Source organism: Dickeya chrysanthemi NCPPB 402, assembly GCF_000406105.1.
GTDB lineage: Bacteria > Pseudomonadota > Gammaproteobacteria > Enterobacterales > Enterobacteriaceae > Dickeya > Dickeya chrysanthemi.
This window is the reverse complement of record NZ_CM001974.1, coordinates 4,335,974-4,393,445: the sequence shown is the minus strand read 5'-3', so window position 1 is coordinate 4,393,445 and position 57,472 is coordinate 4,335,974. Positions and strand designations below refer to the sequence as shown.

The following is a 57,472-nucleotide window of genomic DNA, read 5'->3' as shown; positions in this document are numbered from 1 at the left end:
TGATACCGGCGTGGCGCATTTGGCGAAATGGGTAAATACCCCGACGATGACGCTGTATGGTCCCGGTAACCCCGTCGCGTTTGGTCCCGGCCGTTTCTGGCAAAATAATCCGATTATCAATATCGGTTTTCACCCGATCTCCTGTCGTGATCAGCACACTTTGTTTGGGCGCGAACTTGCCTGGCTTGAACGGTGCAATCGGACTGAGACTCGCTGCCTGCAGTTTTGTGATGGGCAGTCAGCGTGTATGCAGCACATTACCCTTCCTGAAATTCAGTCGGCTTTTATCCATTTGTTGAGAAAGATTTAATGACAACGCAATTATCGTTTAGTACCAGACATACCGATAATCATGGCCTGTATTTTTTTAGTGCGCTGGCTATTTTCGTTAATCCTCTGGTTGAAGCACCCAAGAATATCGCTATGGCGCTGTTGTTGCTGTGTGTGATCGTTCAGGCAGTCATGAATAAAAAAGCGCGTCAGTGGTCAGGATGGGATCTGTTTTTCGCCCTTTACATGCTTTCGTTTTTAGTCGGGTTGCCGTTTTCCGCCTATCACACCGATTTAAGTGCACTGACGGATGTGGCTCGTTATACCTTGTTCGGCTGGGTTGTCTATCGCGCCGGTTTCAGTGAAAAGCAGAAAATCGGCCTGGTGTTTTGGGCTACGTTTGGGACGTTTGTCGGCCTGGTTTATGGCGCGTGGGAGCACTTTTACCTCGGCAGAGAGACGTACTGGACGCTCAACTCGGTGGGGCATGTGAATCACGCCGCCATCTACAATGCGATTATTTGCGGGATGGCGCTCGCGGTTCTCTTCAGCTACTGGTGGCTTTTGAGTGTCGCTAGCCGGTTGATGTGGATTGCCATGCTGGCGTTGTCTCTGGTTTATGTCGCGTTTGGCGAGAGCCGCGCGACCTTCGGTGCGATTTTGGTGGTGATGCTGATTCTGGGCGTCGGCTTTGCCAGAAAAAGCAAAAAATTCCTGCTGCTGCCGGCATTTTTTATCGCCGGGTTAATTGCGGTCGCTGTTCTCAGTAATGCACGGGTGGTGGTAAAGCAGGAGCAAAATGCTTCAGATAATAATGTGCTGAGCTACCGCGACACTATTTGGCTATCAGCTTTTGATGTTGTGAAACAACATCCGCTATTCGGTGTCGGTAAAGAGAATTTCGAGAAAATCGATATCAATAAATGGCAAGACAAGCCGTTATTCACACACGTTTCTCACGCCCATAATATATTTATCAACGTGCTAACGGAAAATGGCATTTGGGGAGCATTCTGGGTGTTTGGCCTGTTTGGCGCGATGGGTGTGACGCTGATACGCTATTTACCTAAGAAACATGCGTTGCCGGTTTCCTGGTTATCGTGGGGGGCGGCGTGTTCCGCACTGGTGGTGACGCTGGTGGTCGGGTTGGTTAATACCACATTCCATCACGAGCATGCCAACCTGAGTATGCTCTGTTTTGCGTTGTGGCTCAGCCAATATCGTTACGATCGTCAGCGCTTTATCTAGCTCCGGCAACCGGGTTATGAGCCGCGTCCGCCCATAACCCGGCTTTAACAATGCACAGCGGGGCAATCAAATCATCGCGTTAAATCAACTGCTCATAGAGACTGAGCATGTTGTCACTCAAAAAGCGCAGGTCGTAGCGTTCTACTTTTGCCCTGGCCTGCTCGCCAAATCCGGCGAATCCCGTTTCGCAGGCCTGCCTGACCGACTGACGCAACCCATCGTAGTCCAACGCATCGCAGACAAACCCGTTCACTCCTGACTGGATAAACTCTTTGCCGCCGCACTGCTGCGAGGTAATCACACCCAGCCCGCTGGCCATGGCTTCCAGCACCACGTTGGGGAACGGATCATACAGTGTTGGCAGCAACAGCATGTCCGCTGCGCCATAATAAGGGCGGGTGTCCGGCTGCATACCGACGAAATGCACCCGGTCGGCGACGCCAAGCCGCCGGGCCAACCGCTGGTAACGACGGCTGTGTTTATCTTTCCCCACCACGATCAGGTGCGGATGTTGGGGAACGCCGCTGATGGCGTGGATAGCGCCTGCTAACCCTTTACGCTCGAAGCCGGAACCGACGAACAGCATGACTGGCGTATCATTTGCCAGCCCCAGTTGCTGACGTAGGGCGTAACGATGCGCCGCACGCAGGTCGGGGGTAAATGTACTGGTATTGACCCCGTTATAAATCAGATGAATTTTATCGGCGGGTACGCCGAAGTAGTGGCGAATTTCATCAGCGACCATTTGCGAGTTGCAGATAACGGCTTTCAGCGAGGGATGCCGGTACATCGCCTGTTCCTGAGCCATGACGTAACGATGAAAACCGGACCACCATAACAGCCGCCGTTGCAACGGGTTGAGAATCCGTGAGCGTTGGGTCAGCCAAGCCTGATGAACCCCATCGCCGGCGCGATAAATATGGCAGCCTGGGATTCGTTCGTGGCTTTGCACCAGGTCGAAACCGGCGAAGTGTTGTTGAGCGGCCTGAGCAAAAGCGCTTTCACGCTGGATACGGCCGGTAATGCGAGGATTACAGATAATAACATTGCGGTCGGCCTGCTCAGCGCCTTCCCAGCTACGGGTGATGACGCTGACATCCAGCGAACGGTGATTGCTGAGCGCATCCAGCGCCCTGGACACGAAGCGCTCCGCGCCACCGTCAGGACGGTATTTTTGCCGCACGATCGCCAGTTTCATCCCTGCGCCTCCAGCAGAGCGGAGTCGACAGCCAGTAATACCTGCTGGACGCTGATTTGCTGCAGGCAGTCGCTGATTTTACTGCCGCCGCAACCGTCTTTACCACAGGGTCGGCAGGGGTGACGGTCAGAGACGATAACCCGGTTGACGGTCATCCACGGCGACCATTCGGTCTCTCCGCTAGGGCCGAACAACGCCACCACGGGCGTTTGCATCGCAGAGGCGATATGCATCGGCACCGAATCTACCCCCAGCAACAGTTGTGCTTTACCGATCAGGCTCGACAGTTGTTTCAGCGTCAACTGACCGGCCAGATCCAGCACGGGGCGGGTCAGTTGCGATTTGATATCGGCAATCATCGCCATCTCGCTTTCCGCCGGCGAGGCGCTAAGTACGATGGTGTAACCGCGTTCGCTCAGGGTATTGATGGCTTGGGCCATGGCGCTGCTTTTCCAACATTTGAACAGCCAGCGTGATGTTGGATGTACCACGATAAAGGGTTGCCCTTGCCATTGCTGTGCCCGCAGTTTCTGGTCTACCGCCTGATCGGCGTCATCACCGGCGACCAGTTGTAACCGGCGCTCTTCCAGCTCCGGCTGGATCCCTAATACCCGCAGGGTATCCAGATGGGATTCAACGGTATGGCGGCGTGAGATACGCGGTACGCGATACTGAAAGGTTTTTTTCCAGAATGACAGTTTATCGCGTGCGCTGTTGCGAAAGGTCACGCCGAGCGGGATACCCGCGAGACGCGCTATCCATAAACCGCGCATACTCTCGGTGAGATGAATGATGGCATCATAGCGTTGTGCCCGCAGCGTCTTCAGCAATGCCCACTCTTTTGCCAGATGACCGAACACCCCGAGTTTTTTCCATTTCTTGTCGACGGTATAAAGATGGTCAATCGCGGGGTGCAACGACAGCATTTCCGCCGTATCGGCAAACACCAGTGCGTCGATTTGGGCGTCCGGGTAACGCTGGCGCAGAATGGAAAACAGCGGCGACGTCAACAATACGTCGCCATGATGGCGGAACTTGGTTATCAGAATTCGCCGGAGTTCAACCTTGCGCGGTGAGGTCACAGTAAACCGCCTTATTCAGTCAATAGAGAAGCACAGTGCTGCCACACATCGGCGGCATGGAGGTCGGCCAAATTGCGGCTACCTGCCGGGCGGCAGACCTGCTGATTTTGGCCATAGCCGCCAATCAACCCCGGATCGGTTGGGCCATAGAGCGTCATGTTGGGGCGGTCCAGCGCGGCGGCAAGGTGGCTGAGCCCGGTATCCACCGAGACCACGGCGCGAGCGCCGGCCAGCACACCCGCGACCTGTTCCAGGGTAAGCCTGGGTAGCACATCCACATGAGAAAAACCGGCTGCCAGCCGCTGCGCTCGCTGGTGCTCGTGTTCTGCGCCCCAGGGGAGTTTGATGCGCAGGCCACGAGGTTCAGCCAGTGCGATCAACTCGCGCCAGTGCGCCTCCGGCCAGTGTTTTTCATCTCGCGTGGTGGCATGCAGAAAGACCAGATACGGCTGACTGTCGGCAGGTTGTGCCGACGAAAAACGGGCTGCTATCGCATAATCGCCTTGTTCCGCCGGTTTACGGTAGTTCAGGCTGACGGAGAACAGCTCCCGTATACGCTCTACCGCGTGTTGTTGTCTGGCGATCGGGTGGCGATACTGGTAAAACCAACTGGCCAAGGGTTCGCGGGCGCTTTTCCAGTCCAGGCCGTGCTTGTTGCCTAATGCCAGGCGTGTCACCAGCAGCGCGCTTTTCAGCAGCCCTTGCGCGTCGATAACCGCATCATAGCGTTTTTCCCGTAGCTGTTTTTTAAACGCCGCCCGCTCTGCACGGGTTTCACGGCTGAACCAGCTTTTGCGCCAGCGACGAATAGCCACCGGTATGACGCGGTCAACCGCCGGATGCCAACTGGGGATCTGGGCAAACCCTTCTTCTACTACCCAATCAAACTGGATGCCGTGAATCACCTGCATGGCGTCGGTCAGGGCGGGCAAGGTGTGCAGCACATCGCCCATCGACGACGTTTTGACAATCAACACCCTCATGCGGGTTCCCCTTTGGCGGGCAAATAGCGTGACAGGGCGTCCAACACCTGTTGCGGCTGAATATCGATAAGGCTCTGGTGATACCCCTGCTCGGCATCGCCCTTGCGTACCCGGTGATAACCGGTGATAAGCCGGATGACTTCGGCCTGCTGAGCCAGCGGTGGGGTAAAGTCCGGGCTGCTGGGGCCGTAGAGCGCCACCAACGGGCGATTGAGTGCCGCCGCCACATGCATCAACCCGGAGTCGTTACTGACAACCGCCTGACACGCGGCGATCAGCACGACGGCCTGATCCAGCGTGGTTTGCCCGGCCAGATTGAGACAATGCTCTTTCGCTTCATCGCTCAAGGTCTGTCGTATATCTTCCCCTGCCTGATGGTCGTTTTTCGAGCCGAACAACACCACCTGATAGCCTTGTTCAACCAGCGATTGCGCCAGTGCGCCGTAGTGGTAATGCGGCCAGCGTTTAGCCGGGCCAAACTCGGCGCCGGGGCAGAAACCGATAATCGACCGGGTATCGGTGAGATTAAACGCGGCGGCGATATCGGCGATTTCCGCGTCCTTTACCGTAAGCTGCGGCCACAGTAACGGCTGGGGCAAATCAGCCGAGGTCCGGATACGTTGTTGGTCATACGCCAGCGCCACATAACGCTGCACCATCAACGGGAACGCCGGCTTGTCTAGTACGCGGAGGTCATTCAGCAAACCGTAACGCATTTCACCGCGCCAGCCGGTGCGGTGCGGTATGTTGGCAAAGAAGGGGACCAATGCCGATTTGAAGGAGTTGGGCAGCACATAAGCGCGATCGTATTGCTGCTCACGCAGTGATATGCCCAGTCGCCGCCGCTCGCCGAGCGCCAACATGCCGTGGCCGAGCGGCATGGGCAATGCCTGACGTATTTCGGGCATACGTGCCAGCAACGGACGACACCAGGCCGGCGCCATCACGTCAATAATGGCGTCCGGGTGTTCGGCCTTCAGGGTACGGTAAAGGCTGTGCGACATCATCATATCGCCCACCCAGGAAGGACCGATAACCAGAATTTTCATACCGTTCGAGTTTCCTTAGGGCAAAGCAAATCAGGCTTTGCGGTTCAGCCAGGCCAGATAGTCGGCTACCCCTTCAGCTACGGTTTTGAACGGTTTGTCGTAACCGGCGGCGCGCAGATTGGTCAGGTCTGCCTGCGTGTAGGCCTGATAACGACCTTTCAGTTTTTCCGGGAAAGGGATGTATTCCACGCTGTCTTTGTGGTGCCAGGCCAGCACCGCATCTGCCACCGCCTGGAAGGATTCGGCACGGCCGGTGCCGCAGTTGAAGATGCCGGAAACATTATGCTGCCAGAACCACAAATTGACGGCGGCCACATCACCGACATAAATGAAGTCGCGTTTGAAATTTTCGCTGCCGGCGAACAATTTCGGGTTTTCACCCTGATTGATCTGATTGTTCAGGTGGAACGCGACGCTTGCCATGCTGCCTTTGTGGCCTTCGCGCGGCCCGTAGACGTTAAAGTAGCGGAAGCCGCAAATCTGGGAGTCGGCCTGCGGCAGGATCTCGCGTACATACTGGTCAAACAGGAATTTGGAGTAACCATAGACGTTCAGCGGCTGCTCGTAGCGGCGGTCTTCCACAAAGTTATCGGTGCGCCCGCCGTAGGTGGCGGCGGAAGAGGCATACAGGAACGGGATGCCGCGTTCCAGACAGTAGTGCAGCACCTCTTTGGAGTACTGATAGTTGTTATCCATCATGTATTTGCCATCCCACTCGGTGGTGGATGAGCAAGCGCCTTCATGGAAAATAGCATCGATATCGCCCAGGTCGTCACCGGCTACGATGCTAGCGATGAAATCTTCCTTATCCATGTAGTCGGCGATGTCCAGATCGACCAGATTGACGAACTTGGTGCCATCCTTCAGGTTGTCGACCACCAGAATATCCCGGTATCCGTCATCATTCAGCGCCTTTACGATGTTGCTGCCGATGAAGCCGGCGCCGCCAGTTACGATAATCATGGGAGTTACCTTGCTAAACGTGCTGGTGGGGCACCGTGCCCCACACCTGATGAGCGCTATCATAGCATTTCGGCGCATCACCGACATCCCGCGCTGCTTTTCCCAGCGTTTTCTTGCCAACCGCTTCGCATTTCCGGCGTGACTGTTGTGTATTTTGTGGTTAATCCGCCAGTCCTGCCCGCGTTTCTCCACTACCTTTACCTGCATGAGCGTTACCCCAATAAGACCTGCCGCCACCCGGTGGCAATGCCTGTGACGGACAAACGGACAAAAAGGAGATCCGCACCATGCCTGAGGTGTTCTATCAGCAACTGACTGCTCAGCTTGCTTCACTACATGACGACGGGCTGTTTAAGAACGAGCGGCCGATCACCACGGCGCAGCAAGCGCAAATTCGCGTTGAAGGTGACGGCGAGCTGCTCAATTTCTGCGCCAACAATTATCTGGGGCTGGCCAACCATCCGGCATTGATTGAGGCGGCCAAAGCCGGGCTGGATAGCCACGGTTTTGGTATGGCGTCGGTGCGCTTTATCTGCGGTACGCAGGATATTCACCAGACGCTGGAACGTCAGTTGGCGACGTTTCTCGGCACAGAGGACGCCATTCTTTACTCCTCCTGTTTTGATGCCAACGGCGGGCTGTTTGAAACGCTGATGGGAGAAGAGGACGCGGTTATATCGGATGCGCTCAATCATGCGTCGATCATCGACGGTATTCGTCTGTCGAAGGCGCGTCGTTATCGTTACGGCAATAATGATATGCGTCAGTTGGAAGCCAGGCTGAAGCAAGCCCGGGCGGAGGGTGCGCGCAATCTGATGATCGCCACCGACGGCGTGTTTTCGATGGATGGCGTGATTGCCGATCTGCAAGGTATTTGCGATTTAGCCGAGCGCTACGACGCGCTGGTGATGGTGGACGATTCCCATGCCGTGGGGGTTGTCGGTGAGAATGGTCGCGGTACTCACGAATACTGCCAGGTGATGGGACGTGTCGACATTATTACCGGTACGCTGGGTAAGGCGCTGGGCGGTGCCTCCGGCGGTTATATCGCCGCACGGCGTGACGTCGTGGCGTGGTTGCGCCAGCGTTCGCGGCCGTATCTGTTTTCCAATTCGTTGGCGCCGTCGATTGTCAGCGCATCCCTCAAGGTATTGGAGCTGCTGAGCGACGGCCAGGATTTACGTCGGCGCTTGTGGCGGAACGCCGTCCTGTTTCGCCGGCGGATGACCGAAGCGGGCTTTACGCTCGCCGGTGCGGATCACGCCATTATTCCGGTGATGCTGGGTGATGCCCGACTGGCGCAGGCATTTGCGGCTGAGTTACGGCAGGAAGGGATTTATGTCACCGGGTTTTTCTATCCGGTCGTGCCGCATGGGCAGGCACGCATTCGTACCCAGATGTCGGCGGCGCATACGACGGCGCAGATTGAACAGGCCGTGGCGGCGTTTGTGCGTGTGGGTCGCCGCCTGAACGTGGTGAAGTGAGGACCGGATGATGAAAGCATTGGCGAAACTGCGCCCGGAACCGGGCATCTGGCTGACAGACGTACCAGTACCGGCGCCGGGTCACAATGATGTGATGATCAAGATTCACAAGACTGCGATTTGCGGCACCGATGTGCATATTTACCACTGGGATGCGTGGTCGCAGAAAACCATTCCGGTGCCGATGGTGGTCGGGCATGAGTATGTCGGTGAAATCGTCGCGATTGGGCAGGAAGTGGAAGGGTTCAGGATCGGTGACCGGGTGTCGGGGGAAGGGCATATTACCTGCGGTTATTGCCGGAATTGTCGTGCCGGGCGTCGCCACCTGTGCCGCAATACCTCCGGCGTCGGCGTGAACCGGCCGGGGGCGTTCGCCGAATATCTGGTGATCCCGGCGTATAACGCTTTCCGCCTTCCGGCGGCGATCCCGGATGAGATTGCCGCCATCTTCGATCCATTCGGCAATGCGGTGCATACCGCGCTGGCGTTTGATCTGGTCGGGGAGGATGTGCTGGTGAGCGGTGCCGGGCCCATCGGCGTGATGGCGGCGGCGGTGTGCCGTCATGTCGGCGCTCGCCACGTAGTCATTACCGATGTTAACGATTACCGGCTGGCGCTGGCGAAACGGATGGGGGTAACCCGTGCGGTGAATGTATCGCGGGAATCATTAACCGATGTGATGCGAGCGCTGGGGATGACCGAAGGGTTTGATGTCGGGCTGGAGATGTCCGGTTCGCCGGTCGCCTTCCGCTCGTTACTATCGGTGATGAACCACGGCGGCCGTATCGCCATGCTGGGGATTCAACCGGAAGCGGTGGCGGTAGACTGGAGCGATATCATTTTCAAAGGGTTGGTGATTAAAGGCATCTACGGTCGTGAAATGTTCGAAACCTGGTACAAAATGGCAGCGTTGATCCAATCAGGTTTGGACCTGTCGCCCATCATCACCCACCGCTATGCGATTGCCGATTTTCAACAAGGCTTTGATGTGATGCGCTCCGGCCAGTCTGGCAAAGTGATATTAAGCTGGGAGTAAAGCGCCGCCCGCCAAGTGGGACAGCGGCGCGTTTTGTTATCCTAGCCAGGTCTGCCAGTGCTGTTTCAGGTAGCTGACGGCGGGGCTGGTCGCCAGATTATGTCCAAGTTGTCGCCACAGCTCAGGCTGAGAGATTGCCGGCAGAGGCTGTTTGACGGCGCAGACCTGAATAGGGCGCAGGCGCTTCGGTGCCGGGGCGACCGGTTGCGAGGCCAGGTACGTCGGCACCGGTTGGTAGCGTGGCTCCGGTTCGTTCAGCAACTGGCTGGGGCGAACCAACACGATATCGGCCGGTAGCGTCGGCAACATCTGTTGCAATACCTGAATCGTGGCCGGGTGCGGATGGCCGATGGCGATGGCGTACCCGCTGCGCTGCGCGATGTCCACGGCCCGGCTGAACTGTCGCCGGATATCGGCGACGTTTTGGGTGTCATCCAGAAAGACTTTGCGTTTGAGCACCTTGATACCGGTGCCCGCCGCCGCCCGGCTGGCCTGGCTGCTGCCGATGGTCATACTGTCGAGAAAATAGAGCCGGTAGGCGGTCATCGCCTGCATCACCTTTTGCATCCCCGGCAAGCTGGCGGTCATCGCGCTGCCCATGTGGTTGTTCAGCCCTACGGCATAAGGCACCTTGTTGACGGCATCACGCAGGATGCGCGCAATCTCTTCGCTGCTCATGTCGGGGCGCAGCGTATCGCGCTCCAGCGGTTGTTTGCTCATGGGCGCCATTGGCAGGTGAATCAGCACTTCCCGGCCCTGGGCATGGGCTTTCGTCGCCATTTCGCGGGCGTACGGCGCATTAGGCAGAACGGCTACGGAAATGGCGGCAGGCATCGCCAGCACCTGATTTTCGTTATGCGGGCGGTAGCCGAAATCATCGATCACCAACGCCAGTTTGCCTGCCCACACGGGAAGCGCCAGCAATACGCCAGTGAAAGTCAACAGACGAGGGAGTAATGGACGCACACCTACCTTCCTAGCCAGGGCAAGGGGTTGACCGCCTGTCCCTGACGCCGAATTTCAAAATAGAGAGCGGGCTGATTCTGCCCGCCGCTGTTGCCGACTAAGGCGATCGGCTGACCGGCTTTCACCTGCGCACCTACCGACACCAGCGCGCTCTGATTATAGCCATACAGGCTCATGTCGCCTTTGCCGTGCTCCAGCACGACGACCTGGCCGTAGCCTTGTAGCCAGTCGGCCATCAACACGGTACCGTCGGCAATGGCGTGGACTTCGGTGCCTTCGGATGCGCCGATCACCAGCCCTTTCCAGCGCAGTTCGCCCTGCAACGGCTCGCCGAAACGGTGTAGCGTGCGGCCACGTACCGGCCACACGTACTGGCCGGCCGGCTGGCCCAGACCGCCGGTACGCGCCATTAGCGAGCGCTCCTGCTCGTTGGGTTTATAACTGGAACCGCTGCGTTTGGCCTGTTCTTCTTTTTCGCGCAACCGGGCGGCTTCACGGGCTTCACGCTCGGCTCGCGCTTTGGCTTCTCGTTCCGCCCGCGCAATCTGGTCGCGCAAACGGGTTTCGTTCTGCCGTAGTTCCGTCAACTGTTGCTGGTCTTTTTCCAGCGCGTTCTCCAGTGCACCCAGCGTTTTCTGGCGTTCGTTCTGCGCCTGTTCCAACGCGTTCTGCTGTTGCTGTTGATCGCCGAGCAGGCGTTTTTGCTGCGTCTGTTTTTGTTCCAGTTGCTGCTTTTGGCCGGCAAGCTGCGTACGGGTTTGCTGTAACTCGGTGATGGATTTTTCGCGCGCTTTATTCAGGTAGTTGAAGTAGGCCAGGATGCGTTCGCGGCGCTGGCTCTCTTCACCGCTGAGGATCAGTTGCAAGGCACCGTGCTGGCCCTGACGGAACGCGGCATCCAGTTGTTTCGCCAGCAGGGTTTCCTGCGTTCTCTGCTGGGTGTGCAATTTGGCGATAGAGGCGTTCAGGCCGCTGATATCCTGATTAAGGCGGCCAAGGGTGGTGCGGGTGTCGCGCAACTGGCGGGTGGACAAGGCAATCGACTGTTCCTGCTTTTTCAGTTGCTCAAGTAGGGCGCCGCGACGCTGCTGCTGTTCCCGAACGCTTTTTTCCTTCTCTGCGATATCCTGTTGCAGTGATTTCAACTGCTGCTGACTGTCGTCGCTCCAGCCGGGGCATGGCAACAGCAGCACGCCGACACAAAGCACACTGGCGCACCGGATTAGCAGTTTGTCACGACCCGTTGGGAACGGTACAGAGAACGCTTTTTTGTTCATGGCGAAGGATTATTCCACGATGAACCGCGCCTTACCAGTTGTCCGGTCTGGGATTTCTATTTCCATCCATGACAGCGGCCCGCGCGCCGACAACCAGGAATCACACGGATAAATGCAAGCCGCCGCGCAGAATCATGATGCGATGTTGGCTTACAGGCTGTAATTGCGGTATCGCACAGGTATACTCAGACACCCTGTATTTGAATTGCTTAACTGATTTCGGAGTCGTTACACCCCATGCAAGAGATTATGCCATTCATCAGCCGACACCCGATTCTGAGCGTGGCCTGGATTGCCCTGCTGGTCGCTGTCATTGTGCTTACGGTGAAGAGTAAACTGTCCAAGGTAAAAGAAGTGGCTCGTGGTGAAGCGATCCAACTGATTAATAAAGAAGATGCGGTGGTGGTAGACACCCGTAATCGTGATGATTACCGCCGTGGTCACATCGCTGGCGCCATCAACTTGGTGCCGAACGACATCAAGAACGGCAGCCTGAGCGAGCTGGAAAAACACAAAGCGCAACCGGTGATTGTGGTGTGCGCTAACGGCATGGCATCTCGTGAATCGGCGGAAAACCTGTTCAAAGCAGGGTTTGAGCGCGTCATGATCCTGAAAGACGGACTGGCCGGCTGGAGTGGTGAAAACCTCCCGCTGGTGCGCGGTAAGTAATGCGACGCCCCTGTAAAGGGGAGTCTGTTTGTGTTATGGCGTGTCCTTCCTGGCGAAGGGAAGCGCGCAAGGAAATCTAACGAAAGGGTATTATTCAACATGTCTGAACAAAACAACGTCGAAATGACTTTCCAAATCCAGCGTATCTACACCAAGGATATTTCTTTTGAAGCGCCGAACGCGCCTCAGGTGTTTCAGCAGGAATGGAACCCGGAAGTCAAACTGGACCTGGATACCGCATCCACTCAGTTGGCTGACGATGTGTACGAAGTGGTGCTGCGTGTAACCGTGACATCCACCCTGGGCGAAGAAACCGCATTCCTGTGCGAAGTACAGCAGGCGGGCATCTTCACCGTTGCCGGCATCGAAGGGACGCAACTGGCTCACTGCCTCGGCGCTTACTGCCCGAACGTGCTGTTCCCGTATGCGCGTGAGTGCATCACCAGCCTGGTTTCCCGCGGTACCTTCCCGCAGTTGAACCTGGCGCCGGTTAACTTTGACGCCCTGTTCATGAACTACCTGGAACAGCAGGCCGGCCAGGACGGCGCCGCTCAGACGCTGAATGCCTGATGAGCCAGTCTGACGCTGCAATGACGGTGATCGGTGCCGGTTCCTACGGCACTGCACTGGCGATCACGGTGGCCCGAAACGGCCATCGTGTGGTGCTGTGGGGTCATGACCCCGCACATGTTCAGGCGTTACAGGATGCGCGTTGCAATCAGGCATTTCTGCCTGATGTGTCGTTTCCGGATACATTGCAACCGGAAGCGGACCTGTCGCAGGCGTTGGCGGCCAGCCGCAACATTTTGGTGGTGGTGCCGAGCCATGTGTTTGGCGATGTACTGCGCCAGTTAAAGCCTCACCTACGGGCGGATGCGCGTCTGGTGTGGGCGACCAAGGGGCTGGAAGCGGAAACGGGCCGTCTGTTGCAGGATGTCGCCCGCGAAGCGCTGGGCAATACCATCCCGCTGGCGGTACTCTCCGGGCCGACGTTTGCCAAAGAGCTGGCGGCGGGGCTGCCTACGGCGATTGCGCTGGCATCGACCGATCAGCCGTTTTCCGACGATTTGCAACATCTGCTGCACTGCGGCAAAAGTTTTCGCGTCTACAGCAACCCCGATTTTATCGGTGTACAGCTGGGAGGCGCCGTGAAGAATGTGATTGCCATTGGTGCCGGCATGTCTGACGGTATGGGATTCGGTGCCAATGCGCGTACTGCGCTGATCACCCGCGGCCTGGCTGAAATGACGCGGCTGGGCGTGGCGTTGGGCGCCGACCCGACCACCTTCATGGGCATGGCGGGCTTGGGCGATCTGGTGCTGACGTGTACCGATAACCAGTCACGCAACCGCCGTTTCGGCATGATGCTGGGGCAAGGAATGGATGTGGTCAGCGCCCAGAACCAGATCGGTCAGGTGGTGGAAGGGTATCGCAATACCAAGGAAGTGATGGCGCTGGCGCAGCGCTACGGCGTAGAGATGCCGATTACCGAGCAACTCTGGCAAGTGCTGTATTGCGGTAAAGACGCGCGCGAAGCCGCGTTGAGCCTGTTAGGCCGGGCGCGCAAAGACGAAAGCGCCAGCCTGTGACGGCAAGTCATTGACCGGGCCTTCCCACGGGAGGCCCGTTATTATTTTATTCTGATAGTGAGTCGTGCCGTCGTCGGTAAATCAGCCGGCAGTAATAAGTCATTAGCGTTGAAGTGGTGGGTAAGCCGTTTTTCAAAGAGGTGTCGCAATGTCGAATGATGAGCTGGAACTGGTTTGGCAACACATTAAGGAAGAAGCGCGCAGTCTGGCGGAGTGTGAACCGATGTTGGCCAGCTTTTTTCACGCGACGCTGCTAAAGCATGAGAATTTGGGCAGTGCGTTGAGCTATATGCTGGCGAATAAGCTGGCTAATGCCATTATGCCGGCCATTGCTATTCGCGAAGTGGTGGAAGAAGCTTACCGTGCTGAGCCTCAGATGATTGCGTCTGCGGCACGCGACATTATGGCGGTGCGACTGCGCGACCCGGCGGTGGATAAATATTCGACGCCGTTGCTCTATCTGAAAGGGTTTCATGCGTTGCAGGCTTATCGCATCGGTCACTGGTTGTGGCGGGAGAAACGTCAGGCGCTGGCCATCTATCTGCAGAACCAGATTTCCGTGTCGTTTGGGGTGGATATCCACCCGGCGGCGCGCATTGGTTGCGGCATCATGCTGGACCACGCCACCGGTATCGTGATCGGTGAAACCGCCGTGGTAGAAAACGACGTGTCTATTCTGCAATCGGTCACGCTGGGCGGGACTGGCAAGACCAACGGCGATCGCCACCCCAAAATTCGTGAAGGCGTGATGATAGGCGCAGGCGCCAAGATTCTGGGCAATATTGAGGTGGGGTGCGGCGCCAAGATTGGTGCGGGGTCGGTGGTGTTGCAGCCGGTGCCGCCGCATACCACCGCCGCCGGTGTGCCGGCACGCATTGTTGGCCGCCCGGAAACCGATAAGCCCTCGCTGGATATGGACCAGTATTTCAACGGCTCACTGCGCGGTTTTGAAGACGGCGACGGTATTTGATGTTATTCAGCTTGCCGCAGCGGTAAGCCGAATAGTATGTCGATGATACGTTAATCCGTATTTTCCTGGTCTGACCGATGGTGCCGGTGTCGCGATATCAGAACGCGACCACTCTTCCTGTTCCGGTGTTTCCTGTTCACGCGAGTTGTCGCATTTTTTTCGGCGCCGCCGACGGTTTTATCCTCTGTTTTAGCTAAGAAGTTTCCCAAAAGTATCTGATTAGCCTGCTGGTTTCGTTTTAGGTGTATTGGATCCGCTAAGAATCGTTGTATACCCGTGTTCAGCCCACGACATGATGTGGAAACGTACTCTAAACAACCTCAACGGGCTGTTGGCGATTTGATTTTTGGGAATACGGTTTATGCGATTAACACTGACATCACGCAGCCGCCTTTTTGTGTTGTCTTCCCTGTTGTTCATTTCGACGTTTGACGTGTTATCCGCGCAGGCTGCTCCAGCCAATACGGCCGCGGCTCTCTGGCAGCGTGCCGGTGATAATCTGTCGGATACCTGGCATCACTGGCAGTCTCAGGATCTGTATGTGCCTGTCATGACCTGGCATAACCGCTGGACTTACGATAAGGAGAAAACGGACCGCTACAATGAGCGCCCCTGGGGCGCGGGTTATGGCGTATCCCGGCTGGATCGTGATGGTGACTGGCACAGTCTGTACGTGATGGCATTTAAAGACTCCTTCAATAAGTGGGAGCCGATCGGCGGTTATGGGTATGAGAAACGCTGGCGACCGCTGGAAGACCAGGATTTCCAGTTAGGTCTGGGGTTTACCGCCGGCGTAACCCTGCGGGATAACTGGCACTATATCCCAATCCCGGTGCTCTTGCCGCTGGCGTCGCTCAGCTATCAGCGCCTGTCTTTTCAGGCCACCTATATTCCCGGCACCTATAACAACGGCAACGTGTTTTTTGCCTGGTTGCGCTGGCAATTCTGATTAACCGAATGGACATATTTTGCTCTGATGTAAACCATATTGAGGAAAATTCAGCCGCATAACTCGATTACAATGCATCACCTGTTTCGCACTATATCACCTGTTTCACACTATGGAGTGAGCCACGCCGTGCCGTTATTGATCATCACCACTATTCTTTGGTCGTTTTCCTTCAGCCTGATTGGTGAATACCTGGCGGGCCAGGTTGATAGCTGGTTCTCCGCCATGTTTCGGCTGGTGTTGGCGGCATTGGTGTTCCTGCCTTTCCTGCGCTGGCGCGGCTACTCTCCCAAAGTGTTGGGGTTGTATTTGCTGGTGGGGGTTTTCCAGCTTGGCGTTATGTACCTGTTCCTGTTCCGCAGTTATCTTTACCTGAATGTACCGACGATCCTGCTGTTTTCGGTGATGACGCCGCTGTATGTGACGCTAATTTACGACCTGCTGAGCGGGCACCGCCTGCGTTGGGGCTATGCGCTCAGCGCTCTGCTTGCTGTTTTGGGGGCGGCGGTGATCCACTATCACGGCGTGAGCGAGCATTTCTGGTGGGGGTTACTGCTGGTGCAGGCGGCGAATATCTGTTTTGCCGTGGGTCAGGTGGGCTATAAACGGCTGATGGAAGTGTATCCGATGCCGCAGCACAGCGCGTTTTCCTGGTTCTACCTGGGCGCGGCGCTGGTGACGCTGGTGGCCTGGGCGCTGTTTGGCAATGCCGCGAAGCTGCCTACTGCGCCGGTACAATGGGGCGTGCTGGCGTTTCTTGGTATCGTGGTGTCGGGCCTGGGCTATTTCATGTGGAATTACGGCGCCACTCAGGTGGATGCCGGTACGTTGAGTATTATGAACAACTTTCACGTCCCGGCCGGGCTGCTGGTCAATTTCGCTTTCTGGCAGAAAACGCCGAACTGGACCAGCTTTTTCATCGGTTCTGCGATTATTGCTGTGGCTTTATGGGTACACCAGCGTTGGGTCGTGAAGCATCCCGCACAAACGGCAGATGCTCGCAGGCATGCTGGCGCGCGGAACGAATAAACGCTTCGATAACCGGTTGACGCTGTTCGCCATCGCGCACGGCGGCGTACAGCCGGCTCCACAAACCCTCGCCCAGGGTTTTGGTGACCACCAGACCCTGGCGTTCAAAACTCTCTACCACCCAGTGCGGCAGCGCAGCGATGCCCATGCGCGCCGCTACCATTTGAATCAGCAACAGAGTATTGTCTACGCTTTTTAGCGACGGGCTGACCCCGGCCGGCTGTAAAAAGTGGCGCCATACATCCAGCCGCTGGCGCTGAACCGGGTAGATCATCAGCGTTTCCTGCGCCAGATCGTCAGGCGTAATTACGGCCTTGGCGGCCAGCGGATGATCCGGCGACAGCACCAGTCGTACCTCAAAGTCAAACATCGGCGAATAGTGCAGGCCGCTGCGCGGCAGAATGTCGGACGTCATCACCAGATCGAGCTCGCCCTGCTGTAGAGCGGGTTGTGGGTCGAAAGTAACGCCGGATTTGAAATCCATCACCACCTGCGGCCAGCTCTGGTGGAAGTTCTCCAACGCCGGCGTCAGCCACTGAATGCAACTGTGACATTCGATCGCCAGCCGTAGCGTCGTTTGATGCGGCTCGTTGCACGCCTGCAGCGCCTGCTGAATCTGCGGCAGGATCTGTTCGGCCAGTTGCAGCAGAATTTCCCCCTGCGGCGTAAAGCGAAGCGGCTGGCTCTTACGGACGAACAAGCGGAATCCCAGCCGTTGTTCCAGATCGCTGAATTGATGCGACAGGGCGGATTGCGTCTGATGGAGCTGTGCGGCGGCGGCGGCTAACGATCCCGTGTTGCGCAGCGCCTGCAGCGTCCGTAAGTGTTTAAGTTCGATCATGAGAGTCCTTCACAGTGACAGTGAATAAATTGCGCTTGTACTGACTACACTACCTGCGGATTATGGATGTGTAAACATCTGGACGGCTAAATGGGAATTTAAGCATGGCAATTTTAAATCACACTCTTGGTTTTCCGCGCGTCGGTCTGCGTCGTGAACTGAAAAAAGCACAGGAAAGCTATTGGGCAGGGAACAGCACGCAGGAAGAGCTGCTGACCGTGGGCCGTGAGTTGCGCGCCCGTCACTGGCAACAGCAGAAAGACGCCGGCGTGGAACTGCTGCCGGTGGGCGATTTTGCCTGGTACGACCATGTGCTGACCACCAGCCTGCTGCTGGGGAATGTACCTGCCCGTCACCAGAACGCGGATGGCTCCGTCGATCTGGATACCCTGTTCCGTATCGGCCGTGGCCGCGCACCGACCGGTGAGCCGGCCGCCGCCGCTGAAATGACCAAATGGTTTAACACCAACTATCACTACATGGTGCCGGAATTTACCCAAGGCCAACAGTTCACACTGACCTGGACCCAACTGCTGGATGAAGTCGATGAAGCATTGGCGCTGGGTCACAAGGTGAAACCGGTATTGCTGGGGCCGGTAACCTACCTGTGGCTGGGTAAAGTCAAAGGGGAAGCCTTCAACCGTCTGGATCTGCTGAACGCGGTACTGCCGGTGTACCGGCAGGTGCTGGCTGAGCTGGCTAAGCGCGGCATCGAATGGGTGCAGATTGACGAGCCGCTGCTGGCGCTGGAGCTGGATGCCGAATGGCAAGCGGCGTTTAAACCGGCTTACGATGCGCTGCAAGGGCAGGTGAAACTGCTGTTGACCACCTATTTCGACAGCATCGGCCAGAATCTGGACGTTATCAAAGCGCTGCCGGTGCAGGGGCTGCATGTCGATTTGGTGCACGGCAAAGACGACGCCGCCGCACTAAATGCACAGTTACCTGCCGACTGGGTGCTGTCGCTGGGGGTCATCAACGGACGTAACGTGTGGCGCGCCGATCTGGCGAGCTGGTTCGATCGTCTGCAACCGTTGCTGGGCAAGCGTACATTGTGGCTGGGTAGTTCCTGCTCTCTGTTGCACAGCCCGATTGATCTCAGCGTCGAAACCCGTCTGGACGAGGAAGTGAAGAGCTGGTTTGCCTTCGCGATTCAGAAGTGTCAGGAGCTGGCGTTGCTGACCAAGGCGCTCAATAGCGGCAATGGCGATGAACTGGTGGCATATAGTGCACCGATCCGCGCCCGTCAGACATCGACCCGTGTGAATAACCCGGAAGTGGCGACGCGTCTGGCCGCGATCACCGCACAAGACAGCCAGCGTCAGAGCCCGTATCCGGTTCGTGCACAAGCGCAGCGTGCGCGTTTCCAGCTACCAGACTGGCCGACCACTACCATCGGTTCGTTCCCGCAAACCACTGAAATTCGTGGCCTGCGTCTGGATTTCAAACAGGGTCGTCTGGATAGTCAGAACTACCGTATCGGCATTGCCGAGCACATCAAACAGGCGATTGTGGAACAAGAACGTCTGGAACTGGACGTACTGGTGCACGGTGAAGCCGAACGTAACGACATGGTGGAGTACTTCGGCGAGCATCTGGATGGTTTCGTGTTCACCCAGAACGGCTGGGTGCAGAGTTATGGTTCCCGTTGCGTCAAGCCGCCGGTGGTGATTGGCGACATCAGCCGTCCTGAACCGATCACCGTCGAGTGGGCGAAGTATGCTCAGTCGCTGACCAGCAAGCCGGTAAAAGGCATGCTGACTGGCCCGGTTACGATTCTGTGCTGGTCCTTCCCGCGTGAAGACGTCAGCCGTGAAACCATTGCCAAACAGATTGCGCTGGCGCTGCGCGACGAAGTGGCGGATCTGGAACAGGCTGGTATCGGCATCATCCAGATTGACGAACCGGCGCTGCGTGAAGGGCTGCCGCTGCACCGCTCCGACTGGGCAGCCTATCTGGAGTGGGCGGTCGATGCGTTCCGCCTGAATGCCGCGGTCGCGAAAGACGATACTCAGATTCACACCCACATGTGCTACTGCGAATTCAACGACATCATGGATTCCATCGCGGCACTGGATGCGGACGTGATCACCATCGAAACCTCACGTTCTGATATGGAACTGCTGGAATCGTTCGAAGAGTTCGAGTACCCGAATGAAATCGGCCCAGGCGTGTACGACATTCACTCGCCGAACGTGCCGAGTGTTGAATGGATTGAAGCACTGCTGCGTAAAGCGGCCCAACGTATTCCGGCAGAACGCCTGTGGGTGAATCCGGACTGCGGCCTGAAAACCCGCGGCTGGCCGGAAACACGTCAGTCACTGGCGAACATGGTTCAGGCAGCCAAACGCCTGCGCGAAACAGCGGAATAAGTCAGCCGAAAACGGTGATGGGGAATGGCGCAAAGGATGGCAGGACGCGCGTGAACGACAGGAAGTGACGCTCAGGGCTGGGCGTTCCGCATCACCGCCTGAAATAACAAGGGAGACGATAACGTCTCCCTTTTTCTTGTTAGCTTTAAACCACCTCCTCAGGAGGTGGTGGTTGTTTTTGCGCTTGCTGCTCTTTTCCCGATCTTACTGCGGGAATTACGCCACGCCGTAGCGCGCAAACCACGCCAGCATACGTTGCCAACCGTCTTTGGCGGAGGCTTCATGGTACGTTGCGCGGTAATCAGCATGGAAAGCGTGATCCGCGTCCGGATAGACCACAATCTCCGCATCGGCATTGACCGCCCGTAACGCCTGACGCATGGTTTCCACCTGTTCCGGCGGAATGCTTTTGTCCTGCCCGCCGTACAGCCCGAGCACCGGCGCGCTCAGATCTTTCGCCACATCCACCGGATGTTGCGGCGAGGTCAGCGTTTTTTCGGCGACCAGCTTACCGTACCAGGCGACGGCGGCTTTTAACTGTGGGTTATGTGCGGCGTACAACCAACTAATGCGGCCGCCCCAGCAGAAACCGGTAATCGCCAGCCGGCTGGCGTCGCCACCCTGACGTACCGCCCAGTGCGCGGTATGGTCAAGGTCGGACAAGACCTGGTTGTCGGGTACTTTGCTGACCAGTTCACTCATCAACGTTGGGATATCGCTGTATTGCTGTGGGTCGCCGTGGCGAAAATAGAGTTCCGGCGCGATGGCCAGATAGCCCTGTTTAGCCAGCCGCCGACAGACATCACGAATATGTTCATGTACGCCGAAGATTTCCTGGACTACCAATACGATCGGCAGCGGGCCGTCGGCTTTTTCCGGTTTGGCAATATAAGCAGGCAGGCTGTCGCCCTGCGAAGGGATGGTGGTTTCGCCGGCCACCAGCCCGGCGGCATCGGTGGTAATGGCGGAAGAAGCCAGCGGCATGACGGCTGGCGAAAATGCCCGTGTGGTCTCTCTGAGTGTCAGTAGCGCATCGGTTTTCATTGCCTTTCCTTTATCAAGACGGGAATCTGCCGGTGGGACAAATCTGCCAGTGGGACAATGTCGCCCCCGCGTTAAGCAAGTGTAGAAACTTTGTAGTGTATTGCGAATGGCAGTAGCCAGATAGGGCAATCAGTGCGCACATTGTGAGGTGCAACAGCGGGCTATTACGCTTTAAATTGTGACATAAATCACAATGTTTATGTAAATAGAGATTCGTTACTTTCCAATGAGCGACGTGCTTCACTTAACGGCGGCTACCTGTGCGCTAAGATCGCCCTGTACCTGACAGCTTGCCTGGGAGGCGTTTATGTCCGATGTATTTCATCTCGGTTTAACAAAACAGGATTTGCAAGGAGCCACGCTGGCGATCGTGCCCGGCGACCCGGCTCGAGTGGAAAAGATTGCCCGCTTGATGGAGAACCCGGTTTTTCTGGCATCGCACCGGGAGTTCACCACCTGGCGCGCGGAACTGGCGGGTAAACCGGTGATTGTCTGCTCCACCGGTATTGGCGGCCCGTCTACGTCGATTGCGGTAGAAGAACTGGCGCAACTGGGTGTGCGTACCTTCCTGCGCGTCGGCACGACCGGCGCTATCCAGCCGCATATCGCGGTGGGCGATGTGCTGGTCACCACCGCGGCGGTGCGTCTGGACGGCGCCAGCCTGCACTTTGCGCCACTGGAGTTCCCAGCCGCGGCCGATTTTGCCTGCACCTGCGCACTGGCGGAAGCGGCACGTGAAGCGGGGGCGACACTGCATGTCGGTATTACCGCGTCCTCGGATACTTTCTATCCAGGCCAGGAGCGTTACGACACCTATTCCGGCCGGGTCGTGCGGCGTTTTCAGGGCTCTATGGCGCAATGGCAGAGCATGGGCGTGCTGAACTATGAAATGGAGTCCGCAACGCTGCTGACGATGTGCGCCAGTCAGGGGCTGCGTGCCGGCATGGTGGCGGGTGTGATTGTCAACCGCACCCAACAGGAAATTCCCGATACCGCCACGATGCAAAAAGCGGAACATGCGTCCGTCAATGTGGTGTTGTCGGCGGCGCGTAAATTACTGGACGCCTGAGCCTGATGTTATTGCCGGGCGAGACGCTCGGCCGGCGGTACGACGACGCTCGCGTACCGCCTGTTTTATTTCTGCTGGGATACCACCCCACGAGCTGTTCATCGGTTTGTCTGCCTTAATGCTAATTTAACTGTCAGATCTGATAATACCCGTCAGTTTCCGTTGTTCGACTATGGCGTAACCGTAATTGTTCGGCATAGATAACTCATTCTTGATAACTACAGGGAACGATATGACTTCATCTTCATTACTGCATCCCTCGGTGCTACCACTTGATGGCGGCGTCAATTTTCGTGATTTAGGGGGAATTCGTGTGGCGGACGGTCGGCGAGTTCGCCACGGCAAACTGCTTCGCTCCGGCGCCCTTGACCAATTAAGCGAGCGCGACATCGACCAGCTCGCCAGTATGCCGGTGGCCCACGTGGTCGATTACCGTGATCAGGACGAGGCCGCGCTGCGGCCAGACCGGCTATGGTCCGGCGCGCGTTATCATTCTGTTCCTGCCAACCCGTTGCGTCATGAGGTCACCGCCAGTCTGGAAACGCTAGGCTCGGAAAAACTCGAAGCGTTCGATTCCCGTGCGTTCATGATGGAGCTGTATCGCCGTTTACCGTTCGGCAATCCGGCCTATCAACATCTGGTGGTGTTGCTGCGCCAGCCGGATGACGGTGCGCTGGTGCAACATTGTGCGGTAGGGAAAGATCGTACCGGCATTGGTTCCGCGCTGGTGCTGTTTGCGCTGGGGGCGGATGAGCAGACGGTGATGGAGGATTATCTGGTTACCGAGTCCACGTTGACGCCGTTTCGTCGGCAGTTACTGGAAGATCTGGCATCCAGCCTGAGCGAAAAAGCGCTGAAGCGGTTCGATTTTGTGCTCTCCGCCCGTGAAGAGTTTCTGGCAACGGCGCTGCATACAATCCGTGAGAAGCATGGGTCGGTGGATAACTGGCTGGCGCAGGATTACGGGCTGGATGTCTCGGCACGCGATGCGCTGCGGGAGAAGTATCTGGCTTAACTCGCGTTGGCGAATGATGAGTTATCATTCTGCTGGTTTGCATCGCTTCTCGTTTATTTGCCCTGGTTGTCGTTATTTGCAACAAATATAACAGGGAGCACACTCTGTCAGGATAGTTGTCTCCCCATCTAAACACTAAGAACAAGTTGTCAAAAAGGCCTTTACCTTGAGCAGTTAGTCCGTGGAAGCAAGGCTTTTTGTTGGTGTCTTTGGCCAATGACAAAACGGCGTTCAAACAGAGTGAGAAAGAGATTAAGCAACTAAAATTTGAACGGGTACATAAGGAAAAGCGTTGGTGGAGGCTGTGCGAAAGCGGTTGCGGGACTACTACGGGATAGCCGACGAGGACGAGTGACTCCCAGCATAGAGCGGCAGGCACTTAATAGGTTATGTATGGCGATGGAGTCAGGAATCCGGCTGTCGATAGCACTGACGGAAGTCGGATTACGTGAACGGGCGTGGCGACGCAGGTAGACCTCTCTATCAAAGAACGTATAAACCCGGTTTGGGAGTTTAAAAACAGGACTTGTCATAGTCCCATCTCTTGGTAAAACTCAGCTACAAGCATCCTTCATGCTATGAATTAATTAGCAGATCTTAAGTTTAGGGCTGACTTCCTTTAAGAAAGAACCTTGATGAATATCAAAAAATAGCATCATTCCTATATTGACGGAGTGCGTGTTGAGGAACAACATTCCTAATGTTCGACATTTATCGAACATTAGGAATGTTGTTATTTATAGCAAGGTTGAATTTTACATAGGATAAGTATGACTAATGGAAACCTCTGGCGGCTCTGGCCTCTGGTCATAGGGACGTTTGCGCTTGGTCTGGATGCCTATGTGCTAGCAGGTTTGTTACCGTCAATGGCGATAACCCTGCAAACGACACAAGCCAGCATTGGTTTAGGCGTGGCATTATTCACTGCAGCCTATGCTATTTCAGCTCCTTTACTTGCCCCTGTTTTTGCATCTCGAACATCCGCTCGTTTTGCGTTGATTTCAGGTATCGTCACTTTTATTTTAGGGAATTTGATAACTTTGCTGTCTCATTCCCTCAGTTGGCTTTTGTTCTCTCGGTTACTTGCTGGATGTGGTGCGGGTATCTTCTCACCACTGACTTCTGCTTGTGCGGCCGGTATGGTTGACGAGTCGCATAAGGGAAGGGCATTAGCATTGGTACTTGCCGGACTTAGTGTAGGCACTGCCTTGGGGGTTCCTGCTGGCCTGATGGTAGAAAATAGATTTGGATGGCGTGCTACCATTGGGCTGATTGCCTTGTTGGGCATAATTTCTATGGCTGGAATGCTTTTTAATAGACTAACCTTTTCAGCACCAAAGGCTATTCCCTTTAAGGAGCGATTGTCTGCACTGGCCTCCAGATTAACTCTGATGACACTGATGGTCACGGTGCTGACTGGTATCGCTTCCTTGGGACTTTATACCTTTATCGCAGAAATCAGCGCAGATAAAGGTATGGGTCAGGAAATTCCTAAGATTATCTGGTCCTGGGGTATTGGCGGATTAATCGGTGCTATGTTTGTTGGGCAGGTCATTGACAGATTAATTTCCCCTTGGTTAACCACTCTAACTCTAATTACTTTGTTAGTGAGTAGTTTTATCGCCTTTGGGTATGGCTCATTGTATTTTTGTTTGGCGGGTACTTTTTTCTGGGGGCTCGCGGGATGGTCAAGTATCGCTCCGCAGCAGCATTCCCTGATCAATTACGCACCAGAACATGCAGTATCACTGATTGGTTGGAATTCATCAGCAAACTACGCAGGTGGTTCAATAGGGGTGGTGGTGGGTGCCACTATTTTAAATGCCAATAACCACTCAAGCTCATTACCATTGTTTGCAATATTAGTCGCTCTTTTAGCACTTATTATCCATCTGATGAAAAACTTCATAAATAACACTCCACAATAATTTAGGATATTAATATGTACGAAATTTTCTTTAGTGAAAAGGTTGATGCTTTAAAAAAAACAGGCCAATACAGAAATTTTGTTACGCTGAATAGAATTTGTGGAAAGTATCCTCTTGCAGATATTACAGAAGACCATTCTTCTGCTGTAGTATGGTGTAGTAATGATTATTTGGGGATGTCTCAACACCCTGTGGTAAGACAAGCTATGCATACTGCTGTTGATCTTTATGGGGCAGGTGCAGGGGGCTCTAGAAATATTGGCGGAAATCATGAACTCTTTGAGAAGCTTGAGTCTAGCCTGGCAGAATGGCATAACAAGGAGGCTGCATTAGTTTTTCCTACCGGATTTAGTTCCAACGATGCGACATTACAATGCCTTTTGCACCTGATGGATGATATAGTCATCATCAGTGATGAACTTAATCATGCTTCAATAATTAACGGAATAAGGGCCGTAAAGGTTCAGAAGGAGATATTTCTCCATAATGATGTCAAACATCTTGAGAAAATTCTTTCCTCTTATCCATTAGAGCGTAAAAAATTGATTGTATTTGAATCTGTTTATTCAATGGATGGGGATGTTTCCCCTATACCGGAAATAATCAGGTTGGCAAAAAAATATAATGCCATGACTTTTCTGGATGAAGTGCACGCCATAGGTATGTATGGCAATAGAGGTGCAGGCAAAGCGGATGAAATGCATGTTGCAGATCAGGTTGATATTATTCAGGGAACAATGGGGAAAGCTATTGGCCTGATCGGGGGATATATTGCGAGTTCAGCAATCGTTATTGATACCATACGTTCCTTTGCCACTGGTTTCATCTTTACCACTTCATTACCGCCTGCGATCGTTGCAGGGTGTCTTGCCAGCCTTAATTATATAAAAGACCACCATGGATTAAGAGAAAGTCTGCATAATAATTCGGCATTACTCAGATTTGCACTCGGTGAAATGAAGATCCCTGTGATGCCGTGTTCTAGTACTCACGTCCTCCCTATCCTTGTTGGAAATGCGGGTAAATGTCGTGCAGCCGCTGAGCGCTTGCTGAGAGAGCATCATATCTATCTGCAACCTATAAACTTTCCTTCCGTACCCGTCGGGACAGAACGTTTTCGCATCAACGCAACACCGAATCATACCCGCGAACAAATTATGCATCTGGCATCTTCACTGAGAGAAACGTTTGAATACTTCGGGATCCCCCTTGTCGCACAAAATAGCATTAAGGAAGAGGCTGTATAAATGGATATAAAGTCTTTCCTCATACAACAGGCTGAAAGACATCAGATTGATGATTTGATCCGACTTCGGTCCTGCCTGCTTGAACAAACATCCTCTGCGTCTTACGTATGCCGGACACAAGAAGAGCGGCATATCTGGAGGGAACAGTACCGGCAATGGCTTTATGATGTTCTGGAGTACGATACGGGCATAAGAATTTTTGTCGCTCTAATTGGGCAAAAAGTTATTGGTTGCTCGACAGGTATCATTGATCGTAGGGCACCTGCCCGAGATTGTATATCAGGATACTGTGGCTGGGTTCAGTCAGTAGTCGTTGCACCATCCTTTCAAAGACAAGGAGTGGCTGCCTCTTTGTTGAAGTCGCTGACAGAATGGTTTTCTGAAAAAAAGGTCTCAAAAATTCTACTGGAGTCAACGCCAGGGTCTAAAGCGTTCTATATAGCACAGGGATTCATTCCTGAACAAGAAACTCTATTCATACGTGAGATTTAATGATGAATATCCTTATTGTTGGACTTGGATATGCAGGAAATAGATTTTATTCTGCTTTCAAAAATGTTATTCATACAGAAAAAATTAATTTTGCATATGTAAACCGAACGAAAATTTCGCATGAATTACCATGTTATGAGAGTGTCCAGGTCGCTTTGGAAAAATTCAAACCGGAAATTATCGTTATTAGTGCAACGGATAATCAGCATATTAATATTATTGAGTCTCTTTCTAGCTATGATGGCTTTATTCTTTGTGAGAAGCCCTTGGCGACGCCAGGAGATGGATGGAAAACGGCTTGCAACAATCTCCAGAACCTTAGCGGATTTGCGCTGGACCTTGTTGAACGTTATTCCTTCGCAACTATTTTACTAAAGTCTCTCATTATTGAAAGGAAATGGAAACTGGTACGTGCCAATTTCGTCTGGGGAAAAAATCGTATCAACGATTACAGACCTACATGCGGTGTGACAAGTGAGGTTATCCACCCCTTGGATCTAATAACCTGGATATGTAATGAAAAATGCTCACTCGATATTAGAAGTGTATCAGGGGTGAAGTCTGATTTTTCCATTTCTGGTGATCATATTCTCGATACGGTTTTGCTTACAGCTGAGCTTAATAATGTGCCAGTTACCGGATTTAGTAGCTTTGTGAACATTCAGCGACAGCGAAGTGTCGATTTTTCATTCACGGATGAAATTGGAGAAATTATCCATGCTAGGATTATATATGATACCCCTTCTTGGGACTGCGATCATCTTCGCATATGGTCACTAAACTCAGATGGAAGTGAAAATATCATTATTAATGAACGGCAAGAGAATAGTGTTGAGAAGTTTTCCACTATATATAAACTGTCAAAGCTATGCAGTGACGTATACGGCTATGTGAAAGACGGTACCCCACCGTCACAATCGTTCCCAGGTCTAGAAACAGCGGTTCGGCTACAGGAAACTCTGGATTACATCCAAGAACACGCAGTTACTCCTGAACCAGCCAGCTACACTCACCGTGGTGAAAGAAAGCTATTGACTAAAGAGTCAGCACTGGAAGTACTTGGATAACCTTCACTCTGGCATCAGTTGCCTTTAGTATCTGATGCCAAACTATGGTCTTTCAGAATAATTTCAAGCAGCCCTGGAAATTTCTCATTAAGAAGATTTCTGCGCAGGCTGATCCAGCAGTTACGACCATCTGGTAATGTTCGCGTCAGCCCTGATTCACGCAATATGCGAGTATGGTGGGTAATCGTCGATCTTGGCATGCCGGGCCCAAGTGACAAGCTGTTTACTCTCGTGCTGGAGGCCAGCATCCTTACCATATTCAGTCGTATGGGATCGCTGAGCGCGAAAAGAACACGCTCCAGACTAACCTCATCCCATTTCGGATGGATATAAACTCGGGACATTTGAACCTCTTTACCAATAGACGAAAGATGAAAACTTTTGCAAAAAGAAAAGGTTTAGACGGATAAGATGAGAGACAGTATATTTTGTAGGATGCTTTTACCAGATTCTTCAATCTAAAATGGTCAACAAACGTAAGCATCATCTCAGTACCTATATGGCTCCGAATTAAAGATCCTGTAACTTAAGCTCTCACTTATTTTGCAGGTGGGTGATCTTACCCAGCAATAGTGGGCTCGCGACTAAGTGAGTAAGCTCCCAACCAGAGGTGATTACTCATGACAAAACCAGTATCAACCAGCAAAGCGTCCCGTTAAAGTACACACTCGAATTCCACGACGAAGCCCCGAAGTTGGCTGAATGTATTGCTGTTGCCAACGCTGCCTGTGAACTTAGCCTGTATGAATCTCAGTTGTATGCTTGGCACGATAGAATAAATAATGTTATTCCTCTTACGTACGTGAATAAGAAATGTTTGTGAAAATTGTTCGTCTTAAGCGGAAATTGGCTGAATGGGATGAAGAGTAGGCCATTCTCCAAAAGGCTGCGACATACTTGGCGAAGCGCCTGAAATGAAGGCTGTCTTTATCGAAAAACATCGTGCTGAGTTTAATATCAAAGCCATGTGCTGCCTGCTTAGGATGCACCGAGTCTGACGGTCAGGGGATGTCGTTTTATGTCAAAACCGTCGCCGCCTCAGCAGGAGAGTGAGTATGAATATCGTATTTCTGGACGTCGACCTAGCTAAAAATGTTTTCCAGCTATGCAGACTGAATCAAGCAGGTAAGCCGGTTTGGTAATCCCTCCATTTTTAACAGCGCTGATGAGCAGAATCAGTGTGTGCGCCGAATATGCTGCATCGGTGTACAGCCAATCAGTGCCATATTGGGACGGTCATGATGATAAAACCACAGCCACCGGGTAGCATATTCCTGTAACTCGAATTATCTGGAGTGTATAAACCGGAAGTATGAGTACTCCCGGTTTCGATATGCAACAGACATCCGTGACTAACCGGTATTGCGCATCCCGGCGGCGACGCCGGCGATGGTGACCATCAGAGCCTGTTCGACCTGCGGGTCCCGCGTGTCCTGCTGACGTGAACGGTGCAGCAACTCCGCCTGTAGTACGTTGAGCGGGTCGGTGTAGACGTTGCGTAACGCGATGGATTCGGCGATCCACGGCAAATCAGCCATCAGGTGATCATCGTTGGAGATGGTCAGCACCGCCTTGATATCTTTCGCCAGTTGCTCGCGCAGCTGTTTGCCAAGCGACCACAGTTTTTCTTCCACCAGCCGTTGATCGTAATATTCCGCCAGCCACAAGTCTGCTTTGGCGAACACCATCTCCAGCATACCGATACGGGTGGAGAAGAACGGCCAGTCGCGGCACATGGCTTCGAGCTGGTTTTGGTTGCCGTCGTCGATCACTTTCTGCAATGCCGCACCGGCACCCAGCCAGGCAGGCAACATCAGGCGGTTTTGCGTCCAGGCGAAAATCCACGGAATGGCGCGCAGGCTTTCCACGCCGCCGTTCGGACGGCGTTTAGCCGGGCGCGACCCCAACGGCAGTTTGCCCAGTTCCAGTTCCGGCGTAGCCGCGCGGAAATAGGGCACGAAATCCGGATTTTCACGCACGTAACCACGATACATGTCGCAGGAAATACGCGACAGCTCATCCATGATGTGATGCCACTCAGGCTTCGGTTCCGGCGGCGGCAGCAGGTTGGCTTCCAGAATGGCGGACGTGTAGAGCGACAGACTGCTGATGGTGACTTCCGGCAGGCCGAACTTGAAGCGGATCATCTCGCCTTGCTCGGTCACGCGCAGGCCGCCTTTCAGGCTGCCCGGCGGCTGAGAAAGCAGCGCCGCGTGGGCCGGTGCGCCGCCACGGCCAATCGAACCACCGCGGCCGTGGAACAACGTCAGTGCGATACCGTATTTTTCGCAGGTTTTGATCAGCGCGTCCTGCGCGCGGTACTGCGCCCAGGACGCCGCCATCACCCCGGCGTCTTTGGCGGAATCGGAATAGCCGATCATCACCATCTGCTTGCCCTGGATGAAGCCGCGATACCAGTCGATATTGAGCAACTGAATCATGACGCTATCGGCGTTATTCAGGTCGTCCAGGGTTTCGAACAGCGGCGCTACCGGTAGCGCATACGGGCAGCCGGCTTCTTTCAGCAGCAAATGCACCGCCAGCACGTCGGACGGGGTACGCGCCATCGAGATAACATAGGCGGCGATGGAATCGCGTGGGGTTTCGGCGATGACGCGACAGGTTTCCAGCACTTCTTGCGTGTCAGCACTCGGTTCCCACTGCCGCGGCAGCAACGGCCGCTTGGAGTTCAGCTCGCGGATCAGGAACGCCTGCTTGTCGGATTCCGACCAGCTTTCATAATCCCCCAACCCCAGATAGCGGGTGATTTCCGCCAGCGCATCGGTGTGACGGGTACTTTCCTGACGTACGTCGATACGTACCAACGGTACGCCAAAGCAACGCACGCGGCGCAGGGTGTCGAGCAACTGACCATCGGCGATGATCCCCATGCCGCAGGCGTGCAGCGATTGGTAACAAGCGTACAGCGGTTGCCATAGCTGGTCGTTGGTGACCAGCAAATCTTTAGGCGGCATGCGTTGCTCGCCTTTCAGGCGGGCATCCAGATAGTCCAGCGTAGAGGTTAATTGCGCGCGCAACGCTTTCATCAGTTCGCGGTACGGTTCTTGTATCTCGTCACCGCCGGCCAGTTGCTGCAACTCAGGCGTGCAGGTGGTCATCGACAATTCGGATACCAGCACCTGCACATCACGCAGGAACAGGTCAGCGGCTTTCCAGCGGCTCAGCAACAGCACGCGACGGGTAATTTCGGCGGTTACGTTCGGGTTGCCGTCCCGGTCGCCGCCCATCCACGAGGTAAAGCGTACCGGCACCGAATCCACCGGCAGGCGGTAACCCAGTTCCTTGTCCATTTGCTCGTCGAGTTCACGCAGGAAGGCGGGCACCCCTTCCCACAGGCTGTTTTCTACTACCGCAAAGCCCCATTTCGCTTCGTCTACCGGCGTCGGGCGGATTTTGCGGATTTCATCGGTATGCCAATATTGGGCGATCAATTGGCGCAGGCGACGCATGATCTGGTGACGTTCATAGTCGGCCAGATCGTCATGATCGAGCTGCTTGAGGCAGGTATTCACTTCGACCAGTTTATGGATCAGCGTGCGGCGGGTGATTTCGGTTGGGTGTGCAGTCAGTACCAGCTCGATAGAAAGCGATTCCACGGCGTCGCGGATGTCTTTGTCGCTCAGGTTGTCGCGGTTTTTCAGGTTGCGAAACACCGTCGCCAGCGCTTCCGGGTTACTGGCCGCTTCGCCGTGCGGCGAAATACTGTGGTACTGCTCGGCGGTATTGGTCAGGTTAAGGAACTGGCTAAACGCGCGGGCGACCGGCAGCAGCTCTTCGTTGGACAGGTTCTGCAATGTGGTCAGCAGTTCCTGACGGTGTGTTTCGCTGCCGGCCCGCGAGGCTTTAGACAGCTTGCGGATGGTTTCAACACGCTCAAGGATATTAGCACCCAGAGCATCCTTGATGGTGTCGCCCAGCAATTTACCCAGCATGCTGACATTGCTCCGCATGGCGGAATATTGTTCATTCATAGTTACCCTGACCCACCTCATGATTTTGTAAATTTATTACACACAATAACTGTGTGGTTACTGTCTGTTATCTAGCCATGTTCGCGATTGTTCGTCAATGAACGTCTTTTAATCCCTACAGTTGTACCTGTTTAACCGGTACAAAGGCAATTTGTGAAATTTAATTACAAAAGCTTGCTGATAAGTGACACTTATCTTAGGGCGATGGGGAAAGCAAGCATGCGGCGAGCCATTGGACGATAAAACGGCAATTAAGAAGGCAGAAACGACGAGGGACTGCGGTGCTGAGACTAACGGTTTGGCTGTCAGGAAGTTGCCCGTGGCTGTCAGGAGGTTGCCCGGCACTCAAAGCCGGGCAAGTGATGAGTCTGTGCAGTAGGCGAAATCGGCGGGCGAAATCAATGCTGGCAGAAATGATGCACCAACTGGGTAATCAACGTGCGCGTGGGTTTGATGAACGACATGTCGATAAATTCATCCGGCTGATGCGCCTGGTTGATGGAGCCGGGGCCGAGTACCAGCGTCGGGCACAGTTCCTGAATAAAAGGTGCTTCGGTGCAGTAATTCACCACATCGGTCGGTTGCCCTACCAGTTTTTCCACCACCTGCGCCAGTTGATGATCTGCCGGGCATTCGTAGCCCGGAATCGGCGGATGCAGCTCGCTGATGGTCAGGCGGCCCGGCCAGCGTTCACTAACCGGCGCCAGCGCTTCGCTCAGCAAGCCGTTGAGATCGCTGAGCGTCATGCCCGGTAACGGACGGATGTCCATGTGCAGGTCGCAGCAGGCGCAAATGCGGTTAGCGGCATCGCCGCCATGAATATGGCCGAAATTCATGGTCGGATAGGGAATGTGGAACGCCGGGTTGTGATAGCGCTGTTGCAGCGTGTTGCGCAGCACCATCAGCTCGGAAATGGCCTCGTGCATCAGCTCAATGGCATTGACGCCGCGCGACGGATCGCTGGAATGACCGGACTGGCCCTGAATACGAACCACGTTCGACATGTGACCCTTGTGGGCGCGTACCGGTTGCAGCGAGGTTGGCTCGCCGATAATGGCGCAATCCGGACGAATGCCGGTCGATTCGGCGAAATACTTGGCGCCCGCCATCGTCGTTTCTTCATCTGCGGTGGCCAGAATATACAGCGGCTTAGTCAGTTTGCCGGCATCCACATCGCGCAGCGCATCGAGAATAAAGGCGAAAAAGCCTTTCATATCGGCGGTGCCGAGCCCATACAGCTTGTTGTCGTGCTCGGTCAGGGTAAACGGGTCGCGCGTCCAGCGTCCGTCGTCGAACGGCACCGTATCGGTGTGGCCGGCCAGCAGCAGCCCGCCGCTGCCTTCGCCCAGACGAGCCAACAGATTGAATTTATTAAACGTACCGGGGACCGGCTGCACATCAACATGAAAACCCAGATCGCTAAACCATCCCGCCAACAGATTGATTAAGGTCTCGTTGCTTTGATCCAGCGCGTGCTCGGTGGCGCTGATGGACGGCGTGGCGATCAATGCCCGGTAGAGCTCCATAAAAGGGGGTAAATTCATCTTCACTGTTGACAGCCTCTGGGTTAGGATAGTATCAATATTCATGCATTTATTGTGAATAAAAATACAATAATGCCAGGCGAAATGAAATCACAAGCTGTGCGGCGAGGCGAGATTGTCGCATAATCGTTTCTTCTGGCTGTTGTGGGTGAACGGCGTGGCCACGCTGATGAGCCTGCTCCCTGTTCCACCTATCTGGCAATAAAGGTATACCGAACTCATGCTGAATACGTTGATCGTTGGTGCAAGTGGCTATACTGGCGCTGAGCTGGCCTTGTACCTGAACCGTCACCCGCAGATGAACATAACCGCTTTGGCGGTATCCGCGCAAAGCGTTGATGCGGGAAAACGCATTTCCGACCTGCATCCCCAGCTTAAAGGCATTATTGATTTGCCGGTGCAGCCGCTGACCGATGTGGCTGAAGCCGCCAAAGGCGTCGATGTCGTGTTTCTGGCAACCGACCACAAGGTGAGCCACGATTTGGCACCGCAATTCCTGAGCGCCGGTTGTACCGTGTTCGATCTTTCCGGCGCATTCCGCGTGCAGGATCCTGAATTTTATACCCGTTACTACGGCTTCGAGCATCAGCATACTGACTGGCTGGCGCAGGCGGTGTACGGCCTGGCGGAATGGCAGACGGACCGCATCAAACAGGCGCAGCTTGTCGCCGTGCCGGGGTGTTACCCCACCGCTTCTCAACTGGCGCTGAAACCGCTGGTGGAAGGCGGTTTGCTGAACCCGAACCAGTGGCCGGTGATCGACGCCACCAGCGGCGTCAGCGGTGCCGGCCGCAAAGCGAGCATGACCAACAGCTTCTGTGAAGTCAGCCTGCAACCGTATGGCATTTTCAATCATCGCCATCATCCGGAAATCGCCACCCATCTCGGTATTCCGGTGATTTTCACCCCGCATCTGGGCAATTTCCCGCGTGGTATTCTGGCGACGATCACCTGTCGTTTGCAGCCGGGCGTTACTGCACAGGACGTGGCGGAAGCCTACCACAATGCCTATCACGACAAGCCGCTGGTGCGGTTGTATGAGAAAGGCGTACCGGCGCTGAAATCGGTGGTCGGATTGCCGTTCTGCGATATCGGCTTCGTGGTGCAGGATGAGCACCTGATCGTGGTCGCTACCGAAGATAACCTGCTCAAAGGCGCGGCGGCGCAGGCGGTGCAGTGCATGAACATTCGCTTCGGTTTCCCTGAAACCCAATCCTTACTCTGATGACACCCTGAGGCGCAAAGACCGATGAATCCATTAATTATCAAATTAGGTGGCGTATTACTGGATAGCGAAGAGGCGCTGGAGCGCCTGTTCACCGCGCTGGTCGCTTACCGTCAACAGCATCAGCGCCCGCTGGTTATCGTGCATGGCGGCGGCTGTCTGGTGGATGACCTGATGAAGAAACTGTCGCTGCCGGTGGTCAAGAAAAACGGCCTGCGTGTGACGCCCGCCGACCAGATCGACATTATTACCGGCGCGCTGGCCGGTTCCGCCAACAAAACCCTGCTGGCCTGGGCGATTCGTCACGGCATCAACGCCGTGGGCCTGAGCCTGGCGGATGGCGGCAGTACCGTAGTGACGCAACTGAACGACGAACTGGGGCACGTGGGTAAAGCGCAAGCGGGTTCTCCGGCGTTGCTTAACACCCTGCTGAATGCCGGTTATCTGCCGGTGATCAGTTCCATCGGCATTACTGCCGGTGGTGAGCTGATGAACGTCAACGCCGATCAGGCGGCTACCGCACTGGCGCAAACACTGGGCGCTGATTTGATCCTGTTGTCCGATGTCAGCGGCATTCTGGACGGCAAAGGCCAGCGCATCGCGGAAATGACCGCCGGTAAAGCGGAAGAGCTGATCGCACAAGGCATTATTACCGACGGTATGATCGTGAAAGTGAATGCGGCGCTGGACGCGGCGCGTGCGCTGGGGCGTCCGGTGGATATCGCCAGCTGGCGCCACGCCGAGCAGTTGCCGGCGTTGTTCAACGGCGTGTCTATCGGCACCCGTATTCTGGCGTAATCAGCACGCATTCATCACGCTTTCTCCCGGCGTAAGCCGCCGGTGAAACGCGGGCAGTTCAACGGTGGGCCGGACAGGAGTCGACCCGCCTTTATCAGAGAGACCGGGAGTGTAGTTATGGCTTTGTGGGGCGGACGGTTCACGCAGGCGGCAGATAGGCGTTTTAAACAGTTCAACGATTCACTGCGGTTTGATTACCGTCTGGCGGAGCAGGACATTATCGGATCCATCGGCTGGTCTAAGGCGCTGGTGACGGTGAACGTACTGAGCGCTCAGGAGCAGCAGCAACTGGAGCAGGCGCTCAATGCACTGTTGCAAGAGGTGCAGGCGGACCCTGAGGCTGTCCTGCAAAGCGACGCGGAAGACATCCACAGCTGGGTGGAGCAGAAACTGATCGGGAAAGTCGGCGATTTGGGTAAGAAACTGCACACCGGGCGTAGCCGTAACGATCAGGTCGCTACCGACCTGAAACTGTGGTGCAAGGCGCAGGTGAGCGAACTGGCGCAGGCGATTCGTCATCTGCGAGCGGCGTTGGTTGTTACCGCCGAAGCGACCCAGGACGCGGTGATGCCGGGCTATACCCACCTGCAACGCGCACAGCCGGTCACCTTCGCACACTGGTGCCTGGCTTATCACGAAATGCTGGCGCGTGATGAGAGCCGTCTGGAAGACACGCTCAAGCGTCTGGACGTCAGCCCGCTGGGCTGCGGCGCACTGGCGGGTACCGCTTATCCGATTGACCGCGAGCAACTGGCCGGTTGGCTGGGTTTTGCATCGGCTACCCGCAACAGTCTGGATACGGTTTCTGACCGCGATCACGTACTGGAGCTGCTGTCCGACGCGTCTATCGGCATGGTGCACCTGTCGCGCTTCGCCGAAGATTTGATTTTCTTCAACAGCGGTGAAGCGGCGTTTGTCGAGCTGTCTGACCGTGTGACCTCCGGCTCTTCGCTGATGCCGCAGAAAAAGAACCCGGACGCGCTGGAGCTGATCCGCGGTAAGTGCGGCCGGGTGCAGGGTGCGCTGGCCGGTATGCTGGTGACGCTGAAAGGGCTGCCGCTGGCCTATAACAAAGATATGCAGGAAGACAAGGAAGGGCTGTTCGATGCGCTGGACACTTGGCACGACTGCCTGCTGATGGCGGCGCTGGTGCTGGAAGGCATCCAGGTGAAACGTCCACGTTGTCAGGAAGCGGCGCAGCAGGGCTACGCCAACGCCACCGAACTGGCCGATTATCTGGTCGCCAAAGGTGTGCCATTCCGTGAAGCGCACCATATCGTCGGTGAAGCGGTGGTGGGAGCGATTCGTCAGGGTAAAGCGCTGGAAGCCTTGTCGCTGGCGGATCTCAAACAGTTCAGCGCGGTGATTGAAGACGATGTCTATCCGGTATTGTCGTTGCAATCCTGTCTGGATAAGCGCGCCGCCCAGGGTGGGGTATCGCCGCAACAAGTGGCGCGTGCGATTGCCGACGCGAAGCAGCGTTTGGCTTAATCCCTATTCTCGGTTTCAGAACCGGCCCTCTGGGCCGGTTTTGTTTTTTCTGTCACCGGCTTTCTGAAGTCGGCTCGCATTTTTCCGTTTGTCTGCGGCTTTTTCGGCCGATTTTTCGCATAACCTCTGGACAGATATACAGCCTCATTCTACCTTGGCGGGCAGTGGTACGCATAACCCGGAGGCGGTGTGGAGATCTCCTTATTTTATGGCGTCGGCGGTGTCGTGGTCGGCATGCTGCTGGGCTGGCTGGCCGCCAGCCTGCTGCAACAGCAGCGCCTGGCACGGCATGACACCGAATTTCAGTTACAGCAGCAGGCGCTGGAACAGACGCGTCGGCAATTGACTGAAAACCAGCAGGCGCGGCAGCAAGACCAACAACGGCTGGAGCAGCAAACGCAGGAGTTGCGTTCGTTACACGCGCAACTGGCGGCGGGTGAAGAAAAGTTGCGGCAACTGGCGGAGTTGCGGGACGAGTGCGCTCAGCTCAATCAGGAACTGCGCGCGTTGCGCGAAGCTAACGGTGCGCAGGAAGCAGAACTGCGCGAAGTGACCATTCGCCTTGAAGAAACCCGGTTGGCGGCGGAAGAAAAGCAGCGGTTGTTGATGAATAGCGAACAGCGGTTATCCACCCAGTTTGAAAACCTCGCCAATCGTATCTTTGAGCAGACCGGGCATAAGGTAGATCAGCAAAACCAGCAGAGCATGGAGAAGCTGTTGACGCCGTTACGCGAGCAACTGGATGGTTTTCGCCGTCAGGTGCAAGAGAGCTTCGGGGCGGAATCCCGCGAACGACATACGCTGGCGCATGAAATCCGCAATCTGCAACAACTCAACGCCCAGATGGCGCAGGAAGCCATCAACCTCACCAATGCGTTAAAAGGCGACAACAAAACCCAGGGTAACTGGGGGGAAGTGGTACTGAGCCGGGTACTGGAAAGTTCCGGGCTGCGTGAAGGACACGAATATGACACTCAGGTCAGCGTCCAGACCGGCAACAACAGCCGTCTGCAACCGGATGTGATCGTCCGGCTGCCGCACGGCAAGGATGTGGTTATCGATGCCAAAATGTCGCTGGTGGCCTATGAGCGTTATTTCAACGGCGCTAACGAGGCTGATCGGGCGGTGGCGCTGAACGAGCATCTGTTGTCCATCCGTAATCATATGCGGCTGCTGGGCAGCAAGGATTACCAGCAACTGCCGGGGTTGCGTTCTCTCGATTATGTGCTGATGTTTATTCCGGTCGAACCGGCGTTCCTGGTGGCTATCGATCGTCAACCTGATCTAATTACCGAGGCATTACGCCACAATATTATGCTGGTCAGCCCCACGACTTTACTGGTAGCGTTACGGACGATTAACAATCTCTGGCGTTACGAGCAGCAAAGCCGCAACGCGCAGTTGATCGCTGAACGAGCGTCACGGTTGTACGACAAGCTACGTTTGTTCGTTGATGATATGGCGTCGCTGGGGCAAGGATTGGACAAGGCACAGGCGGGTTACCGTCAGGCGATGAAGAAACTGGCGTCTGGGCGTGGCAACCTGATCGGCCAGGCCGAAGGGTTCCGTGCGTTGGGGGTGGAGATTAAGCGGCCAGTCAACGTACCTATGATGCAGGATGAACCGGCGGCACCCGATGAATGGCTCGCGTTATCGCAGGATGCGCATGATGATGAGGCTGAACAGGGCGTGAATAGCATGGATGATGTGCCGAACGGCACGGCGATATGATGTTGATCAGGTTCGGTGCACAGGGTGAAAAGAAGGGCGGTCGCTTTTAGGCGGCGTCTGTTACACTCTTTACCCATTAATGCTACCCATTAATGGGTAACACGATCCTGAAGTTGAAAAAGCAGGCGGATAACATGGTAGACGATTCGGATAATACGACACATTTTGGTTTTCGCACGGTAGCTAAAGATGATAAGGAAGCCATGGTGGCGGATGTTTTTCATTCTGTGGCGGCTAAATATGACTTGATGAACGATCTGATGTCATTTGGCATTCACCGTATCTGGAAGCGGTTTACCATCGAATGCAGCGGTGTGCGCCGTGGTCAGCGTGTGCTGGACCTGGCCGGCGGCACCGGCGACCTCACGGCCAAATTCTCTCGTCTGGTGGGTGATGACGGCGAAGTGGTGCTGGCGGATATCAATGCGTCGATGTTGAAAGTAGGACGCGAGAAGCTGCGCAACCTGGGTGTGGTGGGTAATATCAGTTATGTTCAGGCCAATGCCGAAGCCCTGCCGTTTCCGGAGAATTTTTTCGACTGCATTACTATCTCGTTTGGGTTGCGTAACGTAACCGAAAAAGAGCGAGCACTGCGCTCCATGTATCGGGTGCTGAAACCCGGTGGCCGCCTGCTGGTGCTGGAATTCTCGAAGCCGACCGTGAAAGCGCTGAGCAAGGTATACGACGCTTATTCCTTCCATGTGCTGCCACGTATTGGCGAGATGGTTGCCAGCGATGCCGGTAGTTACCGTTATCTGGCGGAGTCCATCCGTATGCATCCGGATCAGGAAACATTGAAAGGGATGATGATCGATGCCGGCTTTGACAGTGTGGATTACTTTAATCTGACCAGCGGCATCGTAGCGCTGCATCGCGGATTTAAATTCTGAGTTGGATACTCCCATGTTGATAATGCCTGTGTTGACGGCGGCACTGGAAACGGCGCTCAACCAGCTTTTGTTCCGTGACCGGAGCATGAAAGCCGCCCGTCAGCGTTTGCACGGAAAAACGTTGCGAGTTGAAGTGGCGGAACTGGATACGCCGCTGGTATTGATCTTTTCCGAATACCGCCTTGATGTCATGAGCCAGTGGGCGGCACAACCGGATTGTTTGTTGCAGACTCACCTGTCGGCACTGATGAAACTGCGCGACCGGCAGCAATTGTCTGCGCTGATGCGCAGTGGCGATTTGGTGCTGGAAGGGGATATTCAGGTGGCGCAGCAATTTGTCACCTTGCTGGATCTGGCCGAATTTGACCCGGCGGAATGGTTATCTCCCTGGTTGGGCGATGTTGCGGCGGAGGGGGTGAGTCAGGTGGCAGGCAAGGTTGCCGGCACGCTGATGCGTTCTGTGTGCCGCCAGCAACAGGCGTTATCGGAAACAATAACCGAAGAGTGGCGCCTGGCGCCCGGCAAACTGGAGGGACTCTGGTTTGCGGATGAGGTGGATGCGCTGGCGCAGTCGGTGGAGGCGTTGTCCGCCCGGCTGGCCAAAATGGAGGGATCGCCATGACGCCGGGAGAACTCTTGCGGTTGTACCGAATTATCGGGGTATTACTGAGCTACGGACTGGATGAACTGATTCCGCGATTACCGCTGACGATGCCGTTGCGTTTGTGGCGTTGTTTATTGTTCTGGTTACCGAATCGTCACAAAGACAAACCGCTGGGCGAGCGCCTGCGATTGGCGCTGCAGGAACTGGGGCCGGTGTGGATCAAGTTCGGTCAGATGATGTCCACCCGTCGTGATTTGTTTCCCCCGGCTATCGCCGATCAACTGGCAATGTTGCAGGATCAGGTTGAACCTTTCGATGGTGAGCTGGCCCGTCATCAGATCGAAACCTCGATGGGCGGCAAGCTGGAAACCTGGTTTGATGATTTTGACGCGAAGCCGCTGGCATCGGCGTCGATCGCTCAGGTACATACCGCCAGGCTGAAAACCACCGGCAAAGACATCGTTATCAAGGTCATTCGTCCGGACATCCTGCCGGTGATCAAGGCGGATATGCGCCTGATGCATCGACTGGCCGGCTGGTTGCCGATTCTGTTGCCGGATGGGCGTCGCCTGCGGCCGCGCGAAGTGGTGCGCGACTACGAAAAAACACTGCTGGATGAACTGAACCTGCTGCGTGAAGCGGCTAATGCCATTCAATTGCGGCGAAACTTTGAAAACAGCTCGATGCTGTACGTACCGGAAGTGTACTCCGACTATTGCAATGAGCGGGTACTGGTCATGGAGCGTATTTACGGTATTCCAGTGTCGGATGTGGATGCGTTGAAGCGGCACGGCGTTAATATGCCGCTGTTGGCCGAGCGGGGAGTACAGGTCTTTTTCACCCAGGTATTCCGCGACAGCTTTTTCCATGCGGATATGCATCCCGGCAACATCTTCATCAGTTATGAGCATCCGGAAGACCCGCAGTATATCGGTATTGATTGCGGCATTGTCGGCTCGCTGAATAAAGACGATAAGCGCTATCTGGCGGAGAACTTTATTGCCTTTTTCAACCGTGACTACCGTCGCGTTGCTGAACTGCATGTCGACTCCGGCTGGGTGCCGCACGACACCAACGTAGAAGAGTTCGAATTCGCTATCCGCACGGTCTGTGAGCCAATATTTGAAAAGCCGTTAGCAGAAATTTCTTTCGGTCATGTATTATTGAACCTCTTTAATACGGCGCGTCGCTTCAATATGGAAGTTCAGCCCCAATTGGTGCTGCTCCAGAAGACGTTACTGTACATTGAGGGAGTGGGTCGTCAGCTTTACCCACAGCTGGATTTGTGGAAGACGGCTAAGCCGTTTCTGGAAACCTGGGTGAAAGACCAGGTTGGTCTTCCTGCAATGTTGCGGGCGTTTAAAGAAAAAGCGCCGTTTTGGGCGGAAAAACTGCCTGAGATCCCAGAGCTGTTCTACGACAGCTTACGCCAGCATAAGATGTTAAAACAGAATATGGATCGGTTGTCTAATGAGCTGCGTACCCAGCGCATCCGTCAGGGGCAGTCTCGTTATATGCTGGGCGTTGGGGCGGCATTGTTGCTCAGTGGCACTGCGTTACTGATAAGCCAGGCTGAGGCTCATGTTGTTCCTGCTGGGCTGATTGCGGCCGGTTTGGTGGCCTGGATAATAGGTTGGCGGTGTACACGTTGAATATGGCCTTGTCGCCGAGATTATGGTGATGAGTGTGTAGCATGAATTCCTTTTGAACAAAGAGGCAGGCAGAGTATGGGCGGTATTAGTCTTCCAAGTTTGTTATTGATAGCGGTCATCGTGGTTTTATTGTTTGGTACGGGCAAGCTCAAATCGCTTGGTGCCGATCTCGGTGCCTCTATCAAAGGCTTTAAGAAAGCAATGAGCGACGATCAGCCTGCTGCCAATAACGACAAACAACAGGACGCTGACTTTGCGACCAAATCCATTTCGGAGCAGAAGCCGCAGAACAGTCCGGAAGAGAAAAGTCAGCATAAAGAGCAGGTGTAACCGGTGTTTGATATCGGGTTTAGTGAACTACTATTGGTGATGGTGATTGGCCTGGTTGTACTGGGGCCGGAGCGTCTGCCGATTGCGGTAAGAACCGTGGCGGGGTGGATTCGGGCACTGCGCTCATTGGCATCGACGGTGCAAAATGAACTGGCACAGGAGATGAAGCTGCAGGAATTGCAGGACAGCCTGAAGAAAGTAGAGCAGGCCAGCCAGTTACAAAATCTGTCGCCAGAGCTTAAAGCGTCGATGGATGAGCTGAAAGAGGCTGCCGAAGCGATGAAGCGCCCCCACAGTATCAAACTGGATGGCAGTGATTCGCCGGAGCATGTGCCGCTTGGCGATCCTGAAGCCGCGCACGATGGCGTGCTGGACGTTGAGCGGAAGACCGTGTCGTCCTCCCCTGCTGTCGCCGCTCCGGCTACGGAGCCGGCCACCACACGTACTGAAACGGCAATCCAGACCGTGCCAGCGCCTGCCGATCCGGCATTAGGCGGTACAGTCCATGTCGAAAGCAAGGCCAAACCTGAACAGGTCACGTCGGCTCCTCCTTCCCAACCTTCTGGTGATCGTTAACCTATGGCTGTTGATCAAACCCAACCGCTGATCAGCCATCTGATCGAACTGCGTAAGCGGTTGTTAAATAGCATTATCAGCGTGCTGGTGGTATTTCTGGCGCTGGTGTATTTCGCCAATGACATCTATCAGTTTGTCTCCGCACCGCTCATTAAACAGCTACCGGCCGGGGCCAGCATGATTGCGACCGATGTGGCCTCGCCGTTTTTCACCCCAATCAAACTGACGCTGATCGTGTCGGTGTTTTTATCTGCGCCGTTGGTGTTGTATCAGGTTTGGGCGTTTGTGGCGCCGGCGTTGTACAAACATGAGCGGCGGCTGATGATGCCGTTGCTGGTGTCCAGCAGCCTGCTGTTCTACATGGGGATGGCCTTTGCCTATTTTATCGTGTTTCCGCTGGCGTTTGCCTTTTTTGCACAAACTGCGCCCAAAGGGGTATTAATCGCCACCGACATCAACAACTATCTCGATTTTGTGATGGCGTTGTTCATGGCGTTCGGCGTGTCGTTCGAAGTACCGGTGGCGATTGTGCTGCTGTGCTGGAGTGGGGTCGTCACGCCGGAAGGCCTGAAGCAGAAACGGCCATACGTACTGGTGGGCGCGTTCGTGGTGGGGATGTTGCTGACTCCGCCGGATGTGTTCTCCCAGACGCTGCTGGCCATTCCGATGTATTTGCTGTTTGAAATCGGGGTGTTTTTCGCCAGGTTCTACGTCGGTAAGCGGCGTCAGCCAGAGGAAGAAGACGTAGACGAATCTGCGCCGTCTCCCTGAGTAGTATCTCGCCGTAAGCGGCGATCTTCTTACTGTGACACCTCTTTCGGGAGGTGTTGTTTTTTGGGTTGTCCATCAGGATGACCGTGACGAATTTCCGGATATCCGCTCATGTTCGATATTGGCGTTAACCTCACCAGCCCACAGTTCCGTTCAGACCGAGAGCAGGTTGTGGCACGCGCCCGACAGGCCGGCGTAACGGGGCTATTGTTGACGGGAACCAACGCCGAAGAGAGTGAACAAGCCTGCAGGATAGCAGCACAGTATCCCGATTATTGCTGGTCAACCGCCGGTGTGCATCCGCATGACGCCAGCGGCTGGAACGATGATGCCGCAGCATTGATTTATCAACTGGCAGGAAGTGATCAGGTGTTGGCGGTTGGTGAATGCGGGCTGGATTTCAATCGTAACTTTTCTACCCCCGAAGAACAGGAACTGGCATTTAGCGCGCAGTTAGCCATCGCCGCTGAACGCGCGATACCGGTTTTTTTGCACTGTCGCGATGCGCATGAGCGCTTTATGGCGCTGCTGACGCCGTGGCTCGATAAACTGCCGGCGGCGGTGTTGCACTGTTTCACCGGTTCAGGTGACGAGCTGGATGATTGCCTGCGTGCCGGGCTGATGATCGGCATTACCGGCTGGGTATGTGACGAACGTCGTGGGTTGGCGCTGCGCGCGTTGCTGCCACGGATCCCGGATAATCGGTTACTGTTGGAAACCGATGCGCCCTATCTGTTACCCCGGGATTTACATCCTAAACCTGCATCCCGCCGTAACGAACCTTGTTTTCTGCCGCACATTGTCCGCCAGGTTGCGCGTTGGCGCAGCCAGGATGCGCAATGGTTCGGCAGGAATGTGGATGAAAACGCCCGTCGGATTTTCCGTCCGGGCCAGAAAGGAGAATAAAGATGAGTAATGTTTTTCCCGGTGCGTTTCCTGGACGTCGTCTGCGCCGTCTGCGCCGTCATGATTTCAGCCGTCGTCTGGTGGCGGAGCATCAGGTTACGGTCAACGACCTCATCTACCCGGTGTTTGTCATGGAAGGCAAACAGGGGCGTCAGGAAGTGCCCTCCATGCCGGGCGTGTATCGCCTGACGATTGATGAACTGGTCCGCGAAGCGGAGGTTATCGCCAAATTGGGCATCCCGGTGTTGTCGCTGTTCCCGGTGATTGAAGCGGATAAAAAGTCGTTGCTGGCTGAAGAAGCCTACAATCCGGATGGGCTGGTGCAGCGTACCGTGCGTGCGTTGAAAGATGCGGTGCCGGAGCTGGGGCTGCTGACCGATGTGGCGTTGGACCCTTACACCACTCACGGTCAGGATGGCGTAATCGACGAAGAGGGTTACGTGGTCAATGACATTACCAAAGAGATTCTGGTGCGTCAGGCGTTGTCTCACGCGCAAGCCGGTGCGGAGATCGTGGCGCCCAGCGATATGATGGACGGCCGTATCGGCGCTATCCGTGGGCGGCTGGAAGAGCAGGGGTTGGTCAATACCCAGATCATGGCGTATTCCGCCAAGTACGCGTCTTGCTACTACGGGCCGTTCCGCGATGCGCTTGGTTCGTCGGGCAACCTGAAAGGCGGCAACAAGAAAACCTATCAGATGGATCCGGCCAATACGAATGAGGCATTGCAGGAAATCGCACAAGACCTGCAGGAAGGGGCTGATATGGTGATGGTGAAACCGGGGATGCCGTATCTGGATGTGGTGAGCCGGGTGAAGGATACCTTCGGCGTACCGACTTTCGCTTATCAGGTGTCCGGCGAGTACGCGATGCAGATGGCGGCGATCCAGAATGGTTGGCTACAGGAGCAGCCGCTGGTGATGGAGTCGCTGTTGTGTTTCAAACGTGCCGGCGCTGATGGGGTATTGACCTATTTCGCCAAACGCGTAGCCGAATGGTTGCGTGATGAGGCGTTGCGCCGTTAACGGCTGTACCGTCAGGGCGTAGCCCTGACGGTTTATGCTTTTCGAAACTGGCGGTTGTCGATGCTTTGCCGTACCTGCTTGTTCAGCAGATTGAGCAGCAGCATGGAGCGCGCTTCGCCATCCGGTTCGGTATAAATGGCCTGAAGGCCGCTGAACACCCCTTCGGTGATGGTGACTTCATCGCCGGGCTGCGGCGTTTCAGGGGCGATGTGAGACGTGCATTGATGGTTCTGCAAATCGTCAATCACCTGCTGGGGGACGAGTGCCGGCAGGCTGCCAAAACGAACAAAATGACTGACGCCGCGAGTGGCGCTGATAGTGGTGGTATGTATGTGCTCCGGGTCGAACTCGACGAACAGGTAATTGGGGAACAACGGTTCACTGACCTCGGTTCGTTTCCCTCGTACGATTTTCTCCAGCGCGATCATCGGGCTCAGGCAGACCACGTCCTGACGTTCCAGATGTTCTTTGGCCCGTAATAGTTGGCCGCGCTTGCAATAAAGTAAGTACCAGGCTCGCATAATTTCACTTTTCTATGGCTTTCTCAGCGGGAGAGGATAGCAAAAGCGTTATCCCTTGCGGGATAAAATTTCCGGGAGAAATTCCTAAATTGCAGGCGGCGTTGAACGTAGCAGGTTCAGGCACTTGCCGGAAATCGCGCGGGCGGTAAGCGACAGCATGGTCAATAGCCTTTATAATACCGCCACCACTGACCTTTCTGATGATCAGCATGAAATACCGTGACTTACGTGAATTTCTCGCTCAGCTTGAGGCGAGAGGCGAACTCAAACGCATCCATCAGCCGATAGATCCCTACCTGGAAATGACCGAAATTGCCGATCGCACCCTGCGTGCCGGCGGCCCGGCGCTGTTATTTGAAAATCCGAAAGGTTACGGTATGCCGGTGCTGTGCAACCTGTTCGGTACGCCTAAGCGCGTGGCGCTGGGAATGGGGCAGGAAGAGGTCGGCGCGTTGCGTGATATCGGTCGCTTGTTGGCATTTTTAAAAGAGCCGGAACCGCCGCGTGGTTTTCGTGACCTGGTGGATAAGCTACCTAAATTTCGGCAGGTGCTTAACATGCCGACCAAACGGCTGTCGAGTGCGCCCTGCCAGGAGCAGGTATGGGAAGGCGATGAGGTGGATCTGGGCCGAATTCCGATCATGCATTGCTGGCCGGGCGATGTGGCGCCGTTGGTCACCTGGGGACTGACGGTCACGCGCGGGCCTTTCAAAGAGCGCCAGAATCTGGGGATTTACCGTCAGCAACTGATTGGCCGCAACAAACTGATTATGCGCTGGTTGTCACACCGCGGCGGTGCACTGGATTTTCAGGAGTGGCGTCAGCAACGCCCCGGCGAGCGTTTCCCGGTCGCGGTCGCGTTGGGCGCAGATCCGGCTACCATTCTGGGCGCGGTGACGCCGGTGCCGGATACGTTATCTGAATATGCTTTTGCCGGGTTACTGCGTGGTCACAAGACCGAAGTCGTGAAATGCCTGTCCTGCGATCTGGACGTGCCGGCCAGCGCCGAAATCGTGCTGGAAGGCTATATCGACGTGGATGAAACGGCGCCGGAAGGCCCTTATGGCGATCACACCGGTTATTACAATGAAGTCGACCATTTCCCAGTGTTTACCGTAACCCACGTGACCCAGCGGCGCGATGCGATTTATCATTCCACTTATACCGGTCGCCCGCCCGATGAGCCTGCCGTTCTGGGTGTGGCGCTGAATGAAGTGTTCGTGCCGCTGCTGCAAAAGCAGTTTCCGGAAATCGTCGACTTTTATCTGCCGCCAGAGGGCTGTTCTTACCGGCTGGCTGTCGTTACTATGAAAAAACAGTATGCCGGTCATGCCAAACGGGTGATGATGGGCGTCTGGTCTTTTTTACGCCAGTTCATGTATACCAAATTCGTTATTGTCTGTGATGACGATATTGATGCCCGCGACTGGAAAGATGTGATTTGGGCAATCACCACACGTATGGATCCGGCGCGTGATACGTTGCTACTTGAAAATACGCCGATTGATTATCTGGATTTTGCTTCACCGGTCTCCGGGCTTGGCTCCAAAATGGGGCTGGATGCAACGAATAAATGGCCGGGTGAAACGCAACGTGAATGGGGTCACCCTATTACCAAAGATCCGTCGGTTGTCGCCCGTGTGGACGCCATATGGGATGAATTGGCCATATTGAATGACAGTGGTAAGCCGCACTGACGGCGCTTACGCTGTTCCCCATTTTGCTTTGACCCTACAGAGGGAACGCATGACAACGTTGAGCTGTACAGTAACGTCGGTGGAAGCTATCACCGATACGGTTTACCGGGTGCGCTTATTGCCATCGGCACCTTTTTCCTTTCGTGCCGGGCAATATTTGATGGTGGTAATGGACGAACGTGACAAGCGCCCGTTCTCCGTGGCCTCAACGCCGACAGAACAAGGGACTATCGAATTGCATATCGGGGCGTCTGAGATGAACCTGTATGCGATGGCCGTGATGGATCGCATTTTGAAGGAAAAATCGCTGGTGGTGGATATTCCCCACGGTGATGCCTGGTTGCGTGAAGACAGCGATCGGCCGTTGATTCTGATAGCGGGCGGCACAGGGTTCTCCTATGTGCGTTCTATTTTGCTGACGGTGCTGGCAAGCCAGCCGGAACGTCCGGTTTCCGTGTATTGGGGTGGCCGTGAGTTGCGACACTTGTACGATCTGGGGGCGTTGCAAGCTCTGGCGCAGTCACACCCTAACCTGAAGGTGATCCCGGTGGTTGAACAGCCGGATGAACAGTGGCATGGCCGTTCCGGAACCGTATTGAGTGCGGTACTCCAGGATTTCGGCTCGCTGGCGTCGCACGATATTTATATCGCAGGCCGTTTCGAGATGGCGAAAATTGCCCGTGAGCGTTTTTGCAACGAACGTGGTGCACAGAGCGCGCACATGTACAGCGATGCTTTTTCTTTCATTTGATTTTTGTCATCGTTGTGCTTGCGAGGCCGGGTTGATACCCGGCCTTGTTGTTTTTCAGCAGCCTGTTTTCTACAACAGATCGTCCATCAAAACAGATCGTCCATCAAGTCATATATGGTGTGATCGGTGATGGGGTTTGGTAACAAGTTTGGTAACAATATGGTATCTTTCATTATATAAAATAATATATTATTTTTTGTGAGAGGGACAGCCGGTACGGCGGAGCCGCGTATCACATAGTGGTTGTATGACCGAGCCTGAACTGGTGGGCGACAAGCGATAGGCACCCTCATCGCTGATTGCCCTAACGCAGCATAAACACATGAAAGGGCTCTCGGTTGTGCTGCGAGCTGGTGCCGTTCGTCGCAGCGCAATGTGCGGTATGGATTGCGCTGGCTGGTGTACGGCCTGACATCATTGGGGGTAGAGATTATGCAGATTGATATGGCGGCGTTCACGCCGCTGATGAGCCTGACAGGCGGTCTGGTGATTGGCGTTGCGGTAGTGATGCTGGCGGTATTCTGCGGACGTGTTGCCGGCATCAGCGGCATTCTCGGTGGGCTACTGAACCGCTCGTCACCGGATAAAGGATGGCGGTTGGCGTTTGTGCTGGGGATGATCGCTGCGCCCTGGCTCTACCAACTGGCGGCACCGTTGCCGGAGAGTACGATATCAACATCCACGCTCTGGCTGGTCGTATCCGGTCTATTGGTGGGCGTCGGCACTCGATACGGGGCGGGCTGCACCAGTGGACATGGTGTGTGTGGCTTATCCCGTTTGTCGCTGCGATCGTTAGTGGCGACGCTGACCTTCATGGGGGCGGCGTTTGTCACCGTCTGGGCGCTGGGCGCATTCCGTTGAATAGGGTGTTATGACGCACGTTAAGGAGCGGACGATGAATAACCTGTTTTCTTTTCTGGCCGGGCTGGTTTTTGGGATCGGGCTGCTGATCAGCGGTATGGCGAACCCGCAGAAAGTGCTGGGTTTCCTGGATATTACCCGGCAGTGGGACCCGTCGTTGGCGCTGGTGATGGGAGGCGCGCTGGTGGTCGGGACGCTCGGTTTTCGTCTTGTCGGCCGGATGGCAAAGCCGCTGTGCGTGGCGTTGTTTTCCCTGCCGCTAAAAAAAGCGATCGACAAACCGCTGGTGGCGGGCAGCCTGCTGTTTGGCATCGGCTGGGGGATGGCCGGTATTTGCCCCGGCCCGGCGTTGGTGCTGCTGTCGTATGGCACAGTGAAAGGCTGGGTGTTCTTTGCCGCTATGCTCGCAGGCATGGGGCTGTATGAGTGGCTTTCTTCACGCCATCGGGAGCGGGTTTCCTGATGTGGGTGTTGACTCCGCCGGTACGGTGGCACCGGCGGGTGGAGGTTATACCCGTTGCAGTACCGTCGCGATGCCCTGACCTAAACCGATACACATGGTCGCCACGCCGAATTCCACATTCCGCTGTTCCATCAAATTGATGAGTGTGGTGATGATGCGTGCGCCGGAACATCCCAGCGGATGACCAAGCGCAATGGCGCCGCCGTTCAGGTTAACCTTGTCGTCCATGCTTTCCAGTAGCCCGAGTGCTTTGAGACAGGGCAGCGTTTGGGCGGCAAACGCCTCATTCAGTTCAAACAGACCGATATCGCTCAGTGAGAGCCCTGCCCGCTGTAACGCTTTCTGGGTGGCGGGCACCGGGCCGTATCCCATCACGGATGGGTCGCACCCGACGACCGCCGTCGCACGAAGGCGTACCCGTGGCGTTAACCCTAGCGCCAGTGCGCGGGATTCGCTCATTACCAGCAGCGCTGCCGCGCCATCCGACAGCGCTGATGAACTGCCGGCGGTGACTGTGCCATTGACCGGGTCAAATGCCGGGCGCAGCGCTGCCAGCGCGTCGATACTGGTTTCCGCTCTGACGACTTCGTCGTAGTCAAACGGTTGCAGCGCGCCGTCGGCGTTATGACCGGTAGTGGGGATAATTTCGCGGCGAAAGGCACCGGACTGGGTCGCAGCCCAGGCACGCTGGTGTGAGCGGACGGCGAACGCGTCCTGCATTTCGCGGCTGATGTGATGTTGGCGCGCCAGCAGTTCCGCCGTCAGCCCCATCATCGCCGCCGCTTTGGCAATGCTCTTGCCGAGTCCAGGGTGAAAATCGACGCCGTGGGTCATCGGCATATGCCCCATGTGTTCGACGCCGCCGACCAGACAAACGTCGGCATCACCCACCATAATGGCGCGCGCCGCGTCGTGTAACGCCTGCATGGATGAACCGCACAGGCGGTTGACCGTCACCGCCGGCACCGAATGGGGGATTTCCGCCAGCAATGCCGCGTTGCGCGCCACGTTAAAGCCTTGCTCCAACGTTTGTTGCACACAACCCCAGTAGATGTCGTCAATCTTGTCCGCGTCCAGCGCCGGGTTGCGACTCAGCAGGCTGCGCATCAGGTGAGCGGACAGGGTTTCCGCCCGGACCTGACGAAACGCACCGCCTTTGGAACGCCCCATCGGGGTGCGCACCGCATCAACAATTACTGCTTTTTCCATCGTCGTGCGTCCTTATGCCGGTTGATGAAGAGAAAGGTTGCTGTGAGGTTCAACCGCCGGGTAATAACGCTGTTGGCGTTGCGCCATCTGCAACAGGCTTTCCGGTATGGCGTAAAGCGGCCCCAGTGATGCCAGCGACTGGGCGATGTCGACATAGTGCTGGCTGCCCAGCGTATCCAGGTAACGGCAGGCGCCGCCGTGGAATGGCGGGAAACCCAGGCCGTAAAGCAGCGCCATGTCGGCTTCCGCCGGGGTGGCGACGATACCTTCTTCCAGACAACGCGCGACTTCGTTGAGCATCGGCACCATCAGGCGATGGATAATCTCTTGCGCACTGAAGGTTCGCTTCGGCTGGCAGACCGCATCCAGCAAGATATCGGTCTGCTCGTCCTGTTCGCGGCGTGGTTTGCCTTTGGCATCCGGATAGTAGCGGTAGAAGCCCGCGCCGCTCTTCTGACCGAAACGCTGATGCTCCACCAGCACATCGACCGCGTCGCGATAGGTTTTCGCCATACGCTGCGGAAAGCCTGCCGACATCACCGCCTGCGCGTGGTGAGCGGTATCCAGCCCGACTACGTCCAACAGGTAAGCCGGCCCCATCGGCCAACCGAACTGTTTCTCCATCACCGCGTCCACGTCGCGGAAATCCGCGCCGTCGCGCATCAGCAGGTTGAAGGCGGCAATGTAGGGAAACAGCACGCGGTTGACGAAGAATCCCGGGCAGTCGTTCACCACGATCGGGGTTTTGCCGATCTTGCTGGCGTAGGCCACCACGCGGGCCAGCGTTTTCTCATCGGTCTTTGGGCCTCGTATCACTTCAACCAGCGGCATACGATGTACCGGGTTGAAAAAGTGCATCCCGCAGAAATTTTGCGGCCGCTGCAATGAAGTGGCTAATTGCCCGATGGGAATCGTCGACGTATTGGAAACAATCAACGTCTGTTCGCTGACATAAGCTTCGATATCGGCCAGCACCCTGGCTTTTACCTGCGGGTTTTCCACTACGGCTTCGATAATCAGGTCAGCTTGTTCAAGCCCGTTGTTATTGAGTGTCGGGTGAATACGGGCCAGCACCCCCGCCATGGTCATGGCGTCCAGTTTGCCGCGTTCCAACTGCGCGTTAAGCAGCTTGGCCGCTTCCTCCATCCCCAGTGTCAGCGCTTTTTCACTGATATCTTTCATCCACACTGGCACCCCTTTGCGTGCCGACTGGCAGGCAATGCCGCCGCCCATGATCCCGGCGCCCAGTACGGCAACACGAGCGGGCGGCGAGGCATCGCCAGCCCATTTTTTTGCGGCGCTTTTTACCGCCTGCTCATTAAGGAATACACCGACCAACGCGTATGCCGCGGTGGTTTGAGTCAGCGCGACGAAATTATCGGTTTCGAGCTTCAGCGCGGCGTCGCGGTGCAGCCCGGCGGCGGCTTCGATGGTTTTGAGCGCCATCATCGGTGCGGGGTAGTGGCGGCCTGCCGCTTGTTGCACCAGCGCGTTGGCGGTAGCAAAACTCATGGTGGCTTCGATACGGTTAAGCCGCAGCGGCGATTGTTTCTGACGACGGCGGGTGCGCCAGTCCAGTTTATCCTCCGCCGACAGACGCAACATATGCAGGGCGGAAGACAGCAACTTGTCACTGTCTGTTATCGCATCCACCAGCCCGGCTTTCAGCGCCTCGCCGGCAGACAGGTCTTTACCCGCAGTGATGATTTCCAGCGCGCCGTCCGCGCCCAGCAGCCGCGGCAATCGGACCGTGCCGCCAAACCCCGGCATGATACCCAGTTTGACTTCCGGCAGGCCGATGCGCGCATCAGGCGTTGCAAGACGGAAATCGGTCGCCAGCACGCATTCGCATCCTCCGCCCAGCGCATAGCCGTTGATGGCGGATAACGTCGGCACCGGCAAATCTTCCAGTCGGCTGAAAATGGCGTTGGCTTCGGTCAGCCACTGATGCAACGCTTCCGGCGGGGCGGCAAACAACGACAGGAATTCGGTGATGTCCGCTCCGGCAATGAAGGCGGGTTTATCCGAGCGCAGTAGCAGCGCGCGGAGTGAGGGTTGGTTCGTCAGGTGATTCAGGGCTTCGCCAAGACTGGCTACGGTGCGGGTATCCAGCTTGTTGACGCTGCCGGGCGCGGCAAAAACCAGTTCGGCAATGCCGTCTTCCAGCCAGTTAAGGTACAGCGTGTCGCCTTGATAGATCATGGTGTTCTCCACTGTTATCCGTAATCTGGTATGACCAGATGTAAGAAATTGTGGTTTTGATGTTAATGAAATGCAAACAACACATGAGGGATTTGCCGGGAGGATCACAAGGTGAGCAACGCTGCCCTCATCAGGGCACTGTGTTACACTGGGAAACAGTCTGTTATCAATGGGGATTGTGATGGAAACGCTGACTTCTTTGTATCATCAACATGTGGCGACTCTGCAGCAACGCACGCAGGCGGTTCTGGCACGGCATAATCTGGATGCCTTATTGATCCACTCCGGTGAGCTGATGATGGCGTTTCTGGATGATCATGCTTATCCGTTCAAAGTTAACCCGCAGTTCAAAGCCTGGCTGCCGGTGACGCAAGTGCCGAACTGCTGGCTGTGGGTGGATGGGGTCAATACGCCGAAGCTGTGGTTCTACTCCCCCGTTGATTACTGGCATAACGTGGCACCGGTGCCGGACAGTTTTTGGACCACATCGTTGGACATCCAGGTACTGCGCAAGGCCGACGACATCGGCCAGCAATTGCCGGTTCAACGCCAGCGTGTCGCCTATATCGGTTCCGCGCCGCAACGGGCGCTGAATCTGGGCGTGGCGCCGGAGCATATCAACCCGAAAGGCGTGCTGGATTATCTGCATTACCACCGTGCCTACAAGACGGATTACGAACTGGCCTGCATGCGTGAAGCGCAGAAAACGGCGGTGGTCGGCCACCATGCCGCATACGAAGCGTTCCAGTCCGGCATGAGCGAATTTGACATCAATCTGGCGTACCTGACCGCCACCGGTCACCGTGATACCGATGTGCCTTATGGCAATATCGTCGCTCTCAACGAGCACGCGGCGGTGCTGCATTATACTCAGCTCGAACATCGGGTGCCGGCGGAAATGCGCAGTTTCCTGCTGGATGCCGGCGCAGAATATAACGGCTATGCGGCGGACATTACCCGTACCTATGCCGCGCAGCATGACAATGACTATGCTGCGTTGGTAAAAGACCTGAACCGCGAGCAACTGGCGCTGATAGATACTCTGAAGGCCGGCGTGCGTTATACCGACTACCATTTACAGATGCATCGCCGGGTGGCGGCGTTGCTTAAACGTCATCAACTGGTGACCGGGCTGAGTGAAGAAGCGATGGTGGAGCAGGGCGTGACGTCGCCGTTCCTGCCGCACGGTCTGGGCCATCCGCTTGGCTTGCAGGTGCATGACGTCGGCGGATTTATGCAGGACGACGCCGGCACGACGCTGCCTGCGCCATCAGCCCATCCCTACCTGCGTTGTACCCGGATTCTGGAGCCGCGCATGGTGCTGACTATCGAACCGGGTATCTATTTCATCGATTCGTTGCTTGAGCCCTGGCGTCAGGGCGAGCTACGCCAGCATTTCAACTGGCAGAAGCTGGATGCGTTGCGCCCGTTCGGCGGTATTCGTATTGAAGACAATATCGTGGTTCATGACAAACGCATTGAAAACCTGACCCGCGCGCTTGATCTGGCCTGATGCAGGCATATCCGGTCCCTGCTGCGTCTGTCAGCGTTCAGGAAGAGATTAAAAAGAGTCGCTTCATCACCCTGCTCACTCCGGCTTGCGGGGTGGACGCGGCTCGTGGCGTAATTCAGCAGGCTCGCGAGCAGCACCCCTCGGCGGCGCACCATTGCTGGGCGTATGTCGCGGGCGCGCCGGACGATTCGCAACAACTCGGGTTTTCCGATGACGGTGAACCCTCGGGAACCGCGGGCAAACCGATGCTGGCTCAATTGATGGGCAGCGGCATCGGCGAGGTTGTGGCGGTGGTGGTGCGTTATTATGGCGGCATCAGGCTGGGTACCGGCGGGCTGGTCAAAGCCTATGGCGGTGGCGTGCAACAAGCCCTGAAGCAACTGTCGCTGCAGCAGAAAGTGATGTATCGGATGTATCGATTGCAGTGCGATTATGCGTTGTTGCCGCAGGTGGAGGCCGTCGTCTTGGCGTTACAAGGGCAGGTAGTCTCAACCGAGTACGCCGGCGATGTCTCGCTCCAACTGGCTCTTCCGGTCACGGCCGTGGACGACGCGACGCGACGGTTGCGCGATATTAGCCGCGGCGCGTTGCATTTGCAGCCAATTTCACAATAATCCAGCGCGTAATCTTGAACCGTTTAAGGAAGGCTCCCTGATGCACTTGCGTGCCATAACCCGCATTGTCGGACTGCTGGTCATCCTGTTTTCCGGCACCATGTTCATTCCCGGCATGGTGGCGTTGATTTATCGTGACGGCGCCGGTCGGGCATTTATTCAGACATTTATTGTCGCGTTGGTAATGGGGCTGCTGCTGTGGCTGCCTAACCGCAAGCATCGCCATGAACTGAAAGCCCGTGAAGGTTTTCTGATCGTGGTGTTGTTCTGGACGGTGTTGGGTAGCGTCGGGGCGTTGCCTTTTCTGTTTGCCGAACGCCCCAGCTTGTCGGTGACGGATGCCTTCTTCGAGTCTTTTTCCGGCCTGACGACAACCGGTGCGACCACGCTGGTCGGGTTGGATTCGCTGCCGAAAGCCATTCTGTTTTACCGGCAAATGCTGCAATGGATGGGCGGTATGGGGATCATCGTGCTGGCGGTGGCCATTCTGCCGATTCTGGGCGTCGGCGGGATGCAGCTCTATCGCGCCGAAATGCCTGGGCCGCTGAAGGATAATAAAATGCGGCCCCGTATCGCGGAAACGGCCAAAACACTGTGGTTGATTTACGTATTGCTGACTGCTATCTGCGCGTTTTCACTATGGCTGGCGGGTATGTCGGTGTTTGATGCCATCAGCCATAGCTTTTCCACCATCGCCATCGGTGGATTCTCTACCCATGATGCCAGCATCGGTTATTTTAACAGTCCTACCATCAATACCATTATCGCGGTGTTTCTGCTGATTTCCGGCTGTAATTTTGGTTTGCACTTTGCGGTGTTGAGCGGGCGCAGCCTGCGAGTGTATTGGCGTGACCCAGAATTCCGTATGTTCATTTTTGTTCAGATGTCGCTGGTTGTGATTTGCACCCTCGTTTTGTGGGGGCACGGTGTGTACAAGAATGGTATGGAAACCCTGAATCAGGCGTTCTTTCAGGTGGTTTCAATGGCGACTACCGCCGGTTTTACCACAGATAGCATTGCTTCATGGCCGCTGTTTTTGCCGGTATTGCTGCTGTGTTCCGCGTTTATTGGTGGTTGCGCTGGTTCGACCGGTGGCGGCCTGAAAGTGATTCGTATCCTGTTACTGTTCTTACAGGGATCGCGTGAACTGAAGCGATTGGTTCATCCGAATGCGGTATATACCATTAAGCTTGGTCAGCGTGCGTTGCCGGAGCGGATACTGGAAGCCGTGTGGGGGTTTTTCTCGGCTTATGCACTGGTGTTTATCGTGAGTATGTTGGCGGTGATCGCGACGGGAGTAGACAATTTCTCCGCCTTTGCAGCAGTAGCCGCCACGCTGAACAATCTCGGGCCAGGGCTTGGAACGGTGGCCGACAATTTCACCTCCATGAATGACGCTGCCAAATGGATTTTGATTGTCACTATGTTATTTGGTCGTCTGGAGGTATTCACCATGCTGGTACTCTTTACTCCTACTTTTTGGCGGGAATAACGGATATATAAGGAAACATGCTATGAAGGCATTAATATTGTTTTCCAGTCGGGATGGTCAAACACGGGCGATAGCGTCTTATATCGCTAATAACCTGAAAGGAACCCTGGAGTGTGATGTCGTCAATATTCTGAGTGCTCATGAGGTTGACCTCGACAAGTATGACAAGGTGATGATTGGCGCATCAGTGCGCTACGGGCGTTTTCATCCGGCGTTGGAAAAATTTATCCGTCAGCATCTCGTTTTACTGCAACAAAAACCTAGCGCCTTTTTCTCTGTCAACCTGACCGCCCGTAAACCGGAGAAACGTTCGCTGCAAACCAATGCCTATACGCGTAAGTTTTTGTTGCGCTCGCCCTGGCAGCCGGATTTGGGCGCTGTCTTTGCTGGCGCATTGCGTTATCCGCGTTACCGCTGGTTTGACCGCGTGATGATTCAATTGATTATGCATATGACCGGCGGCGAGACTGACAGTACCAAAGAGATTGAGTACACCGATTGGGAACAGGTAGCGCGTTTCGCTCAATCGTTTGGTCAACTTACCCAGAAAAAGACGGTGTAATAAGGTTTTCACCCCGCAATGGTGAAAAAAGAGGCATTCAATAATTTTTTTGAAATTAGTGCTTGTCAGCGACGAAGAAGTCCCTATAATGCGCCTCCACTGACACGGCAACGGCGAAACGCCAGCGCAGTTTCAGTAAGAAATCAGGTGCATATCGCTTGACTTCTTTTCGGGAAAGCATAATATATGCGACCCGCGGCCACGGTAAATGGCCC

At 55.3% G+C, this 57,472-nt stretch carries 53 protein-coding genes and 1 pseudogene (1 of these 54 only partly in view); 38 read left to right on the top strand and 16 right to left on the bottom strand.

The features are described 5' to 3' along the window. Both DCH402_RS19465 and DCH402_RS19460 read left to right on the top strand, forming a co-directional pair. Positions 1 to 310, top strand: the 3' portion of a protein-coding gene (locus tag DCH402_RS19465) for a glycosyltransferase family 9 protein (RefSeq protein ID WP_040002945.1). The gene continues 797 nt to the left of window position 1, outside the view; the window shows 310 of its 1,107 coding nt (coding positions 798-1,107); the start codon falls outside the window, past its left edge; it ends in the stop codon at positions 308 to 310. Then, positions 310 to 1,518: an O-antigen ligase family protein gene (locus DCH402_RS19460; protein ID WP_040002944.1), complete on the top strand. Its 1,209-nt coding sequence runs from the start codon at positions 310 to 312 to the stop codon at positions 1,516 to 1,518. The genes DCH402_RS19465 and DCH402_RS19460 overlap by 1 nt, the downstream gene beginning before the upstream one ends. Before the next feature lie 79 nt (positions 1,519 to 1,597). Here the strand turns inward: DCH402_RS19460 and DCH402_RS19455 are convergent, their stop codons facing one another. Genes DCH402_RS19455 through rfaD form a run of 5 tightly spaced genes read right to left on the bottom strand, consistent with a single transcriptional unit; the run spans position 1,598 to position 6,793 of the window. Further along, positions 1,598 to 2,716 (bottom strand): glycosyltransferase family 4 protein, encoded by a 1,119-nt coding sequence (locus DCH402_RS19455; protein WP_040002943.1) that lies wholly within the window; start codon positions 2,714 to 2,716, stop codon positions 1,598 to 1,600. Continuing rightward, positions 2,713 to 3,798: a putative lipopolysaccharide heptosyltransferase III gene (gene rfaQ, locus DCH402_RS19450; RefSeq protein WP_040002941.1), complete on the bottom strand. Its 1,086-nt coding sequence runs from the start codon at positions 3,796 to 3,798 to the stop codon at positions 2,713 to 2,715. Before rfaQ ends, DCH402_RS19455 begins: the two co-directional genes overlap by 4 nt. 11 nt (positions 3,799 to 3,809) lie before the next feature. Beyond that, on the bottom strand, positions 3,810 to 4,781 hold the full coding sequence (gene rfaC / locus DCH402_RS19445; RefSeq protein WP_040002940.1) for a lipopolysaccharide heptosyltransferase RfaC: 972 nt from the start codon (positions 4,779 to 4,781) through the stop codon (positions 3,810 to 3,812). Further along, positions 4,778 to 5,830 carry an ADP-heptose--LPS heptosyltransferase RfaF gene (gene rfaF, locus DCH402_RS19440; RefSeq protein WP_040002938.1) on the bottom strand — a complete coding sequence of 351 codons (1,053 nt, stop codon included), beginning with the start codon at positions 5,828 to 5,830 and terminating at the stop codon, positions 4,778 to 4,780. Before rfaF ends, rfaC begins: the two co-directional genes overlap by 4 nt. Positions 5,831 to 5,860: 30 nt before the next feature. Then, entirely contained in the window at positions 5,861 to 6,793 is a 933-nt protein-coding gene (rfaD, locus tag DCH402_RS19435) for an ADP-glyceromanno-heptose 6-epimerase (RefSeq protein ID WP_033576495.1), read from the bottom strand. A 287-nt stretch (positions 6,794 to 7,080) separates the two neighbouring features. On the opposite strand from rfaD, the gene DCH402_RS19430 reads away from it, so the two are divergent. Continuing rightward, entirely contained in the window at positions 7,081 to 8,277 is a 1,197-nt protein-coding gene (locus DCH402_RS19430; RefSeq protein WP_040002936.1) for a glycine C-acetyltransferase, read from the top strand. A gap of 10 nt (positions 8,278 to 8,287) precedes the next feature. Next, a complete protein-coding gene (gene tdh, locus DCH402_RS19425; RefSeq protein WP_040002934.1) occupies positions 8,288 to 9,313 on the top strand; it encodes an L-threonine 3-dehydrogenase in 1,026 nt (341 codons plus the stop codon). Positions 9,314 to 9,349: 36 nt separating this feature from the next. On the opposite strand, the gene DCH402_RS19420 is transcribed toward tdh, so the two are convergent. Together DCH402_RS19420 and envC are read right to left on the bottom strand one after the other, a co-directional pair. Continuing rightward, the gene (locus tag DCH402_RS19420; protein WP_040002933.1) at positions 9,350 to 10,279 is read right to left on the bottom strand and encodes a divergent polysaccharide deacetylase family protein; all 930 of its coding nucleotides are present in this window, start codon (positions 10,277 to 10,279) and stop codon (positions 9,350 to 9,352) included. A 2-nt stretch (positions 10,280 to 10,281) separates the two neighbouring features. Continuing rightward, a complete protein-coding gene (gene envC, locus DCH402_RS19415) occupies positions 10,282 to 11,556 on the bottom strand; it encodes a murein hydrolase activator EnvC (protein ID WP_050583336.1) in 1,275 nt (424 codons plus the stop codon). A 237-nt stretch (positions 11,557 to 11,793) separates the two neighbouring features. Between envC and DCH402_RS19410 the strand changes: the two genes are divergently transcribed. The 6 genes from DCH402_RS19410 (at position 11,794) to DCH402_RS19385 (ending at position 16,762) form a co-directional block, all read left to right on the top strand. Further along, a complete protein-coding gene (locus DCH402_RS19410) occupies positions 11,794 to 12,225 on the top strand; it encodes a rhodanese-like domain-containing protein (protein WP_040002932.1) in 432 nt (143 codons plus the stop codon). Between the two features lie 99 nt (positions 12,226 to 12,324). After that, a complete protein-coding gene (secB, locus tag DCH402_RS19405) occupies positions 12,325 to 12,795 on the top strand; it encodes a protein-export chaperone SecB (RefSeq protein WP_027713455.1) in 471 nt (156 codons plus the stop codon). Continuing rightward, on the top strand, positions 12,795 to 13,814 hold the full coding sequence (gene gpsA / locus DCH402_RS19400; protein ID WP_040002930.1) for an NAD(P)H-dependent glycerol-3-phosphate dehydrogenase: 1,020 nt from the start codon (positions 12,795 to 12,797) through the stop codon (positions 13,812 to 13,814). Before secB ends, gpsA begins: the two co-directional genes overlap by 1 nt. A gap of 148 nt (positions 13,815 to 13,962) precedes the next feature. Continuing rightward, a complete protein-coding gene (gene cysE, locus DCH402_RS19395) occupies positions 13,963 to 14,784 on the top strand; it encodes a serine O-acetyltransferase (protein ID WP_040002928.1) in 822 nt (273 codons plus the stop codon). A 361-nt stretch (positions 14,785 to 15,145) separates the two neighbouring features. Continuing rightward, positions 15,146 to 15,733, top strand: coding sequence for a lipid IV(A) palmitoyltransferase PagP (pagP, locus tag DCH402_RS19390; RefSeq protein WP_040002927.1), 588 nt, complete (start codon positions 15,146 to 15,148; stop codon positions 15,731 to 15,733). A 129-nt stretch (positions 15,734 to 15,862) separates the two neighbouring features. Continuing rightward, positions 15,863 to 16,762, top strand: a complete 900-nt coding sequence (locus DCH402_RS19385) for a carboxylate/amino acid/amine transporter (RefSeq protein ID WP_040002925.1) — start codon at positions 15,863 to 15,865, stop codon at positions 16,760 to 16,762. Here DCH402_RS19385 and metR read toward each other — a convergent pair. Continuing rightward, complete coding sequence (gene metR / locus DCH402_RS21785) at positions 16,665 to 17,603, bottom strand: HTH-type transcriptional regulator MetR (protein WP_015848233.1); 939 nt, start codon at positions 17,601 to 17,603, stop codon at positions 16,665 to 16,667. The genes DCH402_RS19385 and metR overlap by 98 nt on opposite strands. A gap of 104 nt (positions 17,604 to 17,707) precedes the next feature. On the opposite strand from metR, the gene metE reads away from it, so the two are divergent. Further along, positions 17,708 to 19,975: a 5-methyltetrahydropteroyltriglutamate--homocysteine S-methyltransferase gene (gene metE, locus DCH402_RS19370; protein WP_040002923.1), complete on the top strand. Its 2,268-nt coding sequence runs from the start codon at positions 17,708 to 17,710 to the stop codon at positions 19,973 to 19,975. A gap of 216 nt (positions 19,976 to 20,191) precedes the next feature. On the opposite strand, the gene DCH402_RS19365 is transcribed toward metE, so the two are convergent. Further along, on the bottom strand, positions 20,192 to 21,019 hold the full coding sequence (locus DCH402_RS19365; protein WP_040002922.1) for a dienelactone hydrolase family protein: 828 nt from the start codon (positions 21,017 to 21,019) through the stop codon (positions 20,192 to 20,194). A gap of 307 nt (positions 21,020 to 21,326) precedes the next feature. Here DCH402_RS19365 and udp point away from each other — a divergent pair, with 307 nt between their 5' ends. The 6 genes from udp to DCH402_RS19335 all read left to right on the top strand — a co-directional run bounded on the left by udp (position 21,327) and on the right by DCH402_RS19335 (position 27,837). Next, positions 21,327 to 22,088 (top strand): uridine phosphorylase, encoded by a 762-nt coding sequence (udp, locus tag DCH402_RS19360; protein WP_040002920.1) that lies wholly within the window; start codon positions 21,327 to 21,329, stop codon positions 22,086 to 22,088. A 232-nt stretch (positions 22,089 to 22,320) separates the two neighbouring features. Further along, positions 22,321 to 23,103 carry a tyrosine-protein phosphatase gene (locus tag DCH402_RS19355; RefSeq protein WP_040002918.1) on the top strand — a complete coding sequence of 261 codons (783 nt, stop codon included), beginning with the start codon at positions 22,321 to 22,323 and terminating at the stop codon, positions 23,101 to 23,103. A 770-nt stretch (positions 23,104 to 23,873) separates the two neighbouring features. Beyond that, positions 23,874 to 25,031 (top strand): MFS transporter, encoded by a 1,158-nt coding sequence (locus tag DCH402_RS19350; RefSeq protein ID WP_040002916.1) that lies wholly within the window; start codon positions 23,874 to 23,876, stop codon positions 25,029 to 25,031. 14 nt (positions 25,032 to 25,045) lie between these two features. Beyond that, the gene (gene hemA, locus DCH402_RS19345; protein WP_040002915.1) at positions 25,046 to 26,278 is read left to right on the top strand and encodes a 5-aminolevulinate synthase; all 1,233 of its coding nucleotides are present in this window, start codon (positions 25,046 to 25,048) and stop codon (positions 26,276 to 26,278) included. Then, positions 26,279 to 26,770: a GNAT family N-acetyltransferase gene (locus DCH402_RS23440; RefSeq protein WP_040002913.1), complete on the top strand. Its 492-nt coding sequence runs from the start codon at positions 26,279 to 26,281 to the stop codon at positions 26,768 to 26,770. Continuing rightward, complete coding sequence (locus DCH402_RS19335) at positions 26,770 to 27,837, top strand: Gfo/Idh/MocA family oxidoreductase (protein ID WP_200864865.1); 1,068 nt, start codon at positions 26,770 to 26,772, stop codon at positions 27,835 to 27,837. The genes DCH402_RS23440 and DCH402_RS19335 overlap by 1 nt, the downstream gene beginning before the upstream one ends. A gap of 14 nt (positions 27,838 to 27,851) precedes the next feature. On the opposite strand, the gene DCH402_RS21780 is transcribed toward DCH402_RS19335, so the two are convergent. Next, on the bottom strand, positions 27,852 to 28,181 hold the full coding sequence (locus tag DCH402_RS21780) for an ArsR/SmtB family transcription factor (protein WP_071604747.1): 330 nt from the start codon (positions 28,179 to 28,181) through the stop codon (positions 27,852 to 27,854). A gap of 276 nt (positions 28,182 to 28,457) precedes the next feature. Between DCH402_RS21780 and DCH402_RS23210 the strand changes: the two are divergent. Further along, positions 28,458 to 28,829 (top strand): annotated as a pseudogene (locus tag DCH402_RS23210) (IS3 family transposase); the annotation flags it as partial. Between the two features lie 360 nt (positions 28,830 to 29,189). On the opposite strand, the gene ppc reads toward DCH402_RS23210, so the two are convergent. Both ppc and argE read right to left on the bottom strand, forming a co-directional pair. Further along, a complete protein-coding gene (ppc, locus tag DCH402_RS19330; protein ID WP_040002912.1) occupies positions 29,190 to 31,829 on the bottom strand; it encodes a phosphoenolpyruvate carboxylase in 2,640 nt (879 codons plus the stop codon). Between the two features lie 398 nt (positions 31,830 to 32,227). Beyond that, positions 32,228 to 33,379: an acetylornithine deacetylase gene (gene argE, locus DCH402_RS19325; protein ID WP_040002910.1), complete on the bottom strand. Its 1,152-nt coding sequence runs from the start codon at positions 33,377 to 33,379 to the stop codon at positions 32,228 to 32,230. A 214-nt stretch (positions 33,380 to 33,593) separates the two neighbouring features. On the opposite strand from argE, the gene argC reads away from it, so the two are divergent. The 12 genes from argC (at position 33,594) to hemB (ending at position 45,372) form a co-directional block, all read left to right on the top strand. Continuing rightward, positions 33,594 to 34,598 carry an N-acetyl-gamma-glutamyl-phosphate reductase gene (gene argC / locus DCH402_RS19320; protein WP_040002908.1) on the top strand — a complete coding sequence of 335 codons (1,005 nt, stop codon included), beginning with the start codon at positions 33,594 to 33,596 and terminating at the stop codon, positions 34,596 to 34,598. A gap of 24 nt (positions 34,599 to 34,622) precedes the next feature. Next, positions 34,623 to 35,396: an acetylglutamate kinase gene (gene argB / locus DCH402_RS19315; protein WP_040002906.1), complete on the top strand. Its 774-nt coding sequence runs from the start codon at positions 34,623 to 34,625 to the stop codon at positions 35,394 to 35,396. A 117-nt stretch (positions 35,397 to 35,513) separates the two neighbouring features. Beyond that, positions 35,514 to 36,887 carry an argininosuccinate lyase gene (gene argH / locus DCH402_RS19310; RefSeq protein ID WP_040002905.1) on the top strand — a complete coding sequence of 458 codons (1,374 nt, stop codon included), beginning with the start codon at positions 35,514 to 35,516 and terminating at the stop codon, positions 36,885 to 36,887. 189 nt (positions 36,888 to 37,076) lie between these two features. Continuing rightward, on the top strand, positions 37,077 to 38,618 hold the full coding sequence (rmuC, locus tag DCH402_RS19305) for a DNA recombination protein RmuC (RefSeq protein ID WP_040002903.1): 1,542 nt from the start codon (positions 37,077 to 37,079) through the stop codon (positions 38,616 to 38,618). A gap of 134 nt (positions 38,619 to 38,752) precedes the next feature. Next, on the top strand, positions 38,753 to 39,508 hold the full coding sequence (ubiE, locus tag DCH402_RS19300) for a bifunctional demethylmenaquinone methyltransferase/2-methoxy-6-polyprenyl-1,4-benzoquinol methylase UbiE (RefSeq protein WP_040003756.1): 756 nt from the start codon (positions 38,753 to 38,755) through the stop codon (positions 39,506 to 39,508). 13 nt (positions 39,509 to 39,521) lie between these two features. Next, positions 39,522 to 40,130, top strand: a complete 609-nt coding sequence (ubiJ, locus tag DCH402_RS19295) for a ubiquinone biosynthesis protein UbiJ (RefSeq protein ID WP_040002901.1) — start codon at positions 39,522 to 39,524, stop codon at positions 40,128 to 40,130. Then, on the top strand, positions 40,127 to 41,764 hold the full coding sequence (ubiB, locus tag DCH402_RS19290) for a ubiquinone biosynthesis regulatory protein kinase UbiB (protein ID WP_040002900.1): 1,638 nt from the start codon (positions 40,127 to 40,129) through the stop codon (positions 41,762 to 41,764). Before ubiJ ends, ubiB begins: the two co-directional genes overlap by 4 nt. A gap of 75 nt (positions 41,765 to 41,839) precedes the next feature. Then, a complete protein-coding gene (gene tatA, locus DCH402_RS19285; RefSeq protein ID WP_040002899.1) occupies positions 41,840 to 42,094 on the top strand; it encodes a twin-arginine translocase TatA/TatE family subunit in 255 nt (84 codons plus the stop codon). 3 nt (positions 42,095 to 42,097) lie between these two features. Continuing rightward, positions 42,098 to 42,670: a Sec-independent protein translocase protein TatB gene (tatB, locus tag DCH402_RS19280; RefSeq protein WP_040002897.1), complete on the top strand. Its 573-nt coding sequence runs from the start codon at positions 42,098 to 42,100 to the stop codon at positions 42,668 to 42,670. Positions 42,671 to 42,673: 3 nt separating this feature from the next. Beyond that, positions 42,674 to 43,441, top strand: coding sequence for a Sec-independent protein translocase subunit TatC (tatC, locus tag DCH402_RS19275; protein WP_040002896.1), 768 nt, complete (start codon positions 42,674 to 42,676; stop codon positions 43,439 to 43,441). A gap of 111 nt (positions 43,442 to 43,552) precedes the next feature. Further along, the gene (gene tatD / locus DCH402_RS19270; RefSeq protein ID WP_040002895.1) at positions 43,553 to 44,347 is read left to right on the top strand and encodes a 3'-5' ssDNA/RNA exonuclease TatD; all 795 of its coding nucleotides are present in this window, start codon (positions 43,553 to 43,555) and stop codon (positions 44,345 to 44,347) included. A 2-nt stretch (positions 44,348 to 44,349) separates the two neighbouring features. Next, positions 44,350 to 45,372, top strand: a complete 1,023-nt coding sequence (gene hemB, locus DCH402_RS19265; protein WP_040002894.1) for a porphobilinogen synthase — start codon at positions 44,350 to 44,352, stop codon at positions 45,370 to 45,372. A 32-nt stretch (positions 45,373 to 45,404) separates the two neighbouring features. Here hemB and rfaH read toward each other — a convergent pair whose 3' ends face one another. Both rfaH and DCH402_RS19255 read right to left on the bottom strand, forming a co-directional pair. Further along, positions 45,405 to 45,893 (bottom strand): transcription/translation regulatory transformer protein RfaH, encoded by a 489-nt coding sequence (rfaH, locus tag DCH402_RS19260; RefSeq protein ID WP_040002892.1) that lies wholly within the window; start codon positions 45,891 to 45,893, stop codon positions 45,405 to 45,407. Between the two features lie 4 nt (positions 45,894 to 45,897). Beyond that, the gene (locus tag DCH402_RS19255) at positions 45,898 to 46,104 is read right to left on the bottom strand and encodes a hypothetical protein (protein WP_040002890.1); all 207 of its coding nucleotides are present in this window, start codon (positions 46,102 to 46,104) and stop codon (positions 45,898 to 45,900) included. On the opposite strand from DCH402_RS19255, the gene ubiD reads away from it, so the two are divergent. The 4 genes from ubiD to DCH402_RS19235 all read left to right on the top strand — a co-directional run bounded on the left by ubiD (position 46,094) and on the right by DCH402_RS19235 (position 49,665). After that, a complete protein-coding gene (gene ubiD / locus DCH402_RS19250; RefSeq protein WP_081642194.1) occupies positions 46,094 to 47,590 on the top strand; it encodes a 4-hydroxy-3-polyprenylbenzoate decarboxylase in 1,497 nt (498 codons plus the stop codon). The genes DCH402_RS19255 and ubiD overlap by 11 nt on opposite strands. Positions 47,591 to 47,639: 49 nt before the next feature. Beyond that, the gene (gene fre / locus DCH402_RS19245) at positions 47,640 to 48,341 is read left to right on the top strand and encodes an NAD(P)H-flavin reductase (RefSeq protein ID WP_015848203.1); all 702 of its coding nucleotides are present in this window, start codon (positions 47,640 to 47,642) and stop codon (positions 48,339 to 48,341) included. 432 nt (positions 48,342 to 48,773) lie between these two features. Continuing rightward, positions 48,774 to 49,202, top strand: coding sequence for a YeeE/YedE family protein (locus tag DCH402_RS19240; protein WP_040003755.1), 429 nt, complete (start codon positions 48,774 to 48,776; stop codon positions 49,200 to 49,202). 34 nt (positions 49,203 to 49,236) lie between these two features. Further along, on the top strand, positions 49,237 to 49,665 hold the full coding sequence (locus tag DCH402_RS19235) for a DUF6691 family protein (RefSeq protein WP_040002887.1): 429 nt from the start codon (positions 49,237 to 49,239) through the stop codon (positions 49,663 to 49,665). Positions 49,666 to 49,710: 45 nt separating this feature from the next. Here DCH402_RS19235 and fadA read toward each other — a convergent pair whose 3' ends face one another. Then, positions 49,711 to 50,874, bottom strand: coding sequence for an acetyl-CoA C-acyltransferase FadA (fadA, locus tag DCH402_RS19230; RefSeq protein ID WP_040002885.1), 1,164 nt, complete (start codon positions 50,872 to 50,874; stop codon positions 49,711 to 49,713). A 12-nt stretch (positions 50,875 to 50,886) separates the two neighbouring features. After that, positions 50,887 to 53,076 (bottom strand): fatty acid oxidation complex subunit alpha FadB, encoded by a 2,190-nt coding sequence (fadB, locus tag DCH402_RS19225; protein WP_040002884.1) that lies wholly within the window; start codon positions 53,074 to 53,076, stop codon positions 50,887 to 50,889. Positions 53,077 to 53,257: 181 nt separating this feature from the next. Here fadB and pepQ point away from each other — a divergent pair, with 181 nt between their 5' ends. Genes pepQ through hemG form a run of 4 tightly spaced genes read left to right on the top strand, consistent with a single transcriptional unit; the run spans position 53,258 to position 57,257 of the window. Further along, complete coding sequence (gene pepQ, locus DCH402_RS19220; protein WP_040002882.1) at positions 53,258 to 54,589, top strand: Xaa-Pro dipeptidase; 1,332 nt, start codon at positions 53,258 to 53,260, stop codon at positions 54,587 to 54,589. After that, a complete protein-coding gene (locus DCH402_RS19215; RefSeq protein ID WP_040002879.1) occupies positions 54,589 to 55,203 on the top strand; it encodes an IMPACT family protein in 615 nt (204 codons plus the stop codon). The genes pepQ and DCH402_RS19215 overlap by 1 nt, the downstream gene beginning before the upstream one ends. 40 nt (positions 55,204 to 55,243) lie before the next feature. After that, complete coding sequence (gene trkH, locus DCH402_RS19210) at positions 55,244 to 56,695, top strand: Trk system potassium transporter TrkH (RefSeq protein WP_040002877.1); 1,452 nt, start codon at positions 55,244 to 55,246, stop codon at positions 56,693 to 56,695. Positions 56,696 to 56,717: 22 nt separating this feature from the next. After that, positions 56,718 to 57,257, top strand: a complete 540-nt coding sequence (gene hemG / locus DCH402_RS19205; protein WP_040002876.1) for a menaquinone-dependent protoporphyrinogen IX dehydrogenase — start codon at positions 56,718 to 56,720, stop codon at positions 57,255 to 57,257. The last annotated feature ends 215 nt before the right edge of the window (positions 57,258 to 57,472 follow it).

Bases quoted from the DNA above. Each gene is read 5' to 3' on its own strand.
- DCH402_RS19460 (WP_040002944.1), top strand. From the start codon at position 310: ATGACAACGCAATTATCGTTTAGTACCAGACATACCGATAATCATGGC.
- DCH402_RS19455 (WP_040002943.1), bottom strand. From the start codon at position 2,716: ATGAAACTGGCGATCGTGCGGCAAAAATACCGTCCTGACGGTGGCGCG.
- rfaC (WP_040002940.1), bottom strand. From the start codon at position 4,781: ATGAGGGTGTTGATTGTCAAAACGTCGTCGATGGGCGATGTGCTGCAC.
- rfaF (WP_040002938.1), bottom strand. From the start codon at position 5,830: ATGAAAATTCTGGTTATCGGTCCTTCCTGGGTGGGCGATATGATGATG.
- rfaD (WP_033576495.1), bottom strand. From the start codon at position 6,793: ATGATTATCGTAACTGGCGGCGCCGGCTTCATCGGCAGCAACATCGTA.
- DCH402_RS19430 (WP_040002936.1), top strand. From the start codon at position 7,081: ATGCCTGAGGTGTTCTATCAGCAACTGACTGCTCAGCTTGCTTCACTA.
- tdh (WP_040002934.1), top strand. From the start codon at position 8,288: ATGAAAGCATTGGCGAAACTGCGCCCGGAACCGGGCATCTGGCTGACA.
- envC (WP_050583336.1), bottom strand. From the start codon at position 11,556: ATGAACAAAAAAGCGTTCTCTGTACCGTTCCCAACGGGTCGTGACAAA.
- DCH402_RS19410 (WP_040002932.1), top strand. From the start codon at position 11,794: ATGCAAGAGATTATGCCATTCATCAGCCGACACCCGATTCTGAGCGTG.
- secB (WP_027713455.1), top strand. From the start codon at position 12,325: ATGTCTGAACAAAACAACGTCGAAATGACTTTCCAAATCCAGCGTATC.
- gpsA (WP_040002930.1), top strand. From the start codon at position 12,795: ATGAGCCAGTCTGACGCTGCAATGACGGTGATCGGTGCCGGTTCCTAC.
- cysE (WP_040002928.1), top strand. From the start codon at position 13,963: ATGTCGAATGATGAGCTGGAACTGGTTTGGCAACACATTAAGGAAGAA.
- pagP (WP_040002927.1), top strand. From the start codon at position 15,146: ATGCGATTAACACTGACATCACGCAGCCGCCTTTTTGTGTTGTCTTCC.
- metR (WP_015848233.1), bottom strand. From the start codon at position 17,603: ATGATCGAACTTAAACACTTACGGACGCTGCAGGCGCTGCGCAACACG.
- metE (WP_040002923.1), top strand. From the start codon at position 17,708: ATGGCAATTTTAAATCACACTCTTGGTTTTCCGCGCGTCGGTCTGCGT.
- DCH402_RS19365 (WP_040002922.1), bottom strand. From the start codon at position 21,019: ATGAAAACCGATGCGCTACTGACACTCAGAGAGACCACACGGGCATTT.
- udp (WP_040002920.1), top strand. From the start codon at position 21,327: ATGTCCGATGTATTTCATCTCGGTTTAACAAAACAGGATTTGCAAGGA.
- DCH402_RS19355 (WP_040002918.1), top strand. From the start codon at position 22,321: ATGACTTCATCTTCATTACTGCATCCCTCGGTGCTACCACTTGATGGC.
- DCH402_RS19350 (WP_040002916.1), top strand. From the start codon at position 23,874: ATGACTAATGGAAACCTCTGGCGGCTCTGGCCTCTGGTCATAGGGACG.
- hemA (WP_040002915.1), top strand. From the start codon at position 25,046: ATGTACGAAATTTTCTTTAGTGAAAAGGTTGATGCTTTAAAAAAAACA.
- DCH402_RS23440 (WP_040002913.1), top strand. From the start codon at position 26,279: ATGGATATAAAGTCTTTCCTCATACAACAGGCTGAAAGACATCAGATT.
- DCH402_RS19335 (WP_200864865.1), top strand. From the start codon at position 26,770: ATGATGAATATCCTTATTGTTGGACTTGGATATGCAGGAAATAGATTT.
- DCH402_RS21780 (WP_071604747.1), bottom strand. From the start codon at position 28,181: ATGTCCCGAGTTTATATCCATCCGAAATGGGATGAGGTTAGTCTGGAG.
- ppc (WP_040002912.1), bottom strand. From the start codon at position 31,829: ATGAATGAACAATATTCCGCCATGCGGAGCAATGTCAGCATGCTGGGT.
- argC (WP_040002908.1), top strand. From the start codon at position 33,594: ATGCTGAATACGTTGATCGTTGGTGCAAGTGGCTATACTGGCGCTGAG.
- argB (WP_040002906.1), top strand. From the start codon at position 34,623: ATGAATCCATTAATTATCAAATTAGGTGGCGTATTACTGGATAGCGAA.
- argH (WP_040002905.1), top strand. From the start codon at position 35,514: ATGGCTTTGTGGGGCGGACGGTTCACGCAGGCGGCAGATAGGCGTTTT.
- ubiE (WP_040003756.1), top strand. From the start codon at position 38,753: ATGGTAGACGATTCGGATAATACGACACATTTTGGTTTTCGCACGGTA.
- ubiJ (WP_040002901.1), top strand. From the start codon at position 39,522: ATGTTGATAATGCCTGTGTTGACGGCGGCACTGGAAACGGCGCTCAAC.
- ubiB (WP_040002900.1), top strand. From the start codon at position 40,127: ATGACGCCGGGAGAACTCTTGCGGTTGTACCGAATTATCGGGGTATTA.
- tatA (WP_040002899.1), top strand. From the start codon at position 41,840: ATGGGCGGTATTAGTCTTCCAAGTTTGTTATTGATAGCGGTCATCGTG.
- tatC (WP_040002896.1), top strand. From the start codon at position 42,674: ATGGCTGTTGATCAAACCCAACCGCTGATCAGCCATCTGATCGAACTG.
- tatD (WP_040002895.1), top strand. From the start codon at position 43,553: ATGTTCGATATTGGCGTTAACCTCACCAGCCCACAGTTCCGTTCAGAC.
- hemB (WP_040002894.1), top strand. From the start codon at position 44,350: ATGAGTAATGTTTTTCCCGGTGCGTTTCCTGGACGTCGTCTGCGCCGT.
- rfaH (WP_040002892.1), bottom strand. From the start codon at position 45,893: ATGCGAGCCTGGTACTTACTTTATTGCAAGCGCGGCCAACTATTACGG.
- ubiD (WP_081642194.1), top strand. From the start codon at position 46,094: ATGATCAGCATGAAATACCGTGACTTACGTGAATTTCTCGCTCAGCTT.
- DCH402_RS19255 (WP_040002890.1), bottom strand. From the start codon at position 46,104: ATGCTGATCATCAGAAAGGTCAGTGGTGGCGGTATTATAAAGGCTATT.
- fre (WP_015848203.1), top strand. From the start codon at position 47,640: ATGACAACGTTGAGCTGTACAGTAACGTCGGTGGAAGCTATCACCGAT.
- DCH402_RS19240 (WP_040003755.1), top strand. From the start codon at position 48,774: ATGCAGATTGATATGGCGGCGTTCACGCCGCTGATGAGCCTGACAGGC.
- DCH402_RS19235 (WP_040002887.1), top strand. From the start codon at position 49,237: ATGAATAACCTGTTTTCTTTTCTGGCCGGGCTGGTTTTTGGGATCGGG.
- fadA (WP_040002885.1), bottom strand. From the start codon at position 50,874: ATGGAAAAAGCAGTAATTGTTGATGCGGTGCGCACCCCGATGGGGCGT.
- fadB (WP_040002884.1), bottom strand. From the start codon at position 53,076: ATGATCTATCAAGGCGACACGCTGTACCTTAACTGGCTGGAAGACGGC.
- pepQ (WP_040002882.1), top strand. From the start codon at position 53,258: ATGGAAACGCTGACTTCTTTGTATCATCAACATGTGGCGACTCTGCAG.
- DCH402_RS19215 (WP_040002879.1), top strand. From the start codon at position 54,589: ATGCAGGCATATCCGGTCCCTGCTGCGTCTGTCAGCGTTCAGGAAGAG.
- trkH (WP_040002877.1), top strand. From the start codon at position 55,244: ATGCACTTGCGTGCCATAACCCGCATTGTCGGACTGCTGGTCATCCTG.
- hemG (WP_040002876.1), top strand. From the start codon at position 56,718: ATGAAGGCATTAATATTGTTTTCCAGTCGGGATGGTCAAACACGGGCG.